Source organism: Zoogloea sp. (assembly GCF_028689785.1).
GTDB lineage: Bacteria > Pseudomonadota > Gammaproteobacteria > Burkholderiales > Rhodocyclaceae > Zoogloea.
The window spans coordinates 1-57,671 of the sequence record NZ_JAQVCN010000027.1 but is presented as its reverse complement, the minus strand read 5'-3'; the positions used below and the strand labels follow the sequence as shown (position 1 = coordinate 57,671).

The following is a 57,671-nucleotide window of genomic DNA, read 5'->3' as shown; positions in this document are numbered from 1 at the left end:
CTGAACCGCATGGGCAACGATTTTGCTGAACACGTTGGCGCTCACATTGCCGACGCCGGGCACGGAGCGGACCTGGGCGATCAGCGCCTGGCGAATGCTGTCCACCTGGCTTTTCGCCGGATAGCCGAGCTCGATGTCGAAGGACACATCAGCGCCGCTGATGCGCAGGTTCTTGACCCAGCGGGCGGCAACATAGTCCTTGCCGGTATTGGGGTCGGCGTAGTGCCGGAGGCTGTCGAGGACGCTTTGTTCTGTCAGGCTCATGGTGTCGGGGGCCGGTGTGCGGCGAAAGAATGAAAACATGGGTCCGGTGGGCTGCGGCAAGCAAACCCGAGTAATTTACTCCAGTTTACCGAATTCCCGCCCCGGCCGCGATGGGTGAAGCCCTTTGATAGAATGCCGGATTCCGAATCCACTTGCAGCATGCCGCCCATGACTTCCCCGCGCACGATTCTCGTCACCAACGCCCTGCCCTACGCCAACGGCGACATCCACCTCGGTCACCTGGTGGGCTACATCCAGGCCGACATCTGGGTGCGCTACCAGCGCATGCGCGGCAACACGGTGCATTACGTGTGTGCGGACGACACCCACGGCACCCCGGTCATGCTCCGTGCCGAAAAAGAGGGCCTCACCCCAGAGCAGCTCATCAACCGGGTGCATGGCGAGCACAGCCGCGACTTCCGCGATTTCGGCGTGGCCTTCGACAACTACCACTCCACCCACAGCGACGAGAACCGCTGGTACGCAGAAGACATCTACACCCGCCTGCGTGACGGCGCCCGGCTCATCGATACCCGGGCGATCGAGCAGTTCTACGACCCGGTGAAGGAGATGTTCCTGCCCGACCGCTTCATCAAGGGCGAGTGCCCCAAGTGCGGTGCGGCGGATCAGTACGGTGACAACTGCGAGGTTTGTGGTGCGGCCTACGCCCCCACGGAACTCAAGAACCCCTACTCCGCCGTGTCCGGCGCCAAACCGGTGCTGAAAACCTCGGAGCACTATTTCTTCCGCCTGTCCGACCCGCGGGCCGTCGAGTTTCTGCGCGACTGGACCCAGGGCACCACGCCCGACGGCTCCCGCCGCCTGCAGCTCGAAGCCGCCAACAAGATGAAGGAATGGCTGGGCGACGCCGGCGAGAACAAACTCTCCGACTGGGACATCTCCCGCGACGCCCCCTACTTCGGCTTCGAGATCCCCGACGCACCGGGCAAGTACTTCTACGTGTGGCTGGACGCCCCCATCGGCTACTTCGCCAGCTTCAAGAACCTCGCCGCCCGCAACCCCGACATCGACGTGGCCGCCTTCACCGAGGCCGGCCCGGCCGCCGCCACCGGCACCGAGCTGATCCACTTCATCGGCAAGGACATCCTCTACTTCCACGCCCTGTTCTGGCCGGCCATGCTGCACTTTGCCGGCTACCGCGCCCCCACCCAGCTGTGCGTCAATGGCTTTCTGACCGTGGACGGCGCCAAGATGAGCAAGAGCCGCGGCACATTCATCACTGCCCGCAGCTACACCGAACAGAAGCTCAACCCCGAATGGCTGCGCTACTACTTCGCCGGCAAGTCCAACGGCACCATGGAAGACGTGGACCTGAACCTCGACGACATGATCGCCAAGGTCAACTCCGATCTGGTGGGCAAGTTCGTCAACATCGCCAGCCGCTGTGCGGGGTTCATTGCCAAGCGTTTTGAGGGCAGGCTCGGCGAACATGATGCTGCCGTTGCCCTCGACTGGAACCTGGACGAAGTCAGCGCGGCCTTCGAAGCCCGTGACTTCAGCCGCGCCCTGCGCAAGATCATGGAGTTCGCCGACCAGGCCAACGCCTACGTCAACGACAACAAACCGTGGGAGCTGGCCAAGCAGGAAGGCCAGGAAGCCCGCCTGCATGTGGTGTGCACCACCGCCATCAACATCTTCAAGGCCCTCACCGGCTTGCTCAAGCCGGTGCTGCCGACCCTCGCGACGCAGGTCGAATCCTTCCTCGCCATCGCCCCTCTGGGGTGGGACACGCTCCTCGCCCCGCTCCCCGCCGGCCACGCTATCAACACCTACAGCCACCTGATGACCCGCATCGAGCGCAAGCAGGTGGATGCCCTGCTCGACGCCAACCGGGAATCCCTGGCCCCGGCCACCACGGAGCCGGTCAAGGCAACGGCTGGCAAGGACGAAAAGGCCACCCACTCCGAACAGCGCCACGCCCAGCACCAGGCCCACGCCGCCAGCACCGAGGCCGCCGAAACCAGCGGGTTCGAGCCCTTCATCTCCATCGACGACTTCGGCAAGGTGGACCTGCGCATCGCGAAAATCGTCTCCGCCGAACATGTGGAAGGCGCCGCCAAGCTGCTGCGCCTGCAACTCGACATCGGCGAAGCGAAGCCGCGCCAGGTATTCGCCGGCATCAAGTCGGCCTACGACCCGGCTACCCTGGTCGGACGTCTGACCGTGATGGTGGCCAACCTGGCCCCGCGCAAGATGAAATTCGGCATGTCCGAGGGCATGGTGCTGGCCGCATCCGGCGACACCCCGGGCCTCTTCATCCTGTCTCCGGACGCTGGCGCCACCCCCGGGATGCGCGTCAAGTAAGCCCTCCGTCAGCCACCCGCCTTAAGCTCTCCCATGATGAACTCCAGCCGTTCACCCCTGCCCCGCCTGACCCCGGCCTTCTGGGGCTGGGCTGCCCTCGACATCGCCGGGGTACTGATCCTGGCCCTCGGAGCGGCCTACCTCATGGAAGACCGGGCCTCGCTGCTGCCCGGTTTTCCGGCCAGCAGCCTGCAGGCCTGGCTATGCGTGGGCGGCGGCATTGCCACCGTTTTCGTGGCCGCCGTAAAGATGCTGGTAGAGGTCATGCACAGTGCCTCTGCCGGCAACAAGGCAGCCAACGACAAGCACTTTTCCTGAGTTCCAGTCACCCACCATGCCCCTGACCGCCTGCAAGCGATGGATCGTCCAGCATCGCACCGGGCCAGGCATCGCAGCTCCGCAAAGTACGCCCCCCGGCGCAAACCCGACTTTTCCTCGATTGCGGAGGCTGCATGAAGATCGTTTTCCACCCCAAGCTGCTCGACACACTGCCCGGCTACAACGGCGCGCAGTTCAGTCGTGATGCCTCTGCCGGCCTCACGGTCGGCGTCCTCGCCCTGCCCCTGGCCATGGCCTTCGCCATCGCCTCCGGCATGTCGCCTACCGCCGGCATCTGGACGGCCATCGTCGCCGGCTTCCTGATCTCGGCTCTGGGCGGCTCGCGGGTACAGATCGGCGGCCCCACCGGCGCCTTCATCCCCATCATCTACGGTATCGTCGTCGACTACGGCGTGCAGAATCTGCTGGTCGCAACCATGCTGGCCGGCGCCATGCTGGTCGCCATGGGCGTGTTCCGCCTCGGCAACCTGATCCGCTTCATCCCCAAAACGGTGGTGATCGGCTTCACCAACGGCATCGCGGTGGTCATCTTCCTCGCCCAGATCAAGGATTTCCTGGGCCTGCAGATCGACCACCTTCCCGGGGAGTTCTTTGGCAAGGTCAAGGCCCTGTTCATCCACCTGGACACCATCGACCTCCCCACCGTGGCACTGTCGGTCAGCTCCATCGTCGTGCTCCTGTCGTGGAACCGCCTGGCGCAGCGCTTCAAGCCGCTCGCCCGGCTGCCTGGCCCTCTGGGCGTGCTCATTATTGCCACCGCGGCCAACGCCCTGCTGCAACTCCCCGTCGAGACCATTGGCACACGCTTCAACGGCATCCCCCAGGACCTCCCCGCCTTCGCGCTGCCCCAGCTGTCCCTCGAGACCCTCGGCAAGCTGATCTCTCCGGCCCTCACCATCGCCCTGCTCGGCGCCATCGAATCGCTGCTCTCGGCGCGGGTCGCCGATGCGGCCATCGAGGACAGGCACGACCCCAATCAGGAACTCATCGCCCAGGGCCTGGCCAACCTCGCCGCCCCCCTGTTCGGCGGCTTTGCCGCCACCGGAGCCATCGCCCGCACCGCCACCAACGTGCGCACCGGTGGTCGCAGCCCGGTGGCCGGCATCGTGCATGCACTGGTGCTGCTGGCCGTAGTGCTGGTGTTCGCACCCTTCGCCAAGCACATCCCCCTGGCCACCCTGTCTGCCATTGTGGTGGTGGTGGCGATCAACATGGGTGAATGGCACGAGTTCCGCGGCCTGACACGCTTCTCGGTGAATTACCGCACCACCCTGCTGAGCACCTTCTTTGTCACGGTCTTCTTCGATCTGACCCTGGCGGTCGAGCTGGGCATGGTGCTGGCCAGCCTGTTCTTCATCTACCGCATGTCCGACCTGACACGGGTCGAGCGTCTGCCACTGACCGAACTGTCGATGCTGCCCGGCTTTCTTTACCCTGACGGCTCACCCCGGGCCGTTGCCTATTCGATTTACGGAACCCTTTTTTTTGGTGCCATCCACAAGCTCGAGACCCTGCTCGATCCGGCCCAGCGTCACCCGGAGGTAGTGATCCTCGACATGCACCATCTGGTCAACCTGGACACCACGGGGCTGGAGGGCTTGGAGAGCTTGTGCAAGAACCTGCACAAAAAAGGCTGTGCATTGATCCTGAGCAGCCTGAACAACCAACCCGCCTCGCTGATCCATCGCTCGGGCTTCGAGAACGAAGTAGGCCTCAACAACATCTGCGGTGACATCTACGGCGCCCTGGCCCGCGCCCGCGACCTGCTGCCGAGGTTCATGGATGAAGACAACCTCTGAGCCTGTAACCCGGCGGAAGGCGCCTGAGCCAGCCTGCGCAGACACCGCCGGAACCCCATGATGCCTCGTCAAGACAGTGCCTGAGTAACCATACCCATACTGGCGTGCAGGACAATCGGGATAGAATAAGGGCATTTTTCTGGCGTCTTTACCAACCCGCGACCTGCCCATCGCCGTGCCCCACTCCACCCTCCCTGAAGGCCACGACACCTGGGACTTTCCCCTGTCCCCGTTCGAGCACTTTCCCACGCTGATCTGGCGTGCGGGCAGTGACGCCAAGTGCAGTTACTTCAACCAGACCTGGCTCGACTTCACCGGCCGCAGCCTTGAGCAGGAGATCGGCGACGGCTGGACCAGCGGCGTCCACCCCGAAGACTTCGATCGTTGTGTGGGCACTTACCTGGAGCACTTCGCGGTCCGTACGCCCTTCGAGATGGAATACCGTCTGCGTCGCAGCGACGGGCAGTACCGCTGGATCATCGACACCGGCCGCCCCCTGTATGACAAAGCGGGCGAGTTTGCCGGCTACATCGGCTCCTGCCTCGACATCACCGACCGCCGCAACACCGAAGCCGAACTGCGCGAGCGCGAGAACCGCCTGAGCACCCTGCTCGCCTCCATGGGCGAGGGCGTGGTCATGCGCGACGCCGAGGGCTTGCTTCTGCTCCACAACAGCAGTGCCGAGCAGATCCTCGGTCTCAACAGCGACGAGATGCAGGGCTGGGATGTGCACGGCGGCCTGCTTACCTACCTCAATGAGGATGGCGAACCGATAGAGCCCCGGCAGATCCCCGCCATGCAAGCCATCGCCACAGGCCAGCCCCGGGCGGGCCTGCTCGGGCTCGATCGCCGGGACGGGCGCCGGCGCTGGCTGTGGACCAACTCGATCCCCCTGTTCGACGACGACTCCCCCAAGCCCTGTGGAGTGGTCACCACGATGGCTGACATCACCGCACGCCGGGAGGACGAGGAGCAACTGCGCCTGGCTCTGACAGTCTTTCGCAACAGCGTCGAGGCAATCATCGTCACCGATGCACAGGAGCACATCCTCTCCGTCAACCGCGCCTTCAGCGAAGTCACCGGCTACAGCGCAGAGGATGCCATCGGCAAGACCCCGCGCATGCTCCAGTCGGGCCACCACGACCACAACTTCTACGTGGCCATGTGGCGCGATATACAAGACCATGGTTTCTGGCAGGGCGAAATCTATGACCGGCGCAAGAACGGCACTCTCTACCCCTCCGCCCTGTCCATCAGCGTGGTGCGCGACAAACTCGAACGCATCACCCACTACGTGGCGGTGTTCTCAGACATCACCGAGCGCAAGGCATCTGAAGCCCGCATTGCCTACCTGGCCCAGCACGACCCCCTGACCGGCCTGCCCAACCGCGCTCTGCTCCAGGACCGCCTCGACCAGGCCCTGGCCGGCGCCGTGCGGCACAACAGCCGCATCGCCCTGCTGTTTCTTGATCTGGACCGTTTCAAGACCATCAACGACTCTCTTGGGCACATGATCGGCGACCGGCTGCTTCAGGGCGTGGCCCTGCGACTGTCGGCGTGCACCCGGGACACCGACACCATCAGCCGCCAGGGAGGCGACGAATTCCTGATCGTTCTCACCGATGTGGAAGGGCCCGACGATGCAGCCCGGGTGGCCGAGAAGATCCTCGATCAACTGCGTCCGCCCTTCGACATCGATGGCCAGTTGCTGGCCACCTCGTTCTCCATCGGCATTGCCCTCTACCCCGAGGATGGCACCTGTGCCGACAGCCTGATGAAGAACGCCGACACCGCCATGTATCACGCCAAAGAGTGTGGTCGGAACACCTACCGCTTCTTTGACGAGCTCATGAACGTCAATGCCCTGGAGCGCCTGCACATGGAAAATGCCCTGCGCCAGGCCCTTGAGCAGCAGGAGCTCAGCCTCTACTACCAGCCCCAGGTCAGCCTGGCCAGCGGCCGCATCATCGGTGTGGAGGCCCTGCTGCGCTGGTTCAGCGGCGCGCTGGGGGGCGTGTCGCCCGCGTCCTTCATTCCCTTGGCCGAGGAGTGCGGGCTCATCGTGCCCATCGGCCGCTGGGTGCTCCATCAAGCCTGCAAGCAGGCGGTGCAATGGCAGAAGCAAGGCTTCGAACCCATCCCGGTGGCGGTCAACCTCTCGGCCCTGCAATTCCGCCGGGCCGACATGGTGGCCACCGTCCGTGAGGCGCTGGAGGCCAGCGGGCTGGAACCACGATGGCTGGAGCTGGAGCTCACCGAATCCTTGCTGATGCAGTCGGGTACCGAAGTTGAGCGAACACTGGCCGACCTCAAAGCGCTGGGCGTACGCATGTCCATCGACGATTTCGGCACAGGGTATTCGAGCCTGGCCTATCTCAAGCGCTTTCCCGTGGACTGCCTGAAGATCGACCAGAGCTTCGTGCGCGACCTCATCGACGATCCGGACGACGCCGCCATCGTTCGGGCGGTGATCCAACTCGGGCGCAGTCTGCGTCTGGAAGTGATCGCCGAAGGCACCGAAACCCCGGAGCAGCTCGACGTGCTGCGTGCCGAGGGCTGCTTTGCGGCTCAGGGCTTCGTCTTCAGCCCACCCCTGCCCGCCGAGGCGCTCAATGACCTGCTGCGCATCGGTGTGCTGCCGGGCAGCCTGATCATCTCCGACTGAGCCCGGGCGACCCGGCCTGTTTCAGGGGTAGATGACCTCGACCGAGTCGGCGGGCAACCACTCGCGCAGGCTCTCCAGCAGGCTGTCATCGGGGCGTACCCGCCAGGCCGCACCGAAGGGCAGATCGCCCTCAGCCACACCATTGCGATAACGCACCCGGATCAGGCACTCTCCATCGCGGAACGGAGCCAGCACGCTCTGCAGGCGTTCTGCCGCGGCAATAGCGCCCCCAGCCTCTCCGACCTCACCGTTGAGGCGCAGCTGCAGCGCCCGGGCATAGCGCCCACGCGCCTCGCCGAGAGTCATCAGCTTGTCGGCGACGATGCGATAGCCACCGGAAAACTCGTCATTGCTCACCTTGGCCTCGACGATCAGCACCTCATCCACCACGATGCGCTGGCGGTTGTTGTCGAAGACCTCGGAGAACACCGACACCTCCCGCGGGGTGGTGCCATCATCCAGCAGCACAAAGGCAATCTTGCCCCGGGCGGTCATCTTGGCACGCACCTCCATGACCACCCCGGCCATGGTGATGAGGTCCCGGGAGGGTTCGACCTGGGCCAGGGGCCGGCGCACGAAACGCCGCACCTCTTCCTTGAAGGCATTGAAGGGATGACCGGAGAGGAAGAAGCCGATGGCTAGCTTCTCTTCCTTGAGCTTCTCGCGCTCGCCCCAGGGGCGAACCTTGACGTAATCCACCATGGGTGCAGCCGCTTCGCCAGGGATGTCGAACAGGCCGCCCTGCAGGGCATTGGCGGCGATCTGCTCGGCCGCCTCCATGGCGATGCCGACGCTGGCCAGCAGCTTGTGGCGGTCGGCCGGCTGCACCGGGTCGAGGGTGTCGAAGGCGCCGGCGCGCACCAGGGCCTCGATGACCCGCCGGTTGGCCATGCGCTTGTCCACCCGGCAGCAGAAATCGAAGAGATCCTTGAAGGGGCCGGACTCCCGGGCGGCCAGGATGGCCCGCACCGCCGGTTCGCCCACACCCTTCACGGCGCCGAGGCCGTAGCGGATGGTCTTGGCGTCGGTGGGCACGAACCGGTAGTCGGACTGGTTTACGTCCGGCGGCAACACCACGATGCGGTTGGCGATCGTGTCTTCGTAGAAGATCTTGATCGTGTCGGTGTTGTCCAGGTCCGAGGACATGGTGGCTGCCATAAAAGCCGAGCAGTGGTAGGCCTTCAGCCAGGCGGTGTGATAGGTGACCACCGCATAGGCTGCCGTGTGCGACTTGTTGAAGCCGTACTCGGCAAACTTGGTCATCAGGTCGAAGAGCTGCTCGGCCAGGGCTGGGTCGTAGCCCTTCTGGCGCGCACCGTCGGCAATGGTCTCCCGGTGCTTGGCCATCTCGTCGGCCTTCTTCTTGCCCATCGCCCGGCGCAGCATGTCGGCGCCGCCGAGGGTGTAGCCCCCGATGATCTGGGAGATCTGCATCACCTGCTCCTGGTACACGATCACCCCGTAGGTGGGTGACAGGCAGGCGGTGAGGTCAGGGTGGAAGTAATCGATGGCCTGCTGGCCCTTCTTGCGCAGGATGAAGTCGTCCACCATGCCCGAGCCCAGCGGGCCCGGACGATAGAGGGCCAGCACGGCGATGATGTCTTCGAAGCGGTCGGGGGCGAGCTTCTTGAGAAGCTTCTTCATGCCGTCCGATTCCACCTGGAAGATCGCCGTGGTGTTGGCTTCACGGAGAATCTGGTAAGCAGCCTGGTCTTCGAAGCCCAGACTCATCAGATCCGGCCGCACGCCGGTGAGGCGCTTCACGTATTCGAGGGCCAGCTCGATGATGGTGAGGTTACGCAGGCCCAGGAAGTCAAACTTGACCAGGCCCACTCCTTCCACGTCGTCCTTGTCGAACTGGGACACCGGTGTGGCGTCGTCACCATCGGCGATATACAGCGGGCAGAAGTCGGTAAGCTTGCCCGGCGCGATCAGCACCCCCCCGGCGTGCATGCCGACCCCACGGGTAAGGCCCTCCAGGGGCTCGGCGAGGCTCCACAGCTCCTGGACCGACTCGCCGTCGTTACCATCGGCCATCAACTCGTTGATCTGCGGCTCCTGCTCCCGGGCCTCGGCCAGGGACAGGGGCTTGTTCTGCACCACCGGGATCAGCTTGGACAGGCGGTCACACAGGCCATAGGGCAGGTCCAGCACCCGCCCCACGTCACGCACCACCGCCTTGGAGGCCATGGTGCCAAAGGTGGCGATCTGGCTCACCGCGTCGGCACCGTAGTGGGAACGCACGTACTCGATGACCTTGTAGCGGTTGTCCTGGCAGAAGTCGATGTCGAAGTCGGGCATGGACACCCGCTCCGGGTTGAGGAAGCGCTCGAACAGCAGCGCATAGGCCAGCGGGTCGATGTCGGTGATGCGCAAACTGTAGGCCACCAGCGAGCCGGCCCCCGAGCCCCGCCCCGGCCCCACCGGCACGCCGTTGTGCTTGGCCCAGTTGATGAAGTCGGCCACGATCAGGAAGTAGCCGGGGAAGCCCATCTGGATGATGGTGTCGGTCTCGAACTTGAGCCGGGCCTCGTACTCTTCGCGCTTCTGCTCCCGCTCCACCTCGTTGGGGAAGAGCTCCTTGAGGCGCACCTCCAAGCCTGAGCGAGCCTCCGCCACCAGAAAGTCATCAAGGGTCATGCCCTCGGGCGTCGGGAACTGGGGCAGAAAATTCTTGCCCAGCTGCACGGTGAGGGAGCAGCGCCGAGCGATCTCGACGCTGTTTTCCAGCGCCTCGGGGATGTCGGCGAACAGCGCGCACATCTCGTCCTGGGTCTTGAAGTACTGCTCCGGAGTGAAATCCTTCGGGCGACGCTTGTCGGCCAGCACATTGCCCTGGGCAATGCACACGCGGGCTTCGTGGGCCTTGAAGTCTTCGGGCCGGGTAAATTGGATGGGGTGGGTCGCCACCACCGGCAGGTCAAGCCGCGAAGCGATCTGCAGGGCCTCACGGATGTAGGCCTCGGTGCCCGGATGTCCGGCACGCTGGATCTCAACGTAGAAACCACCCGGAAAACGCGCCGCCCAGTCGGCCGCCAGCTTTTCAGCCAAGGCCCCATTGCCGTTGGCCAGGGCGTGGCCGATATCGCCATCCCGGGCGCCGGACAGGCACAGGAGGTCACTGGCAGTGACCGCATCCAGCCATTCGCGGCGCAGTTCGGCCCGCCCCCGGTATTTGTTCTCGATGAAGGCCCGGGTCAGGATCTCGCACAATTGGCCGTAGCCTTTGCGATTGCGGCAGATCAGCAGGACCCGGGTCGGCTTGTCGCGCTCGATGTCGTTGGTGATCCAGCAATCGGCACCGACCACCGGCTTGATGCCCTTGCCGCGGGCGCCCTTGTAGAACTTGACCATCCCGAACAGGTTGGCCAGATCAGAGATGCCAAGGGCCGGCATGCCGTCAGCGGCGGCACGGGCGATGGCGGAGTCCACCTGCACGATCCCGTCGGAGATCGAATACTCGGTATGGAGGCGCAGATGGATGTAGCGGGGGGAGTGGGATTCAGGCATCCCGCAATTTTACCCGCCAGCCCGCATCGGTTTCACCCTTCGGCGGAGATTTCTCCGATGGGCAACCCAAGCCGGCTGACCAGCAACTGGTCGATGCGATGGCTGTCCACGTCGATGACCTCGAAGCGATAGCCACCAAAATCCACCCTGTCGGTGCGGCGAGGGATCTTGCGCAAGTGGTACATCATGAAGCCGGCGATGGTCTCGTAGTTTTCGCTGCCGTCAGCGTCGTCGATGCCGAGCACACGCATCACATCGGTTGCTGCGGTGGCACCATCGACCAGCCAGGAGTTGTCGTCCCGACGCACGATCTGCTCCTCCTGGACCTGCTCCACATCGTCACCGACCAGTGCACGGAAGATGTCGTTGAGGGTGATCACTCCCACCACCAAGGCGTACTCGTTGATGATCACCGCAAAGTCCTCCCGGGCCTCGCGAAAGCGTTCCAACACCTCGGACAGGGTCAGGGTGTCGGGGAGCGCCAGCAGCGGATTGATCGGGGCGTCAGCTTTCATGGACAGGGACTGGCCCGCCAGCACCCGGTTGAGGAGATCCTTGGCATCCACGTAGCCCACCACCTTGTCGATGCCGCCGTCGCATACAGGAAAGCGGTTGAAGGGCCGCCCGGCGATCTTCTGGCGGATGCTGTCCTCACTCTCCTGCAAGGTGAAGAACACTACGCTGTCCCGGGTTGTCATGGCCGAGGGGGCGCTGCGCACCTCCAGGCCAAACACGTTCTCGATCAGCGCATGCTCCTGCTCAGCCAGCACGCCCGCCTGGGCCCCGGCCTCGACAACGGCGATGATCTCGTCCGGCGTTACCGTATCGTTGCGGGTGGTGGCCACCCCGAGGAGGCGGAACAGCAGGTCGGCGGCTTCGTTGTAGAGCCACAGCAAAGGGCGCAGCCAGCGAATCAACACACTCATGGGCGCGGCCACGGCCATCGCCATACGCTCGGGTGCGGCCATGCCAAGGCGCTTGGGCATCAGGTCGGCGAACAGGATGAACAGGGAGGTGACAACCACAAAAGAGAGAGCAAAGGCCAGCGTCTCCGCGTAGGCCACAGGCACCAGCCCGGCCAGCAGGCCCGCCAACCACGGGGAGAAGGCGCCCTCGCCGACAATACCGCCCATGATCGCCACCGCGTTGAGGCCAATCTGCACCAAGGTGAAGAACGGCCCCGGACGGGCCTGCAGAGCCAGCACCCGGGCCGCCCCGTCGCTGCCGCTCTCGGCCAACACTGCCAGCCGCGATTTGCGCGACGCCGCCACCGAGATCTCGGCGATCGAGAAAAACGCGCTGATTCCCACCAGAAGCAGGATGAGGAAGATCTGTTGTATGAAGTCCATAACACATACGGGCTGGAGCGTCGCTCAGCGGCCCCCCGCCTCCACCGACTTGCGCAAACGCATCTGGAGCAGGATGTTGTCGGCCTGCACCTGGAGCGCCCGGGAGCGCTCCACCCATACCGTCTGCCGGGTTTCAAAGGCCTGAGCGAGCGCTTTCAGGGCGTCCCGCCGGGCACTGGCATAGCTGATCAGCTCGCGGCGCTGCCAGTCACTGGCCGGGGACACCTCGCTCCACGACAGCTGATTGATCTGCCGCTCCCATCGCGGGATGAAATCGTGCTCCAGCACATCAAGAGCCGCAGCCTCAGTAATGCGGCGCTGGCGCAGCGCATCCATCAGGCCGGCCTGCTCGCGCAGCAGGTCCTGCTCCTCCAGGGCAAAACGCTGGAGGATCTGCTGGTAGGCGGAATCCACCTCGTATCGCCGGACCACCTCTGGTGTCTGCTGCCACAGCACACCACCGATGGCCACAACGGCAAGCATGCCCCCGAGAGCCCGGCGGGTCAGCCACTGCACCGGCCGTGGGGAAACGATGGGTTCGGCCAGGGCAAGGCCCAGCACAGCCCCACCAGCCAGCCCCCCCAGGTGGGCCGCATTGTCGATGCCCGGCAGTGAAAAGCCGGCAAAGAGGGAGTAACCGATGAAGCCCAGGGTGCCAGACCTCATCTCCCTGAAAACCTCGCCGGGCACCGAACCCCGCTGCTGCAGCAGATAGGCGAGCAGCGCCCCATACACGCCGAAGATCGCCCCCGAGGCCCCGACGCTGACACCGCCCTGCTTCCACCACAAACTGGCCAGGTTGCCGATCAGCCCGGCACCGATGTAGATCACGATGAACCCAACCCGCCCGAACAGGCGCTCGACGACTTGCCCCGCCTGATAGAGGGCCAGCATGTTGAGCCCCACATGAAGCAGTCCCCCATGCAGGAACAGGGCCGACAGCAGGCGCCAGGGTTCTCCTTTCTGAATCAGGGGCGCAAAGTTGCCCCCCGCCCGGATCAACAACTCGGACGGAAACTGCATCGGACTCCGGGAAACCACCGCGAGCCACGCAAAGACGACAACATTGACGACCACGATGGCAAGGGTGACATCGGCCCGGCGAACGCGCGAAAAGAGAAGGTTGGAAAAGGTGTCGTAGTTCAAGAGAAGGGGCGAAGCAGCGGGAAGACCATACGATTATACGCATTGCCGAATGACGGCCTTGCGGATCCCGGGCGGAGCGCAACAGCACACCACAGGACGTGACGGACTACCTGAACGAAGTCATCGAAGGCGTGAAAAACACAAAGCCCCTGGGATAGAATTAAGAGTTGAAAGCCTTCTACCGGGCCCATGATCCACGTTCTCAAACATGTCGAATCCATCACCCAGCACCGGGATCGCACCCTGCTGGAGCTGGGTGTTGCGTCGGCGCTGTTCGAACTTGTGAGGGCTCGGGAGGTGAATCTCTACAAGGTCAGCCAGCACGGCGCCGACAGCTTCCTGGCCCGTGTCACCCACGTCGGCCAGGACGGCGTGCGCTACGTGCAGTCGGAATTCGACGAAGGCGGCGAGGCCATCCCCCTGACCGAGCGCCCGGAAATGGTGGCCTGCGTGGCGCAGACGCAGATCGTCCGGCGTCACGACAGCGAGCGCGGCGAGCATGTGCACTGCTTCCCGATCAACGTCGACCGCCGCGTGCTGGGCGTGCTCGAAGTCGTCTGCAGCAACCCGCTATCAACGGAGGACCTGGGCACCGCCGAGGGCTTTCTGGGCCTGTACCGGAACTACCTCAGCCTGCTCGACTACAGCGAACGGGACACCCTGACCGGGCTGCTCAACCGCAAGACCTTCGACGAAAACCTGGGCAAGATCCTCCAGGGGCTCGCGCCCGGCGAATCGGGCCTGACCCGGGATGCCACCCCGCCCCATCGCCGACGCCAGCATGAGGACGGCGGCTACTGGCTGGCCGTGGTGGACGTGGATCACTTCAAGCGGGTCAACGACCAGTTCGGGCACCTGTATGGTGACGAGGTGCTGCTGCTGCTCGCCCGGATCATGCAGGACAGCTTCCGGCACCAGGATCGGCTGTTCCGCTTCGGAGGCGAGGAGTTCGTGGTCATCCTGCGAGCCACCTCCGACCACGAGGTATCCGTCGCCCTCGAACGCCTGCGTGCCGGCGTCGAAGCCCACACCTTCCCCCAGGTCGGCACGGTGACGGTGAGCATCGGCTATACCGGAATCCACTCCAGCGACACCATCCCCGACATCGTCGGTCGGGCTGACGACGCCCTTTATGTGGCCAAGGACAATGGCCGCAACCAGGTGCGCAACTACGAAGCCCTGCTGGCCTGCGGTCAGGTCGCTGCCCGGGAAGCTCCCGACAGCGACATCGAGTTGTTCTAGGCAGGCGCCGCCGCGCCCGCCTAGCGCGTGGCCGCCTGAGCCGGGAGATCCTTCAGCGCCTGCTTGCGCTCGCCGTCCGCGGCAAATATCAAAGCCCGCTGTTCATCGCTGAGGGGCGCCCCCAGGTCCCGCTCGAGGGAACTGTAGATGCGCGCCAGCCGGTCGGTGAGCCGACCTTTGGCCGGAATCGCCCGCAAAACCTGGTCCCGGCGCGCCCCGGTAATGCTCATGACTTTCTGCACAAAGCTCTCTTCGATGCGGCGTGTTTCCGCCTGGATGAAAGCCGCCTGAACCGGCGTCAGGACCACGGGCGGCGGGGCCACCGGCGCAGCCGCCGACACCGGTAGGGCAAGGGCGGCACCCAGGGCCAGGGCCGACAGAGCAATGCGGGAACGGGGATGTTTCATGATCAGGGTCAGGGAACCAGCACGGTGGAACCCGTCGTCCGCCGCGCCTCGAGCTCACGATGCGCCGTGGCTGCGTCCTGCAGCGGAAAACGTTGATTGATGGACAAACGCACCTGCCCCGAGAGCACCACGGCGAAGAGATCCTCGGCCATCGTCAGCAGGTCATCGCGGCGCGCCGAATAGGCAAACAGGCTTGGGCGGGTCAGGAACAGGGACCCCATCTTGCCGAGCAAGCCCGGATCAAACGGCGCCACGGGGCCGGACGCATTGCCGAAAGTCACCATCATGCCGAGGGGGCGCAGACAGGCCAGGGAGTCCATGAATGTATCCTGACCGATGGAGTCGTAAACCACCGCCACACCCTCTCCGCCGGTCAGCTCCCGGACACGGCCGGAGACGCTCTCGCGGGTGTAGACAATGGTGTGATCGCAGCCGTACTGGTGCGCCAGGGCAGCCTTTTCGTCGGAGCCGACCGTGCCGATCACAGTGGCGCCCAAGGCCTTTGCCCACTGGCAGACGATGAGGCCGACACCACCGGCGGCGGCGTGGATGAGGATGGTGTCACCCGGCTGGACCCGGTAGGTACGACGCAGCAGATATTGGGCGGTCAGCCCCTGCAGCATCATGGATGCCCCCTGCTCGAAACTCAGGGCATCGGGCAGTCGGACCAGGCGGTCGGCTGGAATATTGCGGCGCTCGGCATAGGCACCGAGGGGCCCGCCGGCATAGGCAACCCGATCACCGGGCTGCAGATCGGTCACCCCCTCACCCACCGCCTCGACAACGCCGGCCGCCTCAAGCCCGATACCCGAAGGCAGTGGAACCGGATAGAGGCCGGAGCGATGATAGGTGTCAATATAGTTCAGGCCGACAGCATGGTGTCGGAGCTGGGCCTCGCCGGGGGCCGGCGGAGCCAGATCGGCTTCGACCCACTGCAGGACGTCGGGGCCGCCGGTACGCTCAAAACGGATCAAACGGGACATGGCTCACCTCGCGGAACATTGTCCCCGATTGTACCGGAGGGTGATTTCAAATAGCGGATGGAAGCCCCCCGCTCCGGGTCACGGAGCGGGGGAATCCGGGCTCAGACCGGCAATTCTTCACGCTGCTCGGCCGCATCCACCACCGCCAGAGCAGTGATGTTGACCAGTCGACGCACCGACGCCGACGGCGTCAGGATGTGCACGGCACGGGCGCTGCCCAGCAGGATGGGACCAACCGAAACGCCGTCACCATTGGCAACCTTGAGCAGGTTGAAGGCAATGTTGGCAGCATCCAGGTTGGGCATCACCAGCAGGTTGGCTTCGCCGTGAAGACTGGAGTCCGGGTGGAGACGGTCGCGGATCTCGGGCGACAGGGCCGAATCCCCGTGCATTTCACCATCACACTGCAGATCCGGCGCCTTCACCCGCAGGATGTCGCGGGCGTCACGCATGCGCCGGGACGACGCGCTGCGGGCGCTGCCGAAATTGGAGTGGGACAGCAGGGCCACCTTGGGCTCGATGCCGAAACGCTTCAGCTCATCAGCCGCCATCAGGGCGATCTCGGCGGTTTCCTCAGCGCTGGGCATCTCGTTCACGTAGGTGTCTGTGATGGCCAGGACGCGCTGGGGCAGCAGCAGGATGTTCATCGCCGCATACAGGCTGGCACCGTTCTTCAGGCCAATCAGGCTCTTGACGTGATTGAAGTGGTGGTCGTAGCCGCCGGTCGTGCCGCAGACGAGAGCATCGGCATCGCCGCGACGCAGCAGCATGCAGCCGATCAGGGTGCTGTCGGCCCGCATGGCTTCGCGGGCGGAGTCGGGCGTCACGCCATCACGGCCCATCAGGCGGTAGTACTCCTGCCACAGCTCACGATAGCGGCTGTCGGACTCGACATTGACCACGTCGAAATCACGGCCAGCCACCAGGTTGAGACCGAACTTCTCGATGCGCATGTCGATGACCGCGGGCCGGCCGATGAGGATCGGACGGGCCAGGTTTTCGTCAACCACCGCACGCACGGCACGCAGAACGCGCTCGCTCTCACCCTCGGCGTAGAGCACGCGCTTCTTGTCGGCAGGAACTTCCTTGGCCTTGGAGAACACCGGCTTCATGATGATGCCGGACTGGTACACGAACTCGTTGAGGCTCTGGATGTAGGCGTCCATGTCCACCTTGCGGGTGGCCACGCCGGAATCGATGGCAGCCTGGGCCACGGCCGGTGCGATCTTGACGATCAAGCGCGGATCGAAGGGCTTGGGGATCAGGTAGTTCGGACCGAAGGACAGATCTGCGCCACCGTAAGCCTGGGCCACCACGTCGGACTGCTCGGCTTCGGCCAGCTCGGCAATGGCCTTCACGCAGGCCAGCTTCATCTCCTCATTTATCTTGGTGGCGCCGGCGTCGAGCGCACCACGGAAGATGAAGGGGAAGCACAGCACGTTGTTAACCTGATTCGGGTAATCCGAACGACCGGTGGCGATGATGGCGTCGGGACGCACTTCCTTGGCCAGCTCCGGCAGGATCTCCGGAGTCGGGTTGGCGAGGGCGAAGATCAGCGGCTTGTCCGCCATGGTCTTGACCATCTCAGGCTTGAGCACGCCCGCAGTGGAGAGGCCCAGGAAGATATCGGCGCCAACCAGGGCATCGGCCAGCGTGCGGAACTCCGTCGTCTGGGCGTAACGGGCCTTGTTGGCCTCCATCCGCTCGTCACGGCCCACCCAGATCACACCCTTGGAGTCGCAAACAAACACGTTCTCGCGGCGGATGCCGAGGCCGCACCACAAGTCGAGGCAGGCAATGGCCGCCGCCCCGGCGCCGGAACACACCACCTTCACATCCTCGACCTTCTTGCCGACCACCTTGAGGCCATTGAGCATGGCAGCAGCAGAGATGATGGCAGTGCCGTGCTGATCGTCGTGGAAGACCGGGATGTTCATCCGCTCACGCAGCTTCTGCTCGATGTAGAAGCACTCGGGTGCTTTGATGTCTTCCAGGTTTACGCCGCCCAGGGTGGGCTCCAGCGCGGCGATCATGTCGATCAGCTTGTCCGGATCGTTCTCGGCCAGCTCGATATCGAATACATCGATGTTGGCGAACTTCTTGAACAGGCAGCCCTTGCCCTCCATCACCGGCTTGGCGGCCAACGGACCGATGTTGCCGAGACCAAGCACGGCCGTACCGTTGGTGATCACGGCCACCAGGTTGCCGCGGGAGGTGTACTCCTGAGCGTCGGCCGGATCGGCCACGATGGCGTCGCAAGCCGCGGCCACGCCGGGGGAGTAGGCCAGAGCAAGATCGCGCTGGTTAGTCAGGCCTTTGGTGGGAACCACCGCGATCTTGCCGCGGGTCGGGCTGCGGTGGTAATCGAGGGCTGCTGCAATGAAATCCTTGTCCATGTTCTCTCTTCTCTCAAAATGGTCCGACCCCCGCAGGCCGGGTCAACGGGGTGCCGCTGGCGGGGGGTGTCACCGATGGTCTGGCCGGAAATCTGGATGTGTCCTGGGTACCCTGAGGCGAGCGTGTGCCCCGTATGACAGCCGTGCGGTGGTCACCGCCGCCCGACCGGAGTTTCGCGCCCGGGAGGGGGGCACGAAGACTTCATGTTGATTGCTTTATTGTTTGCATACGAGTTTACCCGACCCCGGCCTTTTTCGCACCCTCGGTAATTACGGGCCGCCCCCCAATGCGTGGCACAATCGCGCGCATCCAAACAGCACCAAATAATCTGGGGAGAAGCGATGCGACGCGTTGTATTCAATCAAAAAGGAGGAGTGGGCAAGTCCACGATCACCTGCAATCTGGCGGCGATCAGCGCCCACAAAGGGCTGCGCACTCTGGTTGTCGACCTTGACCCCCAGGGCAACTCCACGCACTACCTCCTGGGGGATGCCGCTGAAAATCAGGATGACACCCTGGCCGGCCTCTTCGAACAGACGCTGTCCTTCAAGTTCAGCCCCAAGAAGACCGCTGAGTTCGTCCACCCGACGCCCTTCGCCAACCTGTCGATCATGCCCTCGCATCCCAACCTGGAGGAGCTTCAGGGCAAGCTGGAATCCCGCTATAAGATTTTCAAACTACGCGACGCCCTGGACGAACTGGACGACGACTACGATGCGGTTTTCATCGACACCCCGCCGGCCCTCAACTTCTACACGCGCTCAGCCCTGATCGCCACCCGCCTGTGCCTGATCCCCTTCGACTGCGACGACTTTTCCCGCCGCGCGCTATACGCACTGATGGAAAACGTACAGGAAATCCGGTCCGACCATAATCGGGATCTCGAAGTAGAGGGCATCGTGGTCAACCAGTTCCAGCCCCGCGCCAGCCTGCCCCAGAAACTGGTCCAGGAGCTCATCGCCGAGGGCCTGCCGATCTTCAACACCTATTTGTCGAGCTCCATCAAGATCCGCGAAAGCCACGAACAGGCCAAACCCATGATCCACCTGGACCCAAAGCACAAGCTAGCCCAGGAATTCATGGCCCTACACGCCGAGCTGCGCGGCACCTGACGCGTACACGCAGCCCCTGCGATGCAGACATCTCCAAGGATGCGACAAATTTAGCGGACGACAACCAGGCTGGTTTGGGCACAGCAAGAACGGCGCAATACCTGGCGGATCCGGCGTGACCGCTCAATGCCCCCCTTACGCCGATCGTGCAACGGCGTTTCGTGCCATACGTTACGCCGGCCAGGGCTGCTACAGCCTTCTGATGGGCAACGCCCCGCCGGCTGGACAAGTGCCGGCACAGCCCCGCGCAGCAGGGCGCATCAGGCCGGCGTCAGTTTCGCCACGGCCAGCATCAACCATTTAGTGCCGGCCTCGGCAAACTTCACCTGTACCCGCGCATCGTTACCGCTGCCCTCCGCGGAAATGATGACGCCATCGCCAAAGCGGGCGTGCTGCACGCTCTGGCCAATCCGCAAGCCACCCAGATCGCGGGACTTCATTGGCGGGGCCGGCGGCATACTGGCCATCGCCGGCTTTGCAGCCCCCGGGTTGTAATAGCGCGCCGAGGGCTCCGACACGAAGCTGCGGCGCGGATTGGGCGGCGTCAACCACTTGGTCAGCCCCTCCGGGATCTCCTCCAGGAAACGGGAGCGCAGGTTGTAACGCACCTGTCCGTGAAGCATGCGGCTCTGGGTGAAACTCAGATACAGACGCTGACGGGCACGAGTCACAGCGACGTACATGAGACGCCGCTCCTCCTCCAGCCCATCAGCCTCCTGAGCGCTGTTCTCATGGGGGAACAAGCCCTCTTCCAGGCCGGACAGGAAGACTACGTCGAACTCAAGCCCCTTGGCGGCATGCACCGTCATCAACTGGACGGCCTCGGCGCCCGCCTCGGCCTGATGGTCGCCCGCCTCCAGGGACGCATGGGCCAGAAACTCGGCCAGCACCGACTCAACCCCCGAGGGTGAATCTCCCGGAATCTGACCGGCGCCGATCTCCGCGCCGAAGTTGGCTGCCGCATTGATCAGTTCATCCAGGTTCTCGAGCCGCTCCTGCCCCTCCTTTTCCGCCTTGTAGTGCGCGCGCAGGCCGGACACCTCAATCACGTGCTCCACCATCTCGTGCAGCGGCAGATCACGGGTTTCGCTGCGCAGGCGCTCGATCAGCACCACGAACTGGGCCAGGGATGAACCCGGTTTGCCAGAGAGGTGGGGTACGGTCTGGTAAAGAGGCGTGTTCCAGGTACGGGCAGCATCCTGCAAGGCCTCCAGGGACCGGGCACCGATGCCACGGGTCGGAAAATTAACCACCCGGGTGAACGCCGTATCGTCATCGGAATTGGCGATCAGGCGCAGGTAGGCCAGGGCATGCTTGACCTCCTGGCGTTCGAAGAAGCGCAGGCCGCCATACACCCGGTAGGCGATGCCACTGGAAAAGAGCTGATGCTCCAGCACCCGCGACTGTGCATTGGAGCGGTACAGCAGCGCGATGTCGGCACGGCTGGCGCCATCCCGGACCAGTGACTGAATCTCCTCGACAATCCAGCGGGCCTCGTCAGTATCCGTAAACGCCTCGTAAACGCGGATCGGCTCCCCCGCCCCCCGGTCAGTCCACAGGTTCTTGCCCAATCGCTTGCTGTTGTTGGTGATCAAGGCATTGGCCGCATCAAGGATGTTGCCGTGGGAACGATAGTTCTGCTCAAGGCGGATCACGCTTTCCACACGGAAGTCGCGCTCGAAATCCCGCATGTTGCCAACTTCAGCCCCCCGAAAGCGGTAGATGGACTGGTCATCGTCGCCCACGCAGAACAGGCTGGCGCCCCCCTCCTCGCCCTTGCCGGCCAAAAGGCCCAGCCAGCGGTACTGGAGCACATTGGTGTCCTGGAACTCATCCACCAGGATGTGGCGGAAACGGGCCTGGTAGTGCCGGCGGATGGGTTCGTTGCGCTCCAGCAATTCGTAACTGCGCAACAACAACTCGGGGAAATCCACAACTGCCTCACGCTGGCACTGTGCCTCATACTCCATGTAAAGCTCGACCCGGCGCCGGCTGTAGTCGTCCCACGCTTCCACCGCAGACGGCCTAAAGCCAGCTTCTTTTTGACCGTTGATGAAGTGCTGCAGATCACGGGGCGGAAATTTCTCGTCATCCACGTTCAGCGTCTTCAGCAAACGCTTGATTGATGCGAGCTGATCGCCGGTATCGAGGATCTGGAACAACTGGGGCAGCCCGGCCTCCCGGTGATGGGCACGCAGAAAGCGGTTGCACAGACCATGAAAGGTGCCGATCCACATGCCGCGGGGGTTGATCGGGAACATGGCCGAAAGCCGCGTGAGCATTTCCTTGGCCGCCTTGTTGGTGAAGGTGACCGCCAGAATCCCCTGGGGACTGCAGTAGCCGTTTTGCAGCAGCCAGGCGATGCGGGTGATGAGCACCCGGGTCTTGCCGGAACCAGCTCCGGCAAGGATCAGTGCATGCTGGGGCGGTAGTGTGACCGCAGCGAGCTGTTCGGGATTGAGGTGATCAAGGAGCTGGGACATGGGGTGAGACGGAATGCGGCGAAGCGCCACATTCTACCGCTAGCGCCCCGGTCGGACGGCCCGCAAGCAGCGGAAGCGACTGTTGCGAAAAGGCCGCGCAGGCGTGACAGATTACTTGAAAGAAATTGAAAAGGGCCTTGCAGTCAGCACCGCAAGTACCTAAACTGAAATTGTGCAATGCAGCAAACAAGACTGACTAGAGGCTGACAAAACCGAGTGAATACCGGAAAAAATGCGTTAAAAGACAATTTTGCATCGCATCAAAACGTCTTGAAATGCACACAGAAATCAGCCCGTTTGTTTGATGCCCCCAAATACAGGAGTAACAGCAAATGAAAGCACCGAAACTACTTCACTGGCACGCCCGCAAGGCTGGCGTTCCTGTCGAACGCGCCGAAGCCCTCTGGCGCAAGGCTCTCCGTGAAGCCACCGCCGACACGGGCTGGGTAGGCACCTCCGAATTCTGGGGTGCGGCGGAAGCACGCTTCCTGGAGCTGCTTGCCGAAGAGCAAAGCACGCTGTGCACGCCTCATGTCGAATCCTTCATGCGCACCCAGCACCGCATGGGCCTGATGCCTCTGCTCGCTGCCGAACAAATGTTTTCCGCAATGTCTGCCAACTGGCAGCGATTCTGCAACCGGATGAACAAGGCAGCCTGAGTGCGCCTGCCGGCGCCGTGCGCCGGCACAACAGAGTTTTTCTCCCTCCTCTCCTTCGTGGAGATTTGACGGCGTCTGTCGCAAGGCAGACGCCGCTTTTTTTTTGCACCAGCCACCCGCAACAGCCGCTCGAAGGTCGCCCGCCGGGTACTGCTATAATCCGGAGCTTTGTATCTTGACTCCGGAGTTCAATGTGCTGATTTCCAACGCCTTTGCCCAAGCTGCGCCGGCTGCCGCGCAAGACCCCCTGGGCGGCCTGACCGGCATCCTGCCGATGATTTTCATGTTCGGGGTGCTGTGGTTCCTGATGATTCGCCCCCAAATGAAGCGCGCCAAGGAACATAAGGCGCTCCTCGAAGGTCTGCAGAAGAACGACGAAGTCCTGACCGGTGGCGGCATTGTCGGCAAGGTCGTGGCCATCAGTGATGCCTACGTCACCGTGGAAGTCGCTGCCAACACCCAGATCGTCGTACAGAAGCAGGCCATTGGCACCGTGCTGCCCAAGGGCACCCTCAAGTCGATCTGAACGGCCGACGGCCGGTGCCCTGCATCGGCCGTCGTCAGTCGCAGCGCCCGTCCCCTCTCCTTCCCGCCAGACCATGAATCGCTACCCTCTCTGGAAAAATCTCCTCATCGGGCTCGTCCTGCTGTGGGGCCTGATCTACACCCTGCCGAACTTTTACGGGGAGGTGCCCGCCGTCCAGGTCTCCAGCGGCAAGGCCACCCTCAAGCTGGACGCCAGCGCAACCCAGAAACGCGTCGAGGAAAGCCTGGCAGCAGCCGGCATCCAGCACGACGGCCTGTTCTCCGATCTCAACAGCGTGCGCGCCCGCTTCCGCGACACGGACACCCAGCTGAAAGCAAAGGACGCCATCGAGAAGGCCTTCAACCCCGATGCTGCCGACCCGTCCTACGTGGTCGCTCTCAACCTGCTCTCCGCCAGCCCCCAGTGGCTCACCAATATCGGCGCCCTGCCCATGTACCTGGGCCTGGATCTGCGCGGCGGCGTGCACTTCCTGCTTCAGGTGGACATGAAGGGGGCCGTTACCAAACGCCTTGACGCCACAACCGGCGACCTGCGCACCCTGTTGCGTGACAAGAACGTCCGCCACGCCGGCATCACCCGTGAAAACCAGACGGTGGTCATCAAGTTCCGCGATACGGAATCCCAGACCCGCGCCCGGGCCGTGATCACTGCCGGCACCAACGACCTGCAACTGGTCGAAGGCCAGGACGGTGCCGACTTCAAGATCACCGCCACGCTCACGCCCCTGGCCCAGAAGTCCATCCAGGAATTCGCCCTCAAGCAGAACATCACCACCCTGCACAACCGGATCAACGAGCTGGGCGTTGCCGAGCCGGTGATTCAGCAGCAGGGCGTCGACCGCATCGTCGTGCAGTTGCCCGGCGTACAGGACGTGGCCAAGGCCAAGGACATCCTCGGCCGCACTGCCACCCTCGAAATCCGCATGGTGGATGACACGCCGGGCGCCCTTGAGGCGGCCGTAGGCGGTGCAATCCCCCCGGGCACCGAGGTGTACAACGACCGTGAAGGCCGCCCTCTGCTCGTCAAGAAACAAGTGGTACTCACCGGCGAACGCCTGACCGATGCCCAGCCCGGCTTTGACGGCCAGACCCACGAAGCCGCGGTACACCTGACCCTGGACTCTGCAGGCGCACGCATCTTCAAGGACGTCACCCGGGAGAACATCAACAAGCGCATGGCCATCCTGCTGATCGAAAAGGGCAAGGGCGAGGTCGTCACCGCGCCGGTGATCCGTGGCGAAATCGGCGGCGGCCGCGTACAGATCTCCGGCAAGATGAGCTCCGAGGAAGCCACCGATACGGCGCTGCTGCTGCGCGCCGGCTCTCTGGCCGCCCCCATGGAGATCATCGAGGAACGCACCATCGGCCCGAGCCTGGGCGCAGAGAACATCAGCAAGGGCTTTCACTCCACCCTGTGGGGCTTCGTAGCCATTGGCATCTTCATGTGTGCCTACTACATGCTGTTCGGCTTCGTCTCGGTGGTGGCCCTGGCCTCCAACCTGCTGCTGCTGATCGCTCTGCTCTCTCTGCTCCAGGCCACCCTCACGCTGCCCGGCATTGCGGCCATCGCCCTGACCCTGGGTATGGCCATCGACGCCAACGTGCTGATCAACGAACGGATTCGGGAAGAGCTGCGCAACGGCTCCAGCCCCCAGGCGGCCATCACCGCCGGCTACGACCGGGCTTTCGACACCATTCTCGACTCCAACGTCACCACCCTCATCGCCGGTGTGGCCCTGCTGGTTTTCGGCTCCGGCCCGGTGCGCGGCTTCGCTGTGGTTCACTGCCTTGGCATCCTGACCTCCATGTTCAGCGCCATCCTGGTCTCGCGGGGTCTGGTCAACCTGATCTATGGCAAGAAGCGCAAGCTCGACAAGCTGTCCATCGGCCAGGTCTGGAAACCGGGCAACTGAGGCCTGCCTCAATAAAGAAACGGACCTGCAATCATGGAATTTTTCCGCATCCACAAAGACATCCCGTTCATGAAGCATGCGCTGGTGTTCAACGTCATTTCGTTGGTCACCTTCGTGCTCGCGGTGTTCTTCCTGGCCACCAAGGGCCTGCACTTCAGTGTCGAGTTCACTGGCGGCACCCTCATGGAGGTCAGCTACAGTGAGCCTCCCAACCTCGAAAAGCTGCGTGAATCCCTGGCCAAGGAAGGCTACCAGGACGCCCAGGTGCAGAACTTCGGCAGCGCCCGCGACGTCCTGATCCGCCTGCCGAATCGGGACGGAATGGAAACCGGCAAGGTCAGCGAGAAAGTCATGGCCAACCTTGCGACCCTCGAAGGCCCCAAGGCGGAGATGCGCCGCGTCGAGTTTGTCGGCCCCCAGGTCGGCAAGGAACTGGCATCCGACGGTGCCATGGCGCTGTTGCTGGTGATCGGTGGCATCGTCGCCTACCTGGCGATGCGCTTCGAGTGGCGCTTTGCCGTCTCGGCGATCATCGCCAACCTCCACGACGTGATCATCATCCTGGGCTTCTTCGCGCTGTTCCAGTGGGAGTTCTCCCTGCCGGTACTGGCAGCCACCCTGGCGGTGCTGGGCTACTCGGTCAATGAATCGGTCGTGGTCTTCGACCGGGTCCGCGAAACCTTCAAGAAAAAGCGCGGCCTATCCACCCCCGAGGTGCTCGACCATGCGATCACCAGCACCATCAGCCGAACCATCATCACCCACGGCAGCACCCAAGCCATGGTGCTGTCCATGCTGCTGTTCGGCGGCGAAACCCTCTACTACTTCTCCCTGGCCCTGACCATCGGGATCTGCTTCGGCATCTACTCCTCCGTCCTCGTGGCCAGTCCTCTGGTCATGTGGCTGGGCGTCTCCCGGGAGCAGTTCATGCAGGTAAAGAAGGACAAGGAAGAGGCTGTCGTCTGAGCCTCATCCGAATGCAAAGGGCTGCCACTCGGCGGCCCTTTGCATTTGGCAGACAGGGCCCGGAGAGGCAAGGTTTGCCGGTTTCAATGCAGGCGTGCGGGATACATGATATTTTCCCCGCCGACTGCAAAAAGCGTCGTCCGCCGGCTTCAACGGCGACTGGGGGGCCTGAAGGCTCGTCGTCAATAAAATCAAATATCGAGGGAAGATAAATGGTTACTGGGAAATCTAAGATCATCTACACGCTGACGGACGAAGCTCCGCTGCTGGCCACCTGTGCGTTTCTTCCCATCATCCGGACCTTCACCGGCCCGGCGGGCATCGACATCGAGAAGGCCGACATCTCCGTGTCTGCCCGCATTCTGGCCGAGTTCTCCGACATGCTGCCCGAAGAGCAGCGGGTACCCGACACTCTGGCCGAACTGGGCAAGAAGACCCTCGAAGCCGACGCCAACATCATCAAGCTGCCGAACATCAGCGCGTCCGTAGCGCAGCTGAAAGCCTGCATCAAGGAACTCCAGGCCAAGGGCTACGCCGTCCCCGACTACCCGGAAGTGCCGTCCACCGACGCGGAAAAGGCCATCGTCGCCCGCTACGGCAAGTGCCTCGGCTCGGCGGTGAACCCGGTCCTGCGCGAAGGCAACTCCGACCGCCGCGCCCCGCTGGCCGTCAAGAACTACGCCCGCAAGAACCCCCACTCCATGGGTGAATGGAAGCCCTGGTCGCGGACCCACGTATCCCACATGCATCACGGTGACTTCTACCACGGCGAGAAGTCCATGACTCTGGACAAGGCCCGCAACGTCCGCATGGAACTGATCGCCAAGGGCGGCAAGATCACCGTACTCAAGCCGAAGGTCGCGCTACAGGAAGGCGAGATCATCGACTCCATGTTCATGAGCAAGAAGGCCCTGTGCGACTTCTACGAGAAGGAGCTGGAAGACTGCCGTGAATCCGGCATCCTCTTCTCCCTGCACGTGAAGGCCACCATGATGAAGGTGTCCCACCCCATCGTGTTCGGCCACTGCGTGAGGATTTTCTACAAGGAAGCCTTCGAGAAACACGAGGCCCTCTTCAACGAGCTCGGCATCAACGTCAACAACGGCATGGTCGACCTCTACGAGAAGATCAAGACCCTGCCCGAATCCAAGCGTGACGAGATCATCCGTGACCTGCACGCCTGCCAGGAACACCGTCCGAAGCTGGCCATGGTGGACTCCGCCAAGGGCATCACCAACTTCCACTCCCCCAACGACGTGATCGTCGACGCCTCCATGCCAGCCATGATTCGCCAGGGCGGCAAGATGTGGGGTGCGGACGGCAAGCAGTACGACAGCAAGTGCGTGATGCCGGAATCCACCTTCGCCCGCATCTACCAGGAGATGATCAACTTCTGCAAGACCAACGGCAACTTCGACCCGAAGACCATGGGAACCGTGCCGAACGTCGGCCTGATGGCGCAAAAGGCGGAGGAATACGGCTCCCACGACAAGACTTTCGAGATCGCCGAGGACGGCATCGCCAACATCGTCGACATCGACTCTGGCGAAGTGCTGCTCACCCAGAACGTCGAAGCCGGTGACATCTGGCGCATGTGCCAGGTCAAGGACGCGCCGATCCGTGACTGGGTCAAGCTCGCCGTCACCCGTGCCCGCAACTCCAACACCCCGGCGGTGTTCTGGCTCGACTCCTACCGCCCCCACGAAGCCGAGCTGATCAAGAAGGTCCAGACCTACCTGAAGGATCACGACACCGACGGCCTCGAGATCTACGTCATGTCCCAGGTCCGCGCCATGCGCTTCAGCCTGGAGCGCGTGATCCGCGGCCTCGACACCATCTCCGTGACCGGCAACATCCTGCGGGACTACCTGACCGACCTGTTCCCCATCATGGAACTCGGCACCTCCGCCAAGATGCTGTCCATCGTCCCGCTGATGGCCGGCGGCGGCATGTACGAGACCGGCGCTGGCGGCTCCGCACCGAAGCACGTGCAGCAGCTCACCGAAGAGAACCACCTGCGCTGGGATTCCCTGGGCGAGTTCCTGGCTCTGGCCGTGTCCCTCGAAGACCTGGGCATCAAGACTGGCAACAAGCGTGCCGTGCTGCTGGCCAAGACCCTTGATGCCGCCACCGGCAAGCTGCTGGACAACCGCAAGTCCCCTTCGCCCAAAACCGGCGAGCTGGACAACCGCGGCTCCCAGTTCTATCTGGCCATGTACTGGGCCCAGGAGCTGGCCAACCAGACGGAAGACACCGAGCTGGCAGCCCAGTTCGCAAGCCTGGCCAAGACCCTGACCGACAGCGAAGGCCAGATCGTTGCCGAGCTGAAGACCGTGCAGGGCAAGGCCGTGGATATCGGCGGCTACTACAAGGCCGATGCCGACAAGTGCAAGGCCGTGATGCGTCCCAGCCCGACCCTGAACGCCGCCCTGCGCGCCGCCCGCGCCTGACGGTAGTTTCCTGCACGCCCCCCTGGGCCGTGCAGGGGTTGAAAAACAAAACCCCCGTGGAGGCCACGGGGGTTTTGTCTTTTGATGGCCCGGCATCACGCACCGGGCACTGTGCGGACATTACATACGCGCAATCATGGCGTCACCAAACTCCGAGCACGACACCTCGGTTGCACCGTCCATCAGGCGCGCAAAGTCATAGGTCACGATCTTGTCGCCAATGGCCGCCTCCATCGACCGGATGACCAGATCGGCAGCCTCGGTCCAGCCGAGATGCCGCAGCATCATCTCGGCGGAAAGGATGATGGAGCCCGGGTTCACCTTGTCGAGCCCAGCGTACTTGGGCGCCGTTCCGTGGGTGGCCTCAAAGCAGGCGTACTGGTCGGAGATGTTGGCCCCCGGCGCAATGCCGATCCCCCCTACCTGGGCCGCCAGGGCGTCGGAGATGTAGTCGCCGTTGAGATTACAGGTGGCGATCACGTCGTACTCGGCCGGGCGCAGCAGGATCTGCTGCAGGAAGGCATCCGCAATCGCATCCTTGACGATGATCTCGCGCCCGGTCTTGGGGTTGGCAAACTTGCACCACGGGCCACCATCGATGGGCTGGGCACCGAACTCCTCCTGGGCAACCTTGTAACCCGTATCGCGGAACAGGCCCTCGGTGAACTTCATGATGTTGCCCTTATGCACGATGGTCACCGACTTGCGGTCGTTCTCGATCGCATACTTGATGGCCGCGCGCACCAGGCGGGTCGTCCCTTCGATGGATACCGGCTTGATGCCGATCCCCGAGGTTTCCGGGAAGCGGATCTTCTTGACCCCCATCTCATCGGTCAGGAACTTGATGACTTTCTTCGCGCTTTCCGACTGGGCCGCCCACTCGACTCCCGCATAGATGTCCTCGGTGTTCTCGCGGAAGATGACCATATTGACCAAGTCTGGCCGCTTCAGGGGTGACGGAACGCCCTGGAAGTACTGCACCGGACGGACGCACTGGTAGAGGTCCAACTCCTGGCGCAAGGCGACGTTGAGAGAACGGATTCCACCGCCCACCGGGGTGGTCATCGGCCCCTTGATGGACACTGAATACTCCTTGAGAGCATCGAAGGTTTCCTTGGGGAACCACTCATCAGGCCCGTACAGCTGAGTCGATTTTTCGCCCGCATAGACCTCCATCCAGTGGATCTGCTTCTTGCCGGCGTAGGCCTTGTTCACCGCCGCGTCGATGACCTTGATCATGACGGGGGTGATGTCCACACCAATACCATCCCCCTCGATATAGGGGATGATGGGATTGTCGGGAATGGCCTGGCCCGGAACGATTTTCTGCCCGCCAGCCGGCACCTTGATCAGAGAAGTACTCATACCAACGCCCTCGCAAAGGTTCTCATATCGTGTGGACGGGTCAGCCTCCTGACGACGCCCCACCGGCCAAACACCGGCCAGCTGGACGCATCGACCGACACCCTGCCTGCCCCTCGCATGGGGACAAACTGCACCGATTATGGACCAAAACCCAGCCGGGTCAATGCTGCACCGCCCACCACACGCAGCCCCGAAACCCGCGCCAGACGGCGTGCTCAGGCTGAGGCGGGGTAAGGTGAGTGCTACTATTTCAAGGCTGGACGCAAGTAGGCGAAGGGACGGACACCGCCCCCGCGTTACCCTGGCGCCTTGTCCGCCAACCTGCAGAAGGAGACTGAAGTGGACGCTGCACACAACGGAAATCCGGTCGCACTCGCCATCGCCCAGGCCTTGATCGAAGGCTTCAACAAGCATTACCGGATCTTTCGGGAGACCTCCCGACGCGCCAAGGAAAGCTACGAGGCGGCGACCTGGCAGGAGCAGCTCTCGGCGGTACGTGAGCGCGTCCAGTTTTACGATGACCGGGTCAACGAGACCGTGCAGCGCCTTCACGAAGAGTTCAACGCCGAATCCATCGACGATGCCACCTGGCAGGCCGTCAAGCTCCACTACATCGGCCTGCTTATCAATCACAAGCAGCCCGAGCTGGCCGAGACCTTCTTCAACTCGGTGACGACCAAGATCCTGCACCGGGATTACTTCAGCAATGACTACATCTTTACCCGCCCGGCCATCTCCACCGACTACATCGAGTCCTTCCCGCCCACCTACTCCAGCTACTACCCCCAAGACGAAGGCCTACGGGCCACAATCCTGCGGCTGATCGAGGACTTTGACTGGCAACGCCCCTTCGAGAACCTGGAGCGGGACGTGGATTACGTGATGCGCAGCGTCGAGAAACACCTGGGCAACTGGCCGAAGATGGAAGTGAACTGCCAGATCCAGGTCTTGTACTCGGCCTTCTACCGCAACAAGACCGCCTACATCATCGGCAAGGGCATCAACGGCTATCAGGAATACCCCTTTGTCATCGCCGTGCGCCATGGCGCCTCGGGCATGCTCCACCTGGACACCATCCTGCTCGACACCTGGCGCATTTCGCTACTGTTTTCCCTCTCCCGGGCCTACTTCCTGGTAGACATGGAGGTCCCCTCGGGCTACGTCCAATTCCTGCGCAGCATCATGCCCAACAAGCCGCGCTCGGAGCTCTACACCATGCTCGGCCTGGGCAAGCAGGGCAAGACCAACTTCTTCCGTGACCTCATCGCCCACCTGCGCCACTCCAACGACCAGTTCATTGAGGCTCCGGGCATCCGCGGCCTGGTGATGCTGGTGTTCACCCTGCCGTCCTACCCCTACGTTTTCAAGATCATCAAGGACATCTTCGGCAGCTCCAAAAACATGGACCGTGCCACGGTAAAGCGCAAATACCTTCTGGTGCGCCAGGTGGATCGGGTCGGGCGCATGGCCGACACCCTCGAGTTTTCCAATGTAGCCCTGCCCCGCAGCCGCTTCCACCCCGACCTGATCCTGCAGCTCAAGGAACTTGCCCCGTCGGTGATCGAGGAGGACGGCGACACCCTGGTGATCAAGCATCTGTACATTGAGCGCCGCATGACCCCGCTCAACCTCTACCTGGACAAGGCCAGCGACGAGCAGGTGGACGAGGCCGTCCGCGAGTACGGGCAAGCGATCAGCGAACTGGCCATCGCCAACATCTTCCCCGGCGACATGCTGTGGAAAAATTTCGGAGTGACGCGCTATGGGCGGGTCGTGTTCTACGATTACGATGAGATCGAGTACATGACCGACTGCAACTTCCGCAGGATCCCCCCTGCCCCCAACGAAGACATGGAGATGTCCAGCGAACCCTGGTACTCCGCCGGCCCGATGGATGTCTTCCCCGAGGAATTTGCCACCTTCCTCCTCGGCCAGCCAAAGATCCGTAAGGCCTTCCTCAAGCACCACCGCAACCTGCTCGACCCCCGTTTCTGGCAGGACGCCCAGGCACGCATACGCAACGGCTATGTGGAGGACTTTTACCCCTACCCGCAGGAACTGCGCTTCTGCAATGCCGATGGCCCCCATGCTGAATCGCCCCCGCCCCCAGCCACCTGAGCCAGTTCTCTGCCCCGACCGCCGGCCTTGTCCGGCGGTTTTTCATGGCGTTCAGGTAAACCCCAGTGTCGCACTCCGCCGGCAAGCACCACCATGGAGACGAGCTTGCCATCTGGATGGCGCTTCCCATAACCCATAGAGGAGGAGAGATATGGAATACCGGTTTCGATTGAAAGCTCTGGTGCTGGCGCTCAGTGGCACCCTGATTCTGGGCGCCTGCGGAGGCAGTGACAAAGACATTCAACTGAGCGGCATCGCCGCAGAGGGCCTGGCCATCGCCAACGGCACGGTCACCATCAAGGACAAGACGGGCCAGACCCGCAGCGCCACGACCGACAGCAACGGCAACTACGCGGTCAAGATCGTCGGGCTGACCTACCCCCTGATGCTGCAGATTACGGGCAGCCAGGGCGTATGGCATGCGCTGGTGACCGAGGACGACGCCGGCAAGCCCGCCAACATCAACAACGCGACCAACAGCATTGCCCAACTGGCACTGGGTGTCAGCTCCGATGCTGCCCTGCGGGCCGCCTTTACGGCGGGCACGTTCAGCCAGGTCGGTGCCGCCAGCGTGGCAAACGCCGACGCAAAGCTCCTTGACGCCCTCGAATCCGAACTCGGCAAACGCCCTGCATCCCTCCGCCATGTCAAGTTTCAGCCCGGCACCGCCAGCAGCGACGGCGACGAGACCGACCGCCTGCTGACCCTCGTGGATCTGCGCCCGTCCGGCACCGGTTTCGTCGCCTACAACCGCCTCCCTGAGCGCATCCGCGCCGACTCCTACCGCATTCAGGAGTATGACGGCAGCAGCGATGACCTCCTCACCGCCGGGCTAGGCAAAACAGGGCTAGGCAGCGCCACCGCCCCCGCGTACACCAACGCGGCCGCCCCCAGCGTCGCCGAGCTGCGCCGCAACGCCATCTACAACAATTACCGCGCCCTCGTGGACGCCAACAAGCCCACCGGCGGCTACGGCACACTCTACGGCCCCAACATCGACACCAACGGCGGCGATACCCTGGGCGAGGGCAAGATCGCCGGCTCCGAGGCGATTGCCTTCTCCGGTGACGAAAGCGGCACACGTCTGGTCACCGTCATGGTGCAGATCCCCGCCAGCTTCAAAGTCGCCCAGCCCTGCATCGTCACCGCCACCTCATCCGGCTCGCGGGGCATATATGGCGCCATTGGCACTGCCGGCGAATGGGGCCTCAAGCATGGCTGCGCCGTGGCCTATACCGACAAGGGTAGCGGCAACGGCATGCACGACCTGGCCCGGGACACCGTCACCCTGATCGACGGCACCGTCTCCAGCGCAAGCGCCGCCGGCAAGCGGGCCCATTTCGTAGCCGACCTGAGCAAGAGCCAGTTGGATGCGTTCAATACCGCCTTCCCCAACCGGATTGCCTACAAGCATGCCCACTCCCGCCAGAACCCCGAGAAAGACTGGGGCCGCAACACCCTCGACGCGGTGGGCTTCGCGTTCTACGTACTCAACGAAAAGTACGGCACAGCCGACGCCACCGGCAAAAAGCCACGCACCATCCGCCCTGCCAACACCCTGGTGATCGCCTCATCTGCATCCAATGGCGCCGGTGCCGCCCTCCTGGCTGCCGAACAGGACAGCCTGGGCCTGATTGATGGCGTGGCCGTAAGCGAACCCCAGATCCAGCCCAAGGACGTCAGCGGCCTGGGCATCAAGCAGGGCAGCAACCCCGTCAGCACCATCGGCAAGCCGCTGATCGACTACTTCACTTACGCCAACCTCTACCAGCCCTGCGCGGCGCTCTCCACCGCGGCCGCCAACTCGCCGGGAGCGGCATTCATCGCCGGCTATGCCAGCAATCGCTGCACAGCGCTGAAGGCCAAGGGCCTGCTGACCGGCACCACGCTCCAGGCCCAGGCCGACGAGGCACTACAGAAGCTGCGTACCTATGGCTGGAGCAGCGAGCACGACCTGTACCACGCCTCCCACCACGCCTTCGCAACCCCTTCCATCGTCGTCACCTACCTGAACGCCCTTGGGCGTTTCAGCGTGGCCGACAATGTCTGCGGCTTCAGCTTCGGCAGCACCGTGGCAGCGGCCGGCACCACACTGGGCAACGTCACCGCCACCAGCGCCCTGGTTCAGGCCGGCATCTTTGCCAGCGGCAATGGCATCCCACCCACGGGGGGCATCAATCTGGTCTACAACGATGCCACTGGCGGCGCCAAGCGGGACGTTTTTGCCGTTTCCCCCTCCACCGGGTTGGCTGACGGCGCCCTCGACGGAGCCCTGTGCGCCCGCTCGCTGGTCACCGGCACCGACACCGTAAGCGGCAGCAAGCTGACAGGCACCCTCCTCGCCCAATCCGACCGCGTACGCCAGGGCATTGCCGAGGTGCAGGCCAGCGGGGCCCTCAACGGTAAGCCAACGGTCATCGTGTCCGGCCGTGCAGACACCCTGATCCCCGTCAATCACGCCTCCCGGGCGTACTACGGAGCAAGCCGGAAGGTCGATGGGACGAGCAGCAAGCTTCGCTACTACGAGGTCACCCACGCCCAGCACTTTGATACCTTCATCGACAACAGCCTGCTGCCTGGCTATGACAGCAACCTGGTGCCTCTGCATGTGTACTTCAACCAGGGGATGGACATCATGTATGCCCACCTGAAGAACGGCACCGCACTGCCCGACTCCCAGGTGATTCACACCACACCGCGCGGCGGCACGGCAGGCTCGGCGCCGGCCCTCACGGCCAGCAACGTCCCACCGATCGCCGCCAGCCCTGCAGCGGCAAACACCATCACCTACACTGGCGGAACAGTGAGCGTTCCCGAGTAAGACGCGTCCGGCATGAAAGCCCTCACGGGCCTTGCATGCCGGACTAGCCCGGAATTGAAAAACCCCGGTTCTTGCGAAACGGGGTTTTTCAATTCAGCACCAGCCGGACTCCCTTATCCATGGGCCTGGACCCTGGGCAAGCGCCTCGCGGATGTATGGCACAACAGCTTCAGGCAAGGCGTCCAGCGGAAACCACCCGAGAGCATCACATTTGTCGGGCTCGGCAACATGCGGCTCACCCTCCCAAGCCCCTGCCCTGGCGAAGAAATCGATCCGGTTCGTATCTGAACGCCGGTGCACCACCCCCACGATTTCCACACTCCCAGCTTCGAGCACCACACCAAGCTCCTCGGCACTCTCGCGAACCGCGGTCGCCACAACGGACTCGCCCTCCTCCACATGGCCACCTGGAAGGCTGTACAAACCATCAAAGAAGCCCGTCCCGGCCCTGCGCATCAGCAGCACCCGGCCGTCCCGCTCAAGCAGAACATGCACGCCAGTAGGAATGCCCGGATGCCACATCAATGCTTGCCAGTGCTGCCAAACCCGCCGACACCCCGCTCGCTGGCGTCAAAATCGTCCACCACGTTAAACGCCACCTGCAGCACCGGTACGACCACCAGCTGGGCCATGCGCTCCATGGGTTGCACCGTGAAATGCTCATGCCCCCGATTCCAAACCGACACGAAGATCTGTCCCTGGTAATCCGAATCGATCAGACCCACCAGATTGCCCAGTACGATCCCGTGCTTGTGCCCCAACCCAGAGCGGGGAAGGATCATCGCCGCCAGGCCCGGATCGGCCAGATGGATGGCGAGGCCCGTGGGCACCAGGGTCGTCTGCCCCGGGGCCAGGTTAATCGGCGCATCAATGCAGGCACGCAGGTCAAGGCCCGCCGAACCGCCGGTTGCATATGCGGGCGGCTGGCTGCGCAGGCGCTCGTCGAAAATCTTGATGTCAATTCGGTGCATGGCAATCCAATCTTTCAGAGCTAGGTTCAGACTTGCGGCAACAGACCTGCCAGGTGCGCCACAATGGCCCGGGCAAGATCGGGCTTGGTGGCCTTCGGCAGGGGATGACGGCCGGCGGCGTCATACAACACCACGAGGTTGTCATCCCCCCCCAGCCCGTCCTGCACCAGGTTACCAACAATCAGAGGCAGCTTCTTGGCCTTGCGCTTGCCTTCCGCGTACTCGTCCAGGTTGCGACTTTCGGCAGCAAAGCCCACACAGAACGGGGGGTTCGGCAAACCCGCCACATCGGCGAGGATATCCGGATTGGGGGTCAGGGTGATGGACAGTTCGGCACCGGACTTCTTGATCTTGTGCTCCGCCGAGGTGGCCGGGCGATAATCCGCCACCGCCGCCACGCCGATGAAGACATCCGCGCCTGGCAACGCAGCAAACACTGCCTCATGCATTTCCAGCGCACTGCGCACACTCACCCGGTGGGCCCCTGCGGGCACCGGCAGGGCGACGGGCCCACTGACCAGCACCACCTCGGCTCCCGCCTGGGCGCAGGCCCGGGCCAGCCCATAAGCCATCTTGCCGGAACTGGAATTGGTGATGCCACGCACCGGATCGATCGCTTCGAAAGTTGGCCCGGCCGTCATCACCACACGCCGCCCGGCAAGCAGGCGGGGCTGAAAGAAGCCGATCACCGCCTCGCACAACTCCTCGGGCTCAAGCATACGCCCCAACCCGACCTCACCGCAGGCCTGTTCGCCGGCCGCCGGCCCGAACAGCGTCACCCCGTCGGCACGCAGCTGCGCAACATTTCGCTGCGTAGCGGGGTGCTCCCACATCTGCCGGTTCATGGCAGGCGCCACCAGCAAGGGGCAATCCCGCGCCAGACATAGGGTAGTCAGCAGATCATCCGCCAGGCCATGGGTGAGCTTGGCCATCACATCGGCGCTAGCCGGCGCAATCAGTATCGCGTCAGCATCACGGGTGAGGTCGATGTGGGCCATGTTGTTGTCCATGCGCGGATCCCACAGATCAGTCCACACCCGGTTGCCAGAGAGCGCCTGAAAAGTGACGGCCGTCACGAAGCGCGCACCGCCTTCCGTTAACACCACATGAACATCCGCCCCAGCCTTGCCAAGCAGACGCACCAGCTCCGCCGCCTTGTAGGCCGCCACGCCCCCCGTCACACCCAACACCAGTTTCCTGCCCTTGAGCTCGATCATGCCAATGGTATTATCCGAGTCCTTCAGAAGCTGGAATTGTACACGCCATGGCAATCACCGACTGGCCCGCCGACGAACGCCCGCGGGAGCGCCTTCTCAGCCTGGGCGCCGGCGCCCTGTCGGACGCGGAACTCCTGGCCCTGTTCCTGCGGGTCGGCATCCGCGGCAAGAGCGCAGTCGATCTCGCCCGCGACCTTCTAGCCCATTTCGGCGGGCTGTCGGCCCTGTGCACTGCAACAGCCACGGCCTTCTCGGCGATTCCGGGCATGGGCCCAGCCAAATACGCCCAGCTCCAGGCGGTGCTCGAACTGGCCCGTCGGGCCCTCGTCGAAGAGATGGCCCACCGCGACGTACTCGACTCACCCCGCGCCGTTCGGGACTGGCTGCGCCTCAAGTTGGCTCAACTCCCCCACGAAGTCTTCATGATCCTCCTCCTCGACGCCCAGAACCGGATCATGGGCAACGTGGAGTTGTTCCGCGGCACCCTCACCCAGACCTCCGTCTACCCCCGGGAAGTCGTCAAACTGGTTCTCGAACACAACGCTGCAGCGGTCATCCTGGCCCACAACCATCCCTCCGGGGTCGGCGAACCCAGCATCGCCGATCAATCCCTCACCAAGAACCTCATCCAGGCTCTTGCCCTGATCGACGTAAGAGTTCTTGATCACTTTATCGTCGCAGGCAACGCCCCTCCCGTATCCTTCGCCGAACGAGGCCTGCTCTAGGCTTTGGAGACCACAAGGCAGATCTTCGCCATTTGAAACGCACCAAGGTATTGATTCGAGTGAGCTTCGTCGCTTATAATCGAGAGTCTTATCGAATCAAAACCAGTTTGGAGCAACAAATGGCTCGCGTTTGCCAAGTGACCGGAAAAGCACCGATGGTGGGTAACAACGTTTCCCACGCGAACAACAAAACCAAGCGCCGCTTCCTGCCGAACCTGCAGAATCGCAAGTTCTGGAGCGAAGCCGAGAATCGCTGGGTGCGCCTGCGCGTATCCAATGCGGCCCTGCGCACCATTGACAAGAAGGGCATCGACACCATCGTCGCCGAGCTTCGCGCTCGCGGCGAAAAAGTCTAAGCCTTTTCACCACCGGAGATAAATCGACATGGCAAAAGGCGGCCGCGAAAAGATCAAGCTCGAGTCCACTGCTGGCACCGGGCATTTTTACACCACCTCCAAGAACAAGCGCACCACCCCGAACAAGCTTGAGTTCAGCAAGTACGATCCTGTTGCTCGCAAGCACGTGCCGTACAAGGAAGTCAAACTCAAGTAATTGCTTCCGGCACGCAATTACCGCTTGTTGCACCTAAAAACCCGCCAATCGGCGGGTTTTTGCATTTCACCCCAGCAGCTCGGCGCACCCCGCCCTGCATCGCCCCACAACCAGCACCAAGCCTAAAAACAAAACCGCCGGCGAGCTTCCGCAGGCCGGCGGTCTGGATCACTATATCGAGGCCACAGGCCTCGACGGATCAGAATGGATCAAGCGCGCTGAATATTCGACGCCTGCTTGCCCTTCGGTCCCTGAGTGACCTCGAACTGAACCTTCTCCCCCTCCTTCAGCGACTTGAACCCGTTCATGTTGATCGCAGAGAAGTGCGCGAACAGGTCTTCACTGCCATCATCCGGCGTAATGAAGCCGAAACCCTTGGCGTCGTTGAACCACTTAACAGTACCAGTTGCCATATTGCTCATTCCTTCTTGATTTCAGTAATACGATCCGGACTCCCGGCATGCGATCGAGTCGAGGCGGGGCAGGACTTTCGAGGGCGCTTCTTCGAACACGCAACGCAAACCCCATCACCCCTGGCTCAGCACGAACACAGCCCTGCTTTTACGTGACTTGATAGGCGCCGTCAACGCATTTGTAACCCGGCACAAATGTTGCGCCACAACATCAAAGCAGCAGATAAATGTCTTGTTTTTGTGAGTTTTCCAACAAAACCCGACATTTCAACGCGGCTTTTGCCCCGCTTGCGACGCACCATGAGAAGGCAAGCGCGCCGTTTTGATAGGCCCCGCCAAGTGCGCCAAGTCACTCTTGCACAATCATCGGGGTTGTTTAGAATGGGTCGCATGGTCATCAAAAAGCAGGAAGAGTCTGTACTTGAAACTTCGGTGACGCGGGTCAAGCCGCCACCTCTTTTCAAGGTCATGCTCCTTAACGACGATTTCACCCCCATGGATTTCGTGGTGGCCGTGATTGAGAAATACTTTGGCAAGGACCGCGAACAAGCGACGCGAATCATGCTCAAAGTGCACAGAGAGGGCGTTGGTGTATGCGGAGTCTTTCCACGGGACATCGCGGCCACCAAAGTCGAGCAGGTCATAGCGTACGCACGCCAGTACCAGCATCCCTTGGCATGCGTCATGGAGGAAAACTGAAATGATCGCGCAAGAGCTTGAAGTCAGTCTGCACATGGCCTTTGTCGAAGCACGACAGAAGCGCCATGAGTTCATCACCGTGGAGCACCTCCTGCTTGCGCTCCTCGACAACCCTTCCGCGGCAGAAGTGTTGCGGGCCTGCGCAGCCAAGACCGACGAGTTGCGCAAGGAACTCACGAACTTCGTGAATGAGCACACGCCCAAGGTCGAAGGCACAGAAGACATCGACACTCAGCCCACCCTGGGTTTTCAACGGGTCATCCAGCGCGCCATCCTTCATGTCCAGTCGTCAGGCAAGAAGGAGGTCACCGGCGCCAATGTTCTGGTCGCGATCTTTGGGGAAAAGGACTCCCACGCGGTCTACTTCCTGCAGCGCCAGAACATCTCTCGCCTGGACGTGGTGAACTTCATTTCCCACGGCATCACCAAGACACCCCAGCAAGGTGCAAACCCGGCAGCAGGCCGCCCCAGCGGCGAATCCGAACAGGGCGAACAGGAGCAGGAAGGCAACCCGGCCGGCGGCGCACTCGACAACTACACCCAGAATCTCAACCAGCAGGCCCTTCTGGGCAAGATCGACCCTCTCATAGGGCGCGAGAAGGAAGTCGAGCGTGTCATCCAAACGCTCTGCCGGCGTCGCAAGAACAATCCGCTGCTGGTTGGTGAGGCAGGCGTTGGCAAGACCGCGATAGCCGAAGGCCTTGCCCGGCGCATCGTCGAAGGCCGCGTTCCCGAGATCCTTGCCGACGCCCAGGTATACGCCCTTGACATGGGAGCCCTGCTGGCCGGCACCAAGTACAGGGGCGACTTCGAACAGCGCCTGAAAGCTGTCCTGAAGCAACTCGCCGATCACCCAAATGCAATCCTGTTCATTGATGAGATCCACACCCTGATCGGTGCTGGCGCTGCATCAGGCGGCACCCTGGACGCCTCCAACCTGCTCAAGCCGGCGCTGTCCTCCGGGCAGATGAAGTGCATCGGCGCCACTACCTACACCGAGTTCCGCCAGATTTTCGAGAAGGACCACGCCCTGTCCCGGCGCTTCCAGAAAGTGGACGTGGTGGAGCCCTCAGTGTCCGAGACCGTCGAGATCCTCAAGGGGCTCAAGTCGCGCTTCGAACAGCACCACGGCATCAAGTATTCCGCCTCGGCCCTATCGAGTGCGGCGGAGCTCTCCGCCCGCTACATCAACGATCGACACCTGCCGGACAAGGCCATTGACGTGATCGATGAGGCAGGCGCAGCCCAGCGCATCCTGCCCAAATCACGGCAGAAAAAGCTCATCGGCAAAACGGAAATCGAGGAGATCGTTGCCAAGATCGCCCGCATTCCGCCACGCAGCGTCTCGAATGACGACAAGGCCGCCCTGAAGACCCTGGAGCGCGATCTGAGAAACGTTGTCTTCGGCCAGGATGCCGCCATTGAAGCCCTCGGCAAGGCCATCAAGATGTCCCGTTCGGGCCTGGGCAACCCCCACAAGCCCATCGGCTCCTTCCTCTTCAGCGGCCCGACCGGTGTCGGCAAGACCGAGGTCGCGCGGCAGCTCGCCTACACCCTGGGCATCGAGCTGGTACGTTTTGACATGTCCGAGTACATGGAGCGTCACGCGGTATCCCGGCTGATTGGCGCACCACCGGGTTATGTCGGCTTCGATCAGGGCGGCCTGCTGACCGAGCAGATCACCAAGAAGCCCCACTGCGTACTGCTTCTGGATGAGATCGAGAAAGCCCATCCGGACATCTACAACATCCTGCTGCAGGTGATGGATCATGGCACCCTGACTGACAATAACGGACGTCAGGCCGACTTCCGCAACACCATCATCATCATGACGACCAATGCCGGTGCGGAAGCGATGCAGAAGTCCATCATCGGCTTCTCGGCCAAGCGTGAACAGGGCGACGAGATGTCAGACATCAAGCGCCTGTTCTCTCCGGAGTTCCGCAACCGTCTCGATGCCATCATCTCCTTCAAGGGGCTTAGCCACGAGATCATCACCCGGGTGGTCGAGAAGTTCCTGATGCAGCTTGAAGCACAACTCCATGAGAAGAAGGTGGAAGCCCACTTCACCGAACGGCTCAAGGAATGGCTGGGCGAGAAGGGCTTCGACCCGCTTATGGGGGCCCGGCCAATGGCGCGCCTGATCCAGGACACCATCCGTTCTGCGCTGGCCGACGAGTTGCTCTTCGGGCGCCTTTCCAGTGGTGGCACTGTCACCATCGACCTGGACGAGAGCGACAAGGTCAAGCTCGTGTTCGAAGAGTTGGCGGAAGCTGCGGTATAGTTTTTACGACCGCAAGCATGACCCCTACGGGCGGCCTCGGCCGCCCGTTGTTTTTCCCGCCTTTCAACTCGATGGAGCAAGCATGGAATTCCAGACTACCGATCTTTGCGATGACAATGAAGGCAAGGTGCACGCCGTCGCCCCCATGTTCCGCAGCTTCGGCGGCAAGACTCGCTTTGCGGGCCCGATCCGCACCCTGAAGGTCTTCGAAGACAATGCCCTGGTGCGCTCGACCCTCAACACCCCGGGTCAGGGCGCTGTCTTGGTCGTAGACGCCGGCGGCTCGATGCGCTGCGCCATGCTGGGCGACCAACTCGCCCTCCTCGGCGTCAAGAACGGCTGGGCCGGCGTCATCATGTACGGCTGCATCCGGGACTCGGGACCGATCGGCGGCATGGATCTGGGCGTTTTTGCACTCGGCACCCACCCGATGAAAAGCGTCAAGAAGGGCGCCGGCGATCTGGACATCCCGGTTAGCTTCGGCGGCGTGACTTTTGTCACCGGTCAATATCTGTACGCTGACGAGGATGGAGTCATCGTTTCCGAGACCCCGCTGCTGTAAATCAGGGCAGAAACGACGCGGCGCAGCGGTTTTTTGTTTCACAATCGCAATCGGCGTTTCACAATACAAAAACAGGGGCTTAATCCCCTGTTTTTTTTGAAAAAATTATTTCTTATATCTTATATAAGACTTCTTGCTGCCATGCAAAATCCTGCCTATACTCTCATCCACTGACCGGGCTCCAGGAGATCGTAAAGAGCGCCTCCGAAGCTCCGGAAAATGGACAGGCGCAAGTCCGCCCCTTCCCCGGGCCGGACCAAACCTCAGGCTTCCCCTCCCCTTCAATGTTAGTAAAGGATGTCGTATGTCTCTGACTCGCGAACAGCAAATCGCCGCCCTCGAAAAAGACTGGGCCGAAAACCCCCGCTGGAAAGGCATCAAGCGCGGTTACTCCGCCGCTGACGTCGTCCGTCTGCGCGGCTCCTTCCAGGTTGAGCACACCCTGGCCCGTCGCGGCGCAGAGAAGCTGTGGGATCTGGTCAACAACCAGCCTTACGTCAACTGTCTGGGCGCCCTGACCGGCGGCCAAGCCGTTCAGCAAGCCAAGGCCGGCATCAAGGCCATCTACCTCTCCGGCTGGCAAGTTGCTGCTGACAATAACGAATACGCCGCCATGTACCCGGATCAGTCCCTGTACCCGGTTGACTCCGTGCCGAAGGTTGTCGAGCGCATCAACAATGCCTTCAACCGCGCTGACGAAATCCAGTGGTCCAAGAACATCAACGCTGGCGACGCCGGCCACGTCGAATACCACCTGCCGATCGTTGCTGACGCTGAAGCTGGTTTCGGCGGTGTGCTGAACGCCTACGAACTGATGAAGGCCATGATCCGTGCGGGTGCTGCCGGTGTTCACTGGGAAGACCAACTGGCCTCCGTGAAGAAGTGCGGCCACATGGGTGGCAAGGTGCTGGTTCCGACCACCGAGGCCGTGCAGAAGCTGATTGCTGCCCGTATGGCTGCCGACGTCTATGGCGTGCCGACCCTTGTCATCGCTCGTACCGATGCCGAGGCTGCCGACCTGCTGACCTCCGACTACGACGAAAACGACAAGCCCTTCCTGACCGGTGAGCGCACCGCCGAAGGCTTCTACAAGACCAAGAAGGGTCTGGAGCAGGCCATCTCCCGCGCAATCGCCTACGCCGACTACGCCGACCTGGTGTGGTGTGAAACCGGCACGCCGGATCTGGAGTTTGCCCGCAAGTTCGCAGAAGCCGTGCATGCCAAGCACCCGGGCAAGATGCTGGCCTACAACTGCTCCCCGTCCTTCAACTGGAAGAAGAATCTGGACGACGCCACCATCGCCAAGTTCCAGCGCGAACTGGGCGCCATGGGCTACAAGTACCAGTTCATCACCCTGGCTGGCATCCACTCCATGTGGTACAACATGTTCGATTTGGCCCAGGATTACGCCAAGCGCGGCATGTCCGCCTATGTCGAGAAGGTTCAGGAGCCGGAATTCGCTGCCCGCGACCGTGGTTACACCTTCGTGTCCCACCAGCAGGAAGTCGGCACCGGTTACTTTGACGATGTGACCACCGTGATCCAGGGTGGCAAGTCTTCCGTGACCGCTCTGACGGGCTCCACCGAAGAAGAACAGTTCCACTAAAACCCAGATCGCCGGTAACCCTCACCGGCACGCTTGGTTGATGGGCCCCCACAGGTGCAACCTGTGGGGGCTTTTTCATGCCTGACGCAGCCCCCAGGAGGCTCCAGTAGAATGGCGCTTTTCGCCTGCCGCACTGCATCATGCAATCCCTATGGATGATCGTTGCCAGCCTGCTGTTCGCCTGCATGGGGGTCTGCGTAAAGCTCGGCTCGGCCCACTTCAGTACTGGAGAGTTGGTGTTCTACCGGGGCTTCGTCGGCCTGCTGATGATGGCCATACTGCTGCGCCTGCAGGGCATCCCCTACTCCACGCCCCATTGGCGGCTGCAACTATCCAGGGGCGTCTCGGGCACCATCGCCCTGATGTGCTATTTCTTCGCCCTTGGCATTCTCCCCCTCGCCACTGCGGTCACCCTCAACTACACCTCCCCCCTTTTCGTCGCGATCCTGCTGGCCTGGTGGTTCCGGGAGCAGGTCGGCAAGTCCCTCTTCACAGCGGTGGGGTTGGGCTTCATCGGCGTAGTGCTCCTTCTGAAGCCCACCCTCCAGGCCGAGCAGTGGTCTGGCGCCCTGGGAGGGCTGGCCTCGGGCCTTATCGCCAGCCTCGCCTATGTCAATGTGCGCGAGTTGGGACGCGCCGGTGAACCCGAGGCCCGCACCGTGCTTTGGTTCTCTCTCATAACCGCGGCCTTCGGCCTGCCTTGGGCCCTGTCATCCGGCAGCATCCACGCCATCAGCCTGTCTGAAGCCGCCATCCTGGCGGGCGTCGGTGGCTTCGGCGGATGCGCCCAACTCGCCATGACCCGGGCCTACCGCTATGGCAAGACCATCGTCTCGGCAAACCTGGCCTACACCACGGTGATCTTCTCCAGCCTCTTCGGCGTCATCCTGTGGGATGAACACCTGCCCTGGACCTCGCTTCTGGCCATCCTGATCATCATCGCCAGCGGTGTTCTGGTATCCATCGCATCGCGGAAACCCACGCCAGTGCTAGAGTCCGATTGAAGCGCGGGCAGCGGGGGGCTACACTGATGGCGTCCAGTCAGCCCACAAAGGAAGCAGGCGATGATCACTACAGACCACAAGGAAGGCCGGGTCAATGTAACCGTCCTCGGCGAGTTCACATTGGCCGACTACAAAGAGTTCGAAGAGGTCGTCAACTACAAGGTGCGGTTCGAAGGGCCGGTGGATCTGCTCTTCGATCTACGGGAAATGAACGGCTTCACCGTCGACATGGCCCTCGAAGAGATCCGCTTTGCCCGGGCACACGCCCACGACTTCTCCCGCATCGCCATTCTCACCAAGGACCAATGGGTCACCTGGAGCGCGTGGCTATCGCAGATGTTCGTGGATGCGGATGTCCGTGTCTTCGACGACACCGATGATGCCGAAGCCTGGCTGGGTGGCATTGAAACCCCCGCCTGAGGACGTAGACCGTGTCTGTGCCCTTCACCAGCCTCATCAGCGTCAAGGACCTTGACCAGCTAGCCACACCGGAGTGGCGCGTCATCGACTGCCGCTTCAGCCTTGCCGACCCTCTTTTCGGGCGCCACACCTACGCCGCCGGTCATCTTCCCGGTGCGTTCTTTCTTGATCTGGAAGAGGACCTCTCAGGCCCCGTGACCGGCCGCAACGGTCGTCACCCTCTGCCGGCACCCGGCTTGCTGGCCGACAAGCTCGGCGGCCTCGGAGTGAGCGACCAGACCCAAGTGGTGGCCTATGACGACGCCGGCGGCATGTTTGCTGCGCGCCTGTGGTGGCTGCTGCGCTGGTTGGGGCATAGTCAGGTCGCAGTGCTCAACGGCGGGCTGCAGGCTTGGGTGTCCGGCGGGCATCCCCTCAGCACCGACACGCCCGAAGCCCGGGCCGCGGCCTTCACCCTGAAGCTGCAGAATGGCATGAAGGTGGATGCCGACCATGTCCAGCATCATCTCGGCACGTCCGAGATGATGCTCATCGACGCCCGCGCCCCCGATCGCTACCGAGGCGAGAACGAAACCCTGGATCCGGTGGGCGGGCACATTCCCGGGGCAATCAACCGATTCTTCAAGGATAACCTGGGCCCCGACGGATGCTTCAAGCAGGCATCGGAGCTGCAGGAGGAATACGGGCGGATCCTGAAGGGCGGAGACGCACACACCGCAGTGCTCCAGTGCGGGTCGGGGGTGACAGCCTGTCATAACCTGCTCGCCATGGAGGCCGCGGGTCTGGATGGTGCGCGCCTGTATGCAGGCTCATGGAGCGAATGGTGCGCCGATCCAACCCGGCCGGTCGCAACCGGATCGGGTTGAGGGGAGCCCCCCCGACTTCCTGAAAATCAGGCCTTGCCCAGCAGGCCGCCGAGAGCCGAAAGGCCTTGGCCGAGAAGATCGGCACCCGCATCCGGCACCTGACCATTCGGGGTGAGGCCGTCAATCACTTGGGGCAACAGCTGCGCAAGCTGGCCTGCCAGTTGCTCCGGAGGCAGGCCGAGCTGGGCCGCGATGTCCCCCAGCCCCCCAACACCACTGAGCACCGGCCCGAGCTGGTCCGCACTGACCGGCAGGTTCTGGCCGGTACCGACCCACGACGCCACCTGATCGCCCAACCCTGCCTGGTTGAGCTTGGACAGAAGACCACCGAGCCCGCCCTCACTGTTCTGAATGAGGTTCAGCACCAGCTGGATCAGAGGCGACTGCCCGCCACCTTGTGCGCCTCCCGCCAGGGAACCCAGAACCTGTCCTGCAAGTTGATCGAGCAAACCCATACACTGCCTCCAGTCAAAAGATAAATGAGGTACCCCGGGCCTGCTGCACGCCCTGTTGTCGTGCCCACGGCATCCGTCACCCCAACCCGCCACATTTCGAAACGAGTGTCGCACGGCTTTCACACTCTACCCTCAACCCGGGATCGCGCCATGACGGTTTGCAGAATCTGACCTCTTTGCCGCGGCCGGTTAGAATTTGTCTTTTGGTATCAGACGACAACACCATGACTCAGGACGAACTCAAGCAACAAGCAGCACTGCGCGCGCTGGACTACGTGATCGAAGGTGCCATCGTCGGCGTCGGCACCGGATCGACTGCCAACTTCTTCATCGACGGCCTTGCCTCGATGAAGAACCGCATCACTGGCGCAGTCGCATCGTCGGAGGTCTCCGCCCGCCGCCTTGCCGCCCACGGGATCCGTCTCCTCGACATGAACGAAGTGGACGACCTTCCCGTCTATATCGACGGCGCCGACGAGATCGATGCCTCGTTGGCAATGATCAAAGGCGGAGGTGGCGCCCAGACCCGCGAGAAGATCGTTGCCGCGGTCGCACGTAAGTTTGTCTGCATCTGCGATGCCAGCAAGAAGGTGACTCAGCTTGGGCGCTTCCCCCTTCCGGTCGAGGTCATTCCCATGGCCCGCGCCCAGGTCGCCCGCGAACTCACCCGCCTGGGTGGCCGACCGGAACTGCGCAAAGACTTCATCACCGACAACGGCAACCTCATCCTCGATGTCCATGGTCTCAGCATCAGCGACCCCGCCGGCCTGGAGACGACCATCGACGGCATCGTGGGTGTCGTCACCAGCGGCCTCTTTGCCAAGCGTGGGGCCGACGTGTTGCTGCTGGCAACCGCGGAAGGTGTGGTTACTTATGAACGCAGTTGAAACAAAAACGTCATGTTGCGCTGCTAGTCTTTGACGATTACATACCACCCTCAACAGGATTTCCCATGAACGAACACACATCCAAGAAGTTTGACGCCGAACTGGAAAGCATCCGGACGCGTGTCCTGCAGATGGGCGGCATGGTCGAGTTGCAGATCGTGAAGGCTATGGAAGGCCTGTCCGAAGGGGATCTGCTGCTGATCGATCAAGTCATCGAAAACGACAACCGGGTCAATCACCTGGAAATCGAGCTCGACGAAGCCTGCAACCAGGTGATTGCCAAACGCCAGCCCACCGCCGTGGATCTGCGCATGATCAGCACGGTGCAAAAGACCATCACCGATCTCGAACGGATCGGCGACGAGGCCAAGAAGATCGCCAAAACGGCCAAACAACTGCATACCACCAGCTCGTCCTTCACCCCACAGATCCGTCTTGCTCACATCGCCGACGCCGTGGTGGACATGCTGCGCACCTCCCTTGACGCCTACGCCCGCCTGGACACCATCTCGGCAGCCCAAGTGGTCCGCCAGGACAAAGAAGTGGATGCCGAGTTCAAGGGCATCATGCGTCAGCTGATCACCTACATGATGGAAGACCCGCGCACCATCTCCCAGTCCATCGAACTGATGTTCGTGGCCAAGTCGGTGGAGCGTATCGGCGATCACGCGAAGAATATCGCCGAGTATGTGGTTTACATGGTCAAGGGGCGGGACGTGCGCCATACCAGCCTTGAGGAAATCGAACGCGAAGCCACACGCTGACTGTGCGTTCTCCCGGGGCGCCTCACGGCGCCCTGTTAATTTTCAGGCGATTCCTCACCTTCCGTCCGGCATGGAGCCTGCAGCGGCTCCGAGAGCCCATTCAGGGCTGCTAGAATCCCGTCCATCATCCGATTGCCGGACGCCATCGCCATCATGCCGCTCAAGTTCGAACTCCTTCAGGCTGACGACTATTCTCGTTACCTGCTGCGGGAAAAAACCGACATCCTCTACAACCTCAGGGCCCTGATGCATAAGCGGGCCATGCTGAGTGCCTTCATCGATGCAAGCGCCGACTCATTCCTGAGTGCCATCCTCGCCATCACGCCGGACGAACGCCACCTCATTCTCGACGCAGCCAGTGATGAAGCCATCAATCAACGCGTTGAAGCAGCGGAGCATCTGATCTGTGTTACGCAGCTGGACAAGATCAAGATCCAGTTTGCCGCCCGAAGCATCCAACGCCTCCCCCACGAAGGCCATGACGCCTTTCGGATCGCCCTGCCCGACGTGCTGCTGCGCCTGCAGCGGCGTGAGTATTACCGTCTTACGGCCCCCAGCCCCCACAACCTGAGCTGCCAGATCCCCATCGTCGTGGAGGGCGAGAACAAGGTGATCAGCGTCGAAGCCGATGTCGTGGACATCAGCGGTGGCGGGCTGGCCATCACAGTTCCGCCCAATGGCGTGGTGTTTGAGCCCGACATGGAATTTAGCGATTGCCGGCTGATGCTTCCTGAGGTGGGGCCCATTGCGACATCACTCCGAATACGCAACATCTTCCGCATCACCAACCGGGATGGCAGTGTCGAGCTACGGGCCGGGTGTGAGTTCATGAACCTATCAGCAAGCATGGCCTCCTCCATTCAGCGCTACATCCTCCGTGCCGAGCGCGAGCGCAACGCCCGGGAACGCATCCGCTGAACTTTTCGTCAGCACAAGAAAGCCGGCAATGCCAGTTTTTTGTTTGGCGATGGCATAGAAGGAGCGGACAGAGCGGCGCGACGGTGCGCAGCTTCGAGGGAGGCCTCTACCGGTCGGCGGCCATTCTCAAGCAATTGCGGGCCTGAAGCCTACACACAGCCTCATCAATCTGGCCAGAAGTTGAGTCATACCCATGACAGGGCAACAAGCCGCTGGCTCACTTGCCGCGGCATGAAGCCAAGTGCATCGTTGTGCTGGAAGCAGAGCTCGCCGGGAGCAAGGCAATCCCTCAGACAGACATGTTCATCATGTCCTGGTAAGCAGTCACAAGCTTGTTGCGCACCTGAACCATCTGCTGGAAGGACAGGCTGGCTTTTTGCAGATTGACCATCACATCCTGCAGATTCACATTGGGATCACCCGCCGAGAAGCCCTTGGCCATCTCCTGGGCCTGCATCTGGGCTGAGCTCACGTCGGCAATGGCGCTTTGCAGGACCTGCCCGAAATCGGTTTCACCGGCGGCCGTCGCGGCCTGCGCGGCCTTGCCCGACGCCACCTGTGAAGTGGCGCGCAGCTCGGACAGCATTTGATCGATTCCGCGGGTATCCATGATCCTGCTCCTTTGTCTCGACTATAGCAGAGCAAAGCACGTGCCAAGCAGCACAAGAGGCCATCAGCCAGAGAAGAGCCCCTCTTCGCGATACTGCTGGAGCTTGTAACGCAGCGTCCGCTCGGAGATGCCAAGCTGCGCCACAGCACGCTTTCGCGACCCGCCCACTTCCTTCAGAACCTGCAGAATGTGCTCACGCTCCAGATCCTTCATGTTGGCCGGACGCCCCGCGTCCTTGGCCCCCTCACCGACCTCTACGGCAGAAACTACCGGATCTGCGGCAATATTTGCCGAAACGGCAAGCGGCGAAACCGGCAGGCGCACAGGCTCACCATTCCAGTGGGGCAGGCACAGGCGGACGGTCTCCGCCGACACCGCATCACTCCCGCTCAGAATCAGGGCGCGCTGAACGGTGTTCTCTAGCTCCCGCACATTACCGGGCCAATGGTAGGTGACCAGCACGGCCTCAGCCTCGGGCGAGAGCCGGCCGGCCCGCTTCAGACGGGCTCCGTGCATCAGTGCAAAATGCCGCGCCAGCGGCACGATGTCACCCGGCCGCTCACGCAGGGACGGGATAGCCAGCGGAAACACGTTGAGCCGATAGAAAAGATCCTCCCGGAAGCGCCCTGCCGCCACTTCCTTGGTCATGTCACGGTTGGTCGTCGCCAGCACGCGGATGTCCAGGGGAATGGCCTTCTTGCCCCCCACCCGCTCCACCTCGCGCTCCTGCAGCACCCGCAGCAGCTTGGCCTGCAGCCCCAGCGGCATTTCCGAGATTTCATCAAGCAGCAGGGTGCCGCCTTCCGCCTGCTCAAACTTGCCGGCCTGGGATGTGGCTGCACCGGTGAATGCGCCCTTCTCGTGACCAAACAAGGTGGCTTCAAGGAGCGTGTCGGGAATGGCCGCGCAGTTGATGGCCACAAAGGGGCCGCTGCGCCGCAGGGAGTGTTCGTGAAGATAGCGGGCAAAGACTTCCTTGCCCGTGCCTGACTCCCCGTTGAGCAGCACCGTGGCGTCGGTCTCGGCAACCTTATCGGCCAGGGCCAGCAGGTTGCGGGTGTGGGGGTCGGCTGCGATCATGCCGTCGGCCTGACGGGTCAAGGCATAGCGCTGCACATGCTCTAGCAGCACCGCGGGCTCGAAGGGCTTCATCAGAAAATCACAGGCGCCGCCGCGCATGGCATCCACCGCCTTCTCCACGTCACCAAAGGCGGTCATCAGCAACACGGGCAACTGGGGCAGGCGCTGGCGCAGTTCGGCCAGGAGCTGCAAGCCATCCATCGGCTGCATCTTCAGATCGGAAAGCACCAGGTTGAAGGCCTGCCGATCAACTTCCGCCAGAGCGGCCGGGCCATCGCCGACCCCGGTGACGGCATGGCCGGCTAGCTCGAGGGTCAGGCACACCGCGTCCCGCAGGGGAGCGTCGTCTTCAACAACCAGGATGTGAAGGGCTTCTGGCATGAGGGTCTCTCTAAAACTCGGGTGCAACGGGGCGTCAGCCGCCCATGGCGAGGGTCAGGGTGAAGGTGGAGCCACGGCCGGGCTCCGACTCGATACCGATGTCGCCTCCGTGGGCGCGGGCCACCCCTCGGGCAATCGCCAGCCCCAGACCGGTTCCGTCGGGACGGGTAGTAAAGAACGGCTCGAAAAGCCGTGACTGTAGGGCGGGATCGATACCGCGGCCGTCATCCGCAACCCTGAAGCAGGCCCGCACACCGTCGTGCTCCGCGTGAAAATGGATGGTGCCGCCAGCCTCCAGGACCTGGACGGCGTTCTCGAGCAGATTGGTGAGGGCGCCGGCAATGGCCTTGCGGTCCCCCACCACGCGGGTGTCACCGCAGGCACAGCTGGCCTCAAAGCGCAGGCCGCGGGCCCGGGCGACGGGCTCCAGCGTCTGGGTCAGCTCGGCCACCAGGTCACAGATGGCAAAAGGTTCGCGTCCGAGAGTCTCGCCGCGGGCGAACAACAGCATGTCGCGAATCAGTTTTTCCAGGTGACGCAAACGCTCCAGGGCGCGGGTTCCAACACGCTCCTTGTCGGCCGGAGCCATCTCCTGCTGCACCAGGGTGGCCGTATACAGCAGCGCTGCCGACAGGGGCGTGCGTAGCTGATGGGCCAGGCCAGCCACCATTTCTCCCATGGCAGCCAGGCGCTCGTTACGCTCGGCCGCCAGGCGCATGTGATGGGCTTCGGTGACATCGGTCAGCAACACGATGCGCCCCTCGCCGGACTCCAGCGGCGCATCCACCCGGGTCACGCGCCGGGTTTCGCCGGCATGATCCACCTGCCACTCACCCGGCGTTTCGGTGCCGATCAGGCGAGTGGCACAAAAAGCCGTCCAGTCCACCCCTGCCAGCTGCGCACCAAACATGCCTTCGACGGCCTTGTTGGCCTGCACCACGCAGGCATCCCGGTCTAGCACCACCACGCCCGCCGGCAACGCGCCCATCAGGACGCTCAGGCGCTCGGTCAGCTGGCCAACCTGGGTCTGCAGCCCGGCGTAGGCACCGGTCAGTGCCTCGGACGCCTGGCTGAACTGGCGAAAGGCATCGGCCAGCTGACGGGCATCAAGACGGTCTTCGGTAGCAGGGTCGGTCATGGGGAGACGGAGACGAAATTCACCGGTTCGCAGCTTAGGCCTGCCGCAGCCCCGGCAAGGCGGCAAATAGGCGGCAAAAAGCGCCGCTAATCCTTTTGTAGAAAGAGTAGGCGACGCGCCAGAATGCGAGCATCCGAAATAGGGGGAATGTTTCCATGGCAGCAGAAGAGGCCGCCGCTCCGGTACCGCCCGCCTCACCGTTTGCCCAGGTGCAGGAGAACATCCGCAATCTGTCCCAGCGCCAGAAGCTTGCTGCCGGCGCTGCGCTGGCGTTCGGCATTGCCCTGATCGTCGGCGTGCTGCTGTGGAGCCGCCAACCCGACTATTCCGTACTGTTCTCCAACCTCGCCGAGAAGGACGGCGGTGCCGTCGTTGCCAGCCTCCAGCAGCAGAACATCCCCTACAAGTTCTCGGAAAACGGCAACGCCATCCTGGTCCCTGCCACCCAGGTCCATGACCTGCGCCTGCGCCTCGCCGCCCAGGGCATCCCCAAGGGCGGCCTGGTGGGCTTCGAGCTGATGGAGACCCAGAAGCTCGGCCTGTCCCAGTTCCACGAACAAGTGAACTACCAGCGCGCCCTGGAAGGCGAGCTGTCGCGCACCATCTCCGCAATCGCCAGTGTCGCCGGAGCACGGGTACATCTGGCCATTCCCAAGCAGACGGCCTTCCTGCGCGACGAGCAGAAACCCACCGCCTCGGTGATGGTGAATCTGCACACCGGACGCAGTCTCGATCAGGCCCAGATCGCGGGCATCGTGCACCTGATCTCGTCCAGCGTACCGAATCTGTCCAACGACAACGTGAGCGTGATCGACCAGGACGGCAGCCTCCTCACCAAAAAGCCCGACCCCCTGCGCACCTCCCTCGACGCCACCCAGATCAAATACACCCGCGAGCTGGAGGAAGGCTATATCGAGCGTATCAATGCCATCCTCACGCCACTCTTCGGCAAGGGCAATTTCCGCGCCCAGGTATCTGCCGACGTGGATTTCAACCAGACCGAACAGACTGCCGAGACCTACCGCCCCAACCCCTCCCCCGAACAGGCTATCCGCAGCCAGCAGAGCAACGAGAGCCAGACCCGCGACCAAGGGCCGCAGGGGGTTCCGGGCGCCCTCAGCAACCAGCCCCCCGTGCCCGCCACCGCGCCTGTAACCACGCCAGCCGTGCCGGGAACGACCAGCGCCAGCGGCCAACTCCCCCTCACCACCAGCAAGAGCGCAACCATCAATTACGAAGTGGACAAGACCATCCAGCACACGCGCAAGGCCCTCGGCCAGATCAAGCGCCTGTCGGTGGCCGTGGCCATCAACCACAAGGAAGAAAAGGACAAGAACGGCAACAGCAAGACCGTCCCCCTCACCGACGAGGAGCGCAAGCAGGTTGAAGACCTCGTCCGCGAAGCGGTCGGCTACAGCAAGGATCGGGGCGACACCATCAATGTCGCCAGCAGCGCCTTCGTCACCTCCGACAAGGACGCCTTCGAAACCCCGATCTGGAAGGATCCGGACAACATTGCCCTATTCAAGGAGCTCATCAAGTATCTGGTCATCGCCGGTGTGATCGCCTTTGTGGCCTTCGGGGTGATCCGGCCGCTGATGAAGCAGGTCATGCCCCCCCCGCCCGAGGAGAAGGAAGAAGACGATGCCGCGGCTGGCCGTGCCGACGGCGAAGATGGCGAAGAAGGTGAGGAAGGCGAGGACGAGGAAGGCGCTGAAGTGGCGCTGTCGCCAGAAGCCGCAGCCCGCCTGGCCTATGACGATAAACTCGCCAAGGTGCACGAGATTGCCAAGAACAACCCGCGCGTGGTCGCCAATCTGATCAAGGAATGGATGGGAAGCAATGAGCAGCAACGATGAGGGCCAGGAAAAGAGTGCCCTGCTGTTGATGACCCTGGGTGCCGACGAAGCGGCCGAAGTATTGAAGCTGCTCGGCCCCAAGGAGGTCCAGAAGCTCGGCGCTGCCATGGCCGGCATGCCCTCCCAGCCCCGGGAGAAGGTCGAGATTGTTCTCGACGAACTGATCGTCTTTGCCGAGAAGGGCACGCCCATTGAGGCCGACCATGAGCACATCAAAGCCATGCTCACCAAAGCCCTCGGCGACGAGCGCGCCACCCACCTGATCAGCCGCGTGCTGCAGGGCTCCGACACTGCCGGCATCGAAAGCCTGAAGTGGATGGACGCGGCTACTGCCGCCGACATGATCAAGAACGAGCACCCCCAGATCATCGCCACCATCCTGGTGCACCTGGAGTTCGACCAGGCCGGCGAGATCCTCAAACACTTTACCGACCGGCTGCGCAACGATGTGCTGCTGCGCATCGCCACCCTGGACGGGGTGCAGCCGGTTGCCCTGCGCGAACTCAACGAAGCCCTCACCCGGATGCTGGCTGGGGCATCCACGGTCAAGAAGACCGCCATGGGCGGCGTACGTCATGCCGCGGACATTCTCAACTTCGTCGGTTCGGCCGCCGAGACAGCGATCCTCGACAACGTACGGGAATACGATCCGGACCTGGCTCAGAAGATCCTTGACGAGATGTTCGTGTTCGAGAACCTCATGGAACTCGACGACCGGGGCATCCAGACCCTGCTGCGTGAAGTCCAGAGTGACTCCCTGGTCATCGCCCTGAAGGGCGCACCGCCCGAGATGCGCGAGAAGATCTTCAAGAACATGTCCCAGCGCGCCGCCGAGATGCTCCGGGAAGATCTCGAATCCCGCGGCCCGGTGCGCCTGTCCGAAGTGGAGGCCGAACAGAAGGAAATCCTCAAGACCGCCCGGCGTCTGGCCGAAGAGGGCCAGATCGCGCTTGGCAGCGGCGGCGGGGACGATGCCTTCGTTTAAGCCTCACCGCCCACCATGTCCATGAACCGTCACCAGGCCGTCGGCGCCTATCAGCGCTGGGATCTTCCCTCCTTCGACGCGCCCGCAGAAGCACAGCCGGCGGCACCGGAGCCCGTCGAAAGCTGTGCGGAATCGCCCCCGGACATCACCGAAACGCCGCCACCGCCACCACCGGTCGAGTTGCCCCCCCCGCCTGCGGCTGCCATCGAGCCTGAGCCGGATATCCACCTGCCCACCGCCGAAGACATCGAGCGCATCCATGAGGAAGCCCGCAAAGATGGCTACGCTGCGGGCTACGAAGAGGGCACGGCGCGCGGCCGCATTGAAGCGATGCAATTTCACGGTCTTGTCGAGAGCCTGGAAAACGCCATGACCCGTCTCGACCAGGAGGTAGCCGACGAGATCCTGGCCCTGGCCACCGAGCTGGCCCGCCAGATGGTGCGTCAAACCCTGGTTGTGCGCCCCGAGTCGGTCGTCGACCTGATCCGGGAAGCCCTGCTTCAATCGCCCCAGGCCCACGCCCTCATCCACATCAACCCGGAGGATCTGGCCATGACCAAGGAATACCTGGGTGAACAGTTATCCCACGCCGGTCACCGGCTGGTCGACGATGTCACCATCACCCGCGGCGGCGTGCGCATCGAGGCCGCCGGCAGCCAGATCGACGCCACGGTGCAGACCCGCTGGCGCAGAGTCATGGACAACCTCAGCCGCAACATCCCCTGGGATGGTGAAAGCCCCTGATGGAACACGGCATCGAAACCTGGAGAGCCTTTCTCGCCGACGGGCGCAAGCTCGTGGGGGCAACCACCCCTTACCAGATGTCGGGCCGCCTCACCCGCATCAACGGACTGGTGATGGAAGCCTCCGGGCTCAAACTGCCCCTCGGCTCCGGTTGCCGCATCATCATCCCCGGCGGCAGCTCGGTGGAGGCCGAGGTAGTGGGCTTTCACGGCGAAAAGATCTTTCTGATGCCCACCGACGACGTCTTCGGCCTGGCACCCGGCGCCCAGGTGCTACCGGTAGAACCCACTCAGCCGCCACTGATTGCCGGCGAGCGCATAGAACCCCGCCGCCGCGCCTCCGACCGGGCCAAGCACCTGCCCATGGGCGACGAACTCCTCGGACGAGTGGTGGACGGCGCTGGCCGGCCCCTTGATGGCCTCGGCCCCCTGGCGGTACGTCACTCCCGCCCCCTCCAGGCTCGCCCCATCAACCCCCTCCAGCGCGCGCCGATCAACCAGTCCCTGGACGTGGGCATCCGCGCCATCAATGCGCTGCTGACCGTGGGGCGGGGCCAGCGGATGGGTCTCTTCGCTGGCTCCGGCGTGGGTAAATCGGTACTCATAGGCATGATGGCCCGCTACACCGCCGCAGATGTGATCGTCGTCGGGCTGATCGGCGAGCGGGGCCGCGAGGTAAAGGAATTCATCGAACACAACCTGGGCCCGGAGGGCCTGGCCCGCTCAGCCGTCATCGCCGCCCCGGCCGACTGCAGCCCGCTGATGCGCCTGCAGGGCGCCTCCTACGCCACCACCGTGGCCGAGTACTTCCGCGACCAGGGCAAGCAGGTGCTGCTGATCATGGACTCCCTCACCCGCTACGCCATGGCCCAGCGCGAGATCGCCCTGGCCATCGGCGAACCGCCGGTCACCCGCGGTTACCCGCCGTCGGTGTTCGCGCGCCTTCCGGCGCTGGTCGAACGGGCTGGCAACGGCCCCGAAGGTGGCGGCTCCATCACCGCCTTCTACACCGTGCTCGCCGAGGGCGACGACCAGCAGGACCCCATCGCCGACTCGGCCCGGGCCATCCTCGACGGTCACATCGTGCTGTCCCGCAACCTCGCCGACCAGGGCCACTACCCGGCCATCGACATCGAGCAGTCCATCTCCCGAGCCATGCACAACCTGGTCAAGAGCCAGCACTTCGACATGGTGCGGCGCTTCAAGCAGCTTTTCTCCCGTTACCAGCGCTCCCGCGACCTGATCGCAGTGGGGGCCTACCACGCCGGCTCCGACCCGGTTCTCGACCAGGCCGTCGCCATGTATCCGCGCCTGGAGGCCTTCCTGCAGCAGCGCATCGAGGAGAGCGAACCCTACGAATCCGCCGTGGAGAAGCTTCACGCACTGTTTGGTACCACCCCGTGACGCGCGCGCCGGCCAGCAAGGTCATCAGACCCTGCCCCTAAAGATTTCCGGCCCCCGTCCGATAACGCCGAGAGAAACACAAGATGACCGAGCAGTTCCCGCTACAGCCTTTGCTGGACCTCGCCAACACCCGCATGGACGACGCAGCACGGCGGCTCGGCGAGTTGATTGCCAGTGACCGGGCTGTTGAAGAAAAGCTCGCCCTCCTCGTGGAATATCGCCGAGAGTACCAGGCCCGCTTTGTAGAAACGGCCCGAAACGGAATCGGC

At 62.9% G+C, this 57,671-nt stretch carries 47 protein-coding genes and 1 pseudogene (1 of these 48 running past the window's edge); 31 read left to right on the top strand and 17 right to left on the bottom strand.

The window, feature by feature from the left end; genetic code table 11:
* Positions 1-264, bottom strand: partial view of an iron-sulfur cluster carrier protein ApbC gene (apbC, locus tag PHI64_RS13235; protein WP_299883530.1) — the beginning only. It extends 828 nt beyond the left edge of the window; only the first 264 of its 1,092 coding nucleotides appear in the window; it begins with the start codon at positions 262-264; the stop codon falls past the left edge of the window.
* Positions 265-432: 168 nt separating this feature from the next.
* On the opposite strand from apbC, the gene metG reads away from it, so the two are divergent.
* The 4 genes from metG (at position 433) to PHI64_RS13215 (ending at position 7,392) form a co-directional block, all read left to right on the top strand.
* Positions 433-2,589, top strand: a complete 2,157-nt coding sequence (gene metG / locus PHI64_RS13230; RefSeq protein WP_299883521.1) for a methionine--tRNA ligase — start codon at positions 433-435, stop codon at positions 2,587-2,589.
* A gap of 33 nt (positions 2,590-2,622) precedes the next feature.
* Entirely contained in the window at positions 2,623-2,907 is a 285-nt protein-coding gene (locus tag PHI64_RS13225; protein WP_299883519.1) for a hypothetical protein, read from the top strand.
* 134 nt (positions 2,908-3,041) lie between these two features.
* The gene (locus tag PHI64_RS13220; RefSeq protein ID WP_299883517.1) at positions 3,042-4,727 is read left to right on the top strand and encodes a SulP family inorganic anion transporter; all 1,686 of its coding nucleotides are present in this window, start codon (positions 3,042-3,044) and stop codon (positions 4,725-4,727) included.
* A gap of 175 nt (positions 4,728-4,902) precedes the next feature.
* Positions 4,903-7,392, top strand: coding sequence for an EAL domain-containing protein (locus tag PHI64_RS13215; protein ID WP_299883515.1), 2,490 nt, complete (start codon positions 4,903-4,905; stop codon positions 7,390-7,392).
* 21 nt (positions 7,393-7,413) lie between these two features.
* Here PHI64_RS13215 and dnaE read toward each other — a convergent pair whose 3' ends face one another.
* Genes dnaE through PHI64_RS13200 form a run of 3 tightly spaced genes read right to left on the bottom strand, consistent with a single transcriptional unit; the run spans position 7,414 to position 13,397 of the window.
* Positions 7,414-10,902, bottom strand: coding sequence for a DNA polymerase III subunit alpha (gene dnaE / locus PHI64_RS13210; RefSeq protein ID WP_299883513.1), 3,489 nt, complete (start codon positions 10,900-10,902; stop codon positions 7,414-7,416).
* Positions 10,903-10,934: 32 nt separating this feature from the next.
* A complete protein-coding gene (locus tag PHI64_RS13205; protein ID WP_299883511.1) occupies positions 10,935-12,251 on the bottom strand; it encodes a hemolysin family protein in 1,317 nt (438 codons plus the stop codon).
* Positions 12,252-12,275: 24 nt separating this feature from the next.
* Complete coding sequence (locus tag PHI64_RS13200) at positions 12,276-13,397, bottom strand: rhomboid family intramembrane serine protease (RefSeq protein ID WP_299883509.1); 1,122 nt, start codon at positions 13,395-13,397, stop codon at positions 12,276-12,278.
* Between the two features lie 189 nt (positions 13,398-13,586).
* Here PHI64_RS13200 and PHI64_RS13195 point away from each other — a divergent pair, with 189 nt between their 5' ends.
* Positions 13,587-14,639: a GGDEF domain-containing protein gene (locus PHI64_RS13195; protein ID WP_299883507.1), complete on the top strand. Its 1,053-nt coding sequence runs from the start codon at positions 13,587-13,589 to the stop codon at positions 14,637-14,639.
* A 20-nt stretch (positions 14,640-14,659) separates the two neighbouring features.
* Here PHI64_RS13195 and PHI64_RS13190 read toward each other — a convergent pair whose 3' ends face one another.
* The 3 genes from PHI64_RS13190 to PHI64_RS13180 all read right to left on the bottom strand — a co-directional run bounded on the left by PHI64_RS13190 (position 14,660) and on the right by PHI64_RS13180 (position 18,425).
* The gene (locus PHI64_RS13190; RefSeq protein ID WP_299883505.1) at positions 14,660-15,046 is read right to left on the bottom strand and encodes a hypothetical protein; all 387 of its coding nucleotides are present in this window, start codon (positions 15,044-15,046) and stop codon (positions 14,660-14,662) included.
* Between the two features lie 8 nt (positions 15,047-15,054).
* Positions 15,055-16,029, bottom strand: coding sequence for a quinone oxidoreductase (locus PHI64_RS13185; protein WP_299883503.1), 975 nt, complete (start codon positions 16,027-16,029; stop codon positions 15,055-15,057).
* Positions 16,030-16,130: 101 nt separating this feature from the next.
* Complete coding sequence (locus PHI64_RS13180) at positions 16,131-18,425, bottom strand: NADP-dependent malic enzyme (RefSeq protein WP_299883502.1); 2,295 nt, start codon at positions 18,423-18,425, stop codon at positions 16,131-16,133.
* A 342-nt stretch (positions 18,426-18,767) separates the two neighbouring features.
* Here PHI64_RS13180 and PHI64_RS13175 point away from each other — a divergent pair, with 342 nt between their 5' ends.
* Positions 18,768-19,538 (top strand): ParA family protein, encoded by a 771-nt coding sequence (locus PHI64_RS13175; protein WP_299883500.1) that lies wholly within the window; start codon positions 18,768-18,770, stop codon positions 19,536-19,538.
* Positions 19,539-19,798: 260 nt separating this feature from the next.
* Here the strand turns inward: PHI64_RS13175 and PHI64_RS13170 are convergent, their stop codons facing one another.
* On the bottom strand, positions 19,799-22,021 hold the full coding sequence (locus PHI64_RS13170; protein WP_299883498.1) for a UvrD-helicase domain-containing protein: 2,223 nt from the start codon (positions 22,019-22,021) through the stop codon (positions 19,799-19,801).
* A gap of 332 nt (positions 22,022-22,353) precedes the next feature.
* On the opposite strand from PHI64_RS13170, the gene PHI64_RS13165 reads away from it, so the two are divergent.
* From PHI64_RS13165 to PHI64_RS13145, 5 genes are all read left to right on the top strand, one after another.
* Positions 22,354-22,680 carry a hypothetical protein gene (locus tag PHI64_RS13165; RefSeq protein ID WP_299883496.1) on the top strand — a complete coding sequence of 109 codons (327 nt, stop codon included), beginning with the start codon at positions 22,354-22,356 and terminating at the stop codon, positions 22,678-22,680.
* 193 nt (positions 22,681-22,873) lie between these two features.
* A complete protein-coding gene (gene yajC / locus PHI64_RS13160) occupies positions 22,874-23,206 on the top strand; it encodes a preprotein translocase subunit YajC (RefSeq protein WP_299883527.1) in 333 nt (110 codons plus the stop codon).
* A 73-nt stretch (positions 23,207-23,279) separates the two neighbouring features.
* The gene (secD, locus tag PHI64_RS13155; protein ID WP_299883494.1) at positions 23,280-25,139 is read left to right on the top strand and encodes a protein translocase subunit SecD; all 1,860 of its coding nucleotides are present in this window, start codon (positions 23,280-23,282) and stop codon (positions 25,137-25,139) included.
* A 33-nt stretch (positions 25,140-25,172) separates the two neighbouring features.
* Complete coding sequence (gene secF / locus PHI64_RS13150) at positions 25,173-26,105, top strand: protein translocase subunit SecF (RefSeq protein WP_299883492.1); 933 nt, start codon at positions 25,173-25,175, stop codon at positions 26,103-26,105.
* 212 nt (positions 26,106-26,317) lie between these two features.
* On the top strand, positions 26,318-28,555 hold the full coding sequence (locus tag PHI64_RS13145; RefSeq protein WP_299883490.1) for an NADP-dependent isocitrate dehydrogenase: 2,238 nt from the start codon (positions 26,318-26,320) through the stop codon (positions 28,553-28,555).
* A gap of 120 nt (positions 28,556-28,675) precedes the next feature.
* Here PHI64_RS13145 and icd read toward each other — a convergent pair whose 3' ends face one another.
* The gene (gene icd, locus PHI64_RS13140) at positions 28,676-29,920 is read right to left on the bottom strand and encodes an NADP-dependent isocitrate dehydrogenase (RefSeq protein ID WP_299883488.1); all 1,245 of its coding nucleotides are present in this window, start codon (positions 29,918-29,920) and stop codon (positions 28,676-28,678) included.
* Positions 29,921-30,259: 339 nt separating this feature from the next.
* On the opposite strand from icd, the gene aceK reads away from it, so the two are divergent.
* Together aceK and PHI64_RS13130 are read left to right on the top strand one after the other, a co-directional pair.
* Positions 30,260-32,038, top strand: a complete 1,779-nt coding sequence (aceK, locus tag PHI64_RS13135) for a bifunctional isocitrate dehydrogenase kinase/phosphatase (RefSeq protein ID WP_299883486.1) — start codon at positions 30,260-30,262, stop codon at positions 32,036-32,038.
* A 151-nt stretch (positions 32,039-32,189) separates the two neighbouring features.
* Complete coding sequence (locus PHI64_RS13130) at positions 32,190-34,859, top strand: 3-hydroxybutyrate oligomer hydrolase family protein (RefSeq protein WP_299883484.1); 2,670 nt, start codon at positions 32,190-32,192, stop codon at positions 34,857-34,859.
* 93 nt (positions 34,860-34,952) lie between these two features.
* On the opposite strand, the gene PHI64_RS13125 is transcribed toward PHI64_RS13130, so the two are convergent.
* The 3 genes from PHI64_RS13125 to coaBC are packed head-to-tail and all read right to left on the bottom strand — an operon-like array spanning position 34,953 to position 37,047.
* A complete protein-coding gene (locus tag PHI64_RS13125; protein WP_299883482.1) occupies positions 34,953-35,381 on the bottom strand; it encodes an NUDIX domain-containing protein in 429 nt (142 codons plus the stop codon).
* Positions 35,381-35,830 (bottom strand): dUTP diphosphatase, encoded by a 450-nt coding sequence (gene dut, locus PHI64_RS13120; protein ID WP_299883480.1) that lies wholly within the window; start codon positions 35,828-35,830, stop codon positions 35,381-35,383. Before dut ends, PHI64_RS13125 begins: the two co-directional genes overlap by 1 nt.
* A gap of 26 nt (positions 35,831-35,856) precedes the next feature.
* Positions 35,857-37,047 carry a bifunctional phosphopantothenoylcysteine decarboxylase/phosphopantothenate--cysteine ligase CoaBC gene (gene coaBC, locus PHI64_RS13115; RefSeq protein ID WP_299883478.1) on the bottom strand — a complete coding sequence of 397 codons (1,191 nt, stop codon included), beginning with the start codon at positions 37,045-37,047 and terminating at the stop codon, positions 35,857-35,859.
* 47 nt (positions 37,048-37,094) lie between these two features.
* Here coaBC and radC point away from each other — a divergent pair, with 47 nt between their 5' ends.
* The 3 genes from radC to rpmG all read left to right on the top strand — a co-directional run bounded on the left by radC (position 37,095) and on the right by rpmG (position 38,324).
* Positions 37,095-37,772: a DNA repair protein RadC gene (gene radC, locus PHI64_RS13110; RefSeq protein ID WP_299883476.1), complete on the top strand. Its 678-nt coding sequence runs from the start codon at positions 37,095-37,097 to the stop codon at positions 37,770-37,772.
* Positions 37,773-37,891: 119 nt separating this feature from the next.
* A complete protein-coding gene (gene rpmB / locus PHI64_RS13105) occupies positions 37,892-38,128 on the top strand; it encodes a 50S ribosomal protein L28 (protein ID WP_169144506.1) in 237 nt (78 codons plus the stop codon).
* 28 nt (positions 38,129-38,156) lie between these two features.
* Positions 38,157-38,324, top strand: coding sequence for a 50S ribosomal protein L33 (gene rpmG / locus PHI64_RS13100; RefSeq protein WP_153161166.1), 168 nt, complete (start codon positions 38,157-38,159; stop codon positions 38,322-38,324).
* A gap of 209 nt (positions 38,325-38,533) precedes the next feature.
* Here rpmG and PHI64_RS13095 read toward each other — a convergent pair whose 3' ends face one another.
* On the bottom strand, positions 38,534-38,737 hold the full coding sequence (locus PHI64_RS13095; protein WP_079433360.1) for a cold-shock protein: 204 nt from the start codon (positions 38,735-38,737) through the stop codon (positions 38,534-38,536).
* Positions 38,738-39,127: 390 nt separating this feature from the next.
* Here PHI64_RS13095 and clpS point away from each other — a divergent pair, with 390 nt between their 5' ends.
* The 7 genes from clpS (at position 39,128) to PHI64_RS13060 (ending at position 46,178) form a co-directional block, all read left to right on the top strand.
* On the top strand, positions 39,128-39,436 hold the full coding sequence (gene clpS / locus PHI64_RS23615; protein WP_296565658.1) for an ATP-dependent Clp protease adapter ClpS: 309 nt from the start codon (positions 39,128-39,130) through the stop codon (positions 39,434-39,436).
* Between the two features lies 1 nt (position 39,437).
* Positions 39,438-41,720 (top strand): ATP-dependent Clp protease ATP-binding subunit ClpA, encoded by a 2,283-nt coding sequence (gene clpA / locus PHI64_RS13085; RefSeq protein ID WP_299883471.1) that lies wholly within the window; start codon positions 39,438-39,440, stop codon positions 41,718-41,720.
* A gap of 82 nt (positions 41,721-41,802) precedes the next feature.
* Entirely contained in the window at positions 41,803-42,282 is a 480-nt protein-coding gene (rraA, locus tag PHI64_RS13080) for a ribonuclease E activity regulator RraA (RefSeq protein WP_299883469.1), read from the top strand.
* 304 nt (positions 42,283-42,586) lie between these two features.
* Positions 42,587-43,888 (top strand): isocitrate lyase, encoded by a 1,302-nt coding sequence (gene aceA, locus PHI64_RS13075; protein ID WP_299883467.1) that lies wholly within the window; start codon positions 42,587-42,589, stop codon positions 43,886-43,888.
* A gap of 140 nt (positions 43,889-44,028) precedes the next feature.
* Complete coding sequence (locus PHI64_RS13070; protein WP_299883465.1) at positions 44,029-44,892, top strand: DMT family transporter; 864 nt, start codon at positions 44,029-44,031, stop codon at positions 44,890-44,892.
* A 60-nt stretch (positions 44,893-44,952) separates the two neighbouring features.
* Positions 44,953-45,312, top strand: a complete 360-nt coding sequence (locus PHI64_RS13065; protein ID WP_299883463.1) for an STAS/SEC14 domain-containing protein — start codon at positions 44,953-44,955, stop codon at positions 45,310-45,312.
* 11 nt (positions 45,313-45,323) lie between these two features.
* Positions 45,324-46,178 carry a sulfurtransferase gene (locus PHI64_RS13060; RefSeq protein WP_299883461.1) on the top strand — a complete coding sequence of 285 codons (855 nt, stop codon included), beginning with the start codon at positions 45,324-45,326 and terminating at the stop codon, positions 46,176-46,178.
* A 26-nt stretch (positions 46,179-46,204) separates the two neighbouring features.
* Here PHI64_RS13060 and PHI64_RS13055 read toward each other — a convergent pair whose 3' ends face one another.
* Positions 46,205-46,633: a YidB family protein gene (locus PHI64_RS13055; protein WP_299883459.1), complete on the bottom strand. Its 429-nt coding sequence runs from the start codon at positions 46,631-46,633 to the stop codon at positions 46,205-46,207.
* Positions 46,634-46,857: 224 nt separating this feature from the next.
* Here PHI64_RS13055 and rpiA point away from each other — a divergent pair, with 224 nt between their 5' ends.
* The 3 genes from rpiA (at position 46,858) to PHI64_RS13040 (ending at position 49,202) form a co-directional block, all read left to right on the top strand.
* Complete coding sequence (gene rpiA, locus PHI64_RS13050; protein WP_299883456.1) at positions 46,858-47,520, top strand: ribose-5-phosphate isomerase RpiA; 663 nt, start codon at positions 46,858-46,860, stop codon at positions 47,518-47,520.
* Between the two features lie 65 nt (positions 47,521-47,585).
* The gene (phoU, locus tag PHI64_RS13045) at positions 47,586-48,284 is read left to right on the top strand and encodes a phosphate signaling complex protein PhoU (protein WP_299883454.1); all 699 of its coding nucleotides are present in this window, start codon (positions 47,586-47,588) and stop codon (positions 48,282-48,284) included.
* A gap of 153 nt (positions 48,285-48,437) precedes the next feature.
* On the top strand, positions 48,438-49,202 hold the full coding sequence (locus PHI64_RS13040; protein ID WP_299883453.1) for a flagellar brake protein: 765 nt from the start codon (positions 48,438-48,440) through the stop codon (positions 49,200-49,202).
* 289 nt (positions 49,203-49,491) lie between these two features.
* On the opposite strand, the gene fliE is transcribed toward PHI64_RS13040, so the two are convergent.
* The 3 genes from fliE to PHI64_RS13025 all read right to left on the bottom strand — a co-directional run bounded on the left by fliE (position 49,492) and on the right by PHI64_RS13025 (position 52,411).
* Entirely contained in the window at positions 49,492-49,812 is a 321-nt protein-coding gene (gene fliE / locus PHI64_RS13035) for a flagellar hook-basal body complex protein FliE (RefSeq protein ID WP_299883451.1), read from the bottom strand.
* Positions 49,813-49,875: 63 nt separating this feature from the next.
* Positions 49,876-51,273: a sigma-54 dependent transcriptional regulator gene (locus PHI64_RS13030; protein ID WP_299883449.1), complete on the bottom strand. Its 1,398-nt coding sequence runs from the start codon at positions 51,271-51,273 to the stop codon at positions 49,876-49,878.
* A 34-nt stretch (positions 51,274-51,307) separates the two neighbouring features.
* A complete protein-coding gene (locus PHI64_RS13025; RefSeq protein WP_299883448.1) occupies positions 51,308-52,411 on the bottom strand; it encodes an ATP-binding protein in 1,104 nt (367 codons plus the stop codon).
* 155 nt (positions 52,412-52,566) lie between these two features.
* On the opposite strand from PHI64_RS13025, the gene fliF reads away from it, so the two are divergent.
* The 5 genes and pseudogenes from fliF to PHI64_RS13000 all read left to right on the top strand — a co-directional run.
* Positions 52,567-54,270 carry a flagellar basal-body MS-ring/collar protein FliF gene (fliF, locus tag PHI64_RS13020; RefSeq protein ID WP_299883446.1) on the top strand — a complete coding sequence of 568 codons (1,704 nt, stop codon included), beginning with the start codon at positions 52,567-52,569 and terminating at the stop codon, positions 54,268-54,270.
* Positions 54,254-55,255 carry a flagellar motor switch protein FliG gene (gene fliG / locus PHI64_RS13015; protein WP_299883444.1) on the top strand — a complete coding sequence of 334 codons (1,002 nt, stop codon included), beginning with the start codon at positions 54,254-54,256 and terminating at the stop codon, positions 55,253-55,255. The genes fliF and fliG overlap by 17 nt, the downstream gene beginning before the upstream one ends.
* Positions 55,256-55,270: 15 nt before the next feature.
* Positions 55,271-55,999 carry a flagellar assembly protein FliH gene (locus PHI64_RS13010; RefSeq protein ID WP_299883442.1) on the top strand — a complete coding sequence of 243 codons (729 nt, stop codon included), beginning with the start codon at positions 55,271-55,273 and terminating at the stop codon, positions 55,997-55,999.
* On the top strand, positions 55,999-57,402 hold the full coding sequence (fliI, locus tag PHI64_RS13005; protein WP_299883440.1) for a flagellar protein export ATPase FliI: 1,404 nt from the start codon (positions 55,999-56,001) through the stop codon (positions 57,400-57,402). Before PHI64_RS13010 ends, fliI begins: the two co-directional genes overlap by 1 nt.
* A gap of 83 nt (positions 57,403-57,485) precedes the next feature.
* Positions 57,486-57,671 (top strand): annotated as a pseudogene (locus tag PHI64_RS13000) (flagellar export protein FliJ); the annotation flags it as partial.

Bases quoted from the DNA above. Each gene is read 5' to 3' on its own strand.
- secF (WP_299883492.1), top strand. From the start codon at position 25,173: ATGGAATTTTTCCGCATCCACAAAGACATCCCGTTCATGAAGCATGCG.
- PHI64_RS13175 (WP_299883500.1), top strand. From the start codon at position 18,768: ATGCGACGCGTTGTATTCAATCAAAAAGGAGGAGTGGGCAAGTCCACG.
- radC (WP_299883476.1), top strand. From the start codon at position 37,095: ATGGCAATCACCGACTGGCCCGCCGACGAACGCCCGCGGGAGCGCCTT.
- PHI64_RS13095 (WP_079433360.1), bottom strand. From the start codon at position 38,737: ATGGCAACTGGTACTGTTAAGTGGTTCAACGACGCCAAGGGTTTCGGC.
- secD (WP_299883494.1), top strand. From the start codon at position 23,280: ATGAATCGCTACCCTCTCTGGAAAAATCTCCTCATCGGGCTCGTCCTG.
- PHI64_RS13025 (WP_299883448.1), bottom strand. From the start codon at position 52,411: ATGACCGACCCTGCTACCGAAGACCGTCTTGATGCCCGTCAGCTGGCC.
- clpS (WP_296565658.1), top strand. From the start codon at position 39,128: ATGGTCATCAAAAAGCAGGAAGAGTCTGTACTTGAAACTTCGGTGACG.
- dut (WP_299883480.1), bottom strand. From the start codon at position 35,830: ATGCACCGAATTGACATCAAGATTTTCGACGAGCGCCTGCGCAGCCAG.
- rpiA (WP_299883456.1), top strand. From the start codon at position 46,858: ATGACTCAGGACGAACTCAAGCAACAAGCAGCACTGCGCGCGCTGGAC.
- fliI (WP_299883440.1), top strand. From the start codon at position 55,999: ATGGAACACGGCATCGAAACCTGGAGAGCCTTTCTCGCCGACGGGCGC.
- PHI64_RS13165 (WP_299883496.1), top strand. From the start codon at position 22,354: ATGAAAGCACCGAAACTACTTCACTGGCACGCCCGCAAGGCTGGCGTT.
- PHI64_RS13030 (WP_299883449.1), bottom strand. From the start codon at position 51,273: ATGCCAGAAGCCCTTCACATCCTGGTTGTTGAAGACGACGCTCCCCTG.
- rpmG (WP_153161166.1), top strand. From the start codon at position 38,157: ATGGCAAAAGGCGGCCGCGAAAAGATCAAGCTCGAGTCCACTGCTGGC.
- PHI64_RS13145 (WP_299883490.1), top strand. From the start codon at position 26,318: ATGGTTACTGGGAAATCTAAGATCATCTACACGCTGACGGACGAAGCT.
- PHI64_RS13055 (WP_299883459.1), bottom strand. From the start codon at position 46,633: ATGGGTTTGCTCGATCAACTTGCAGGACAGGTTCTGGGTTCCCTGGCG.
- coaBC (WP_299883478.1), bottom strand. From the start codon at position 37,047: ATGATCGAGCTCAAGGGCAGGAAACTGGTGTTGGGTGTGACGGGGGGC.
- PHI64_RS13125 (WP_299883482.1), bottom strand. From the start codon at position 35,381: ATGTGGCATCCGGGCATTCCTACTGGCGTGCATGTTCTGCTTGAGCGG.
- PHI64_RS13130 (WP_299883484.1), top strand. From the start codon at position 32,190: ATGGAATACCGGTTTCGATTGAAAGCTCTGGTGCTGGCGCTCAGTGGC.
- phoU (WP_299883454.1), top strand. From the start codon at position 47,586: ATGAACGAACACACATCCAAGAAGTTTGACGCCGAACTGGAAAGCATC.
- fliF (WP_299883446.1), top strand. From the start codon at position 52,567: ATGGCAGCAGAAGAGGCCGCCGCTCCGGTACCGCCCGCCTCACCGTTT.
- PHI64_RS13010 (WP_299883442.1), top strand. From the start codon at position 55,271: ATGTCCATGAACCGTCACCAGGCCGTCGGCGCCTATCAGCGCTGGGAT.
- PHI64_RS13190 (WP_299883505.1), bottom strand. From the start codon at position 15,046: ATGAAACATCCCCGTTCCCGCATTGCTCTGTCGGCCCTGGCCCTGGGT.
- PHI64_RS13170 (WP_299883498.1), bottom strand. From the start codon at position 22,021: ATGTCCCAGCTCCTTGATCACCTCAATCCCGAACAGCTCGCTGCGGTC.
- PHI64_RS13070 (WP_299883465.1), top strand. From the start codon at position 44,029: ATGCAATCCCTATGGATGATCGTTGCCAGCCTGCTGTTCGCCTGCATG.
- aceA (WP_299883467.1), top strand. From the start codon at position 42,587: ATGTCTCTGACTCGCGAACAGCAAATCGCCGCCCTCGAAAAAGACTGG.
- PHI64_RS13225 (WP_299883519.1), top strand. From the start codon at position 2,623: ATGATGAACTCCAGCCGTTCACCCCTGCCCCGCCTGACCCCGGCCTTC.
- PHI64_RS13040 (WP_299883453.1), top strand. From the start codon at position 48,438: ATGCCGCTCAAGTTCGAACTCCTTCAGGCTGACGACTATTCTCGTTAC.
- fliG (WP_299883444.1), top strand. From the start codon at position 54,254: ATGAGCAGCAACGATGAGGGCCAGGAAAAGAGTGCCCTGCTGTTGATG.
- PHI64_RS13205 (WP_299883511.1), bottom strand. From the start codon at position 12,251: ATGGACTTCATACAACAGATCTTCCTCATCCTGCTTCTGGTGGGAATC.
- rpmB (WP_169144506.1), top strand. From the start codon at position 37,892: ATGGCTCGCGTTTGCCAAGTGACCGGAAAAGCACCGATGGTGGGTAAC.
- PHI64_RS13220 (WP_299883517.1), top strand. From the start codon at position 3,042: ATGAAGATCGTTTTCCACCCCAAGCTGCTCGACACACTGCCCGGCTAC.
- PHI64_RS13065 (WP_299883463.1), top strand. From the start codon at position 44,953: ATGATCACTACAGACCACAAGGAAGGCCGGGTCAATGTAACCGTCCTC.
- rraA (WP_299883469.1), top strand. From the start codon at position 41,803: ATGGAATTCCAGACTACCGATCTTTGCGATGACAATGAAGGCAAGGTG.
- PHI64_RS13195 (WP_299883507.1), top strand. From the start codon at position 13,587: ATGATCCACGTTCTCAAACATGTCGAATCCATCACCCAGCACCGGGAT.
- metG (WP_299883521.1), top strand. From the start codon at position 433: ATGACTTCCCCGCGCACGATTCTCGTCACCAACGCCCTGCCCTACGCC.
- PHI64_RS13180 (WP_299883502.1), bottom strand. From the start codon at position 18,425: ATGGACAAGGATTTCATTGCAGCAGCCCTCGATTACCACCGCAGCCCG.
- icd (WP_299883488.1), bottom strand. From the start codon at position 29,920: ATGAGTACTTCTCTGATCAAGGTGCCGGCTGGCGGGCAGAAAATCGTT.
- PHI64_RS13185 (WP_299883503.1), bottom strand. From the start codon at position 16,029: ATGTCCCGTTTGATCCGTTTTGAGCGTACCGGCGGCCCCGACGTCCTG.
- dnaE (WP_299883513.1), bottom strand. From the start codon at position 10,902: ATGCCTGAATCCCACTCCCCCCGCTACATCCATCTGCGCCTCCATACC.
- fliE (WP_299883451.1), bottom strand. From the start codon at position 49,812: ATGGATACCCGCGGAATCGATCAAATGCTGTCCGAGCTGCGCGCCACT.
- clpA (WP_299883471.1), top strand. From the start codon at position 39,438: ATGATCGCGCAAGAGCTTGAAGTCAGTCTGCACATGGCCTTTGTCGAA.